A 57,227-nucleotide genomic window follows, 5' to 3' on the forward strand; every position below is an offset into this window, starting at 1 on the left:
TGACCGGTACTAATAGGCCGATGACTTGATTACACTTCCTCCACCATGAGAGTGGTGGGGGGCTCGCGTCCACTGTGTGGTTCCCGATGGACGATCGGAACCCAATAATTGAATACCACATCCCTGGCTTACCGGTTGGGTGGTGTGGATGATCGTGAACATCGAAGTATGTTCCGGTGGTTATAGCGTGAGGGAAACGCCCGGTCACATTCCGAACCCGGAAGCTAAGCCTCACAGCGCCGATGGTACTGCAAGGGGGACCTTGTGGGAGAGTAGGACACCGCCGGACTTCACGTCCGAACCGTCAGGTTCACCGGGAAGCCCCCGAGAAAGCGACATCATCCCCGTGATGATGTTGCTTCCTCGGGGGCTTTTCGGCGTCCACGAGCTGAGCGGGATCACCCAACGAAAGACCCTTGGCGGTGCGGAGATCGCAGGCTGGGCCGTCTCTGCCAGGTGCACCGTCCCTCCAGACCGGAGGAGGTGTCGCACGAATCCCGCCGCTCACCGGTTGCGCTCCGTGGCGCGTTCACCGTGCTCCGACGCCCCCGAACAGGGCGTGGAACGCTCCCGCGACGAGGACATTTCGGGGGACAAGTGCCGTCAACTGGGGGTAGGAATGCCCCGTTCAGGGGCATGTTGCGCGCAGCACCGGCCGGGTTAGCGTTCTTGCAACGGGGCACAGATGTGTTCTCGCTCGACGCCTCCACGGATGGTTGGCGTCCCACGCACCCATGGAGTGATCGATGTCGGAACGCCGCTTGCCCTTCACCGTTGCGGCGTCCGCCGTGACGGTCTCCGCCCTGCTGGCCGCCTGCGCCGTGAGTCCAGCCCAGGCGGCGTCAGGGGAGGGGCCCTCGGAGTCGGGGCCGGTCGCGTCGTCCTCGAGTGCCGTGCCGAGCAGCAGCAGCTTCGCCAGTGCAACACCGGGTGACGCCGCGTCGTCGGACCGCCTGGCGCTGACGATCGTCCTCGATCCGTCCGATCGCGCAGGCCTGCGCGGCCTCGTGAGCGACGCTTCGACGATGACCGCGACGGAGCGCAGCCGTTCCCTCGCAGCGGTCGCTCCGACTGTCTCTGCGCGCGATCGCGTCAGCGCTGCACTCCGCGAGGCCGGCTTCACCGTGCAGGACGCCAGTCAGTGGCAGATCGGCGTGACGGGGACGGTTGCGCAGGCCTCTCGGTTCTTCGGTGTCGAACTCGTCGGGAGCGCGGGGTCACTGCACCCGACCACTGCTCCGACGATCCCCACGGCGATCGCGGCGGACGTCACCACGGTCCTCGGTCTCGACGAGCGGCCGGTGCTCCAGGCGAATGCGTTGCCCGGGGGTAAGACCCCCGCTGACCTCGCATCCGCCTACGCCGTGACGCGGTCCGGCAGCGACGGCGCCGGCAGCACGATCGCGACGGTGCAGTTCTCCGGCTGGAACTCGGGCGACCTCGCGCAGTACGCATCGCGCGCCGGCCTGGCGATGCCCTCGGTCACGAACGTGTCGGTCAGTGGTGCTTCCACCACGACACCCGACGGGGACGGTGACGTCGAGGTCGCACTGGACCAGGAGATGCTCCTCGCGACGGCTCCGAAGGCAGCGCAGCGCGTCTACGTGGCCGACAACAGCGCGCAGGGCATGTACGACGTGTGGACCAAGGTGGCGGCCGATGTGAAGACGTCGGGCATCCGCGCGGTGAGCACCTCGTGGGGCAGCTGTCAGAGCGGCGTGCCGGCGAGCCTGCAGACCGCTGTCCAGGACGCGATCGCCCGCGCGGTCGTCTCCGGAGCCACGGTGTTCGCGGCGTCGGGCGACTACGGCGCGTACGACTGCGCGAGCTCGACCAACCCCGCAGCAGTCACTGCCGCGGACGTGTCGTTCCCGGCGGTGCTGCCATCCGTCGTGGGTGTCGGCGGGACGTCGCTCACCGGTTCGTCCTCCGGGTGGTCGGAGACGACGTGGAGCGACTCAGCCAACCGCCGCGCCTCGGGTGGTGGCGTCTCGAAGACCACCGCGCGGCCGAGCTGGCAGAGCGGCATCGGCGTCTCGGGCAGCACCCGTGCGGTGCCGGACATCAGTGCGACCGCCGACCCGAAGCAGGGCGTCGCCTTCTACAGCTCCAACAAGACCGTGAACGGCTTCGCACTCGGCGGGGGCACGAGTGCCGCCGCGCCGATCCTTGCTGGACAGTTCGTCGCGACCCTCTCGAGCCTCGGCTGCACGACCGGAGTCGGTGACGTGCATGCTGCGCTCTACGCAAACCCGTCGGCGTTCCGTGACGTCACGAGCGGCAACAACCTCCTGTACTCGGCCGGTCGGGGATACGACCTCGCGACCGGCCTCGGCTCGCCGAACTGGGCTGCGCTCGCGAAGTCGCTGCCCGGGTCCGCTGGTTGCGGTGCATCGGGTGGGACGACCGAGCCGGTGACCGGAACGCAGCCGTCCGCTGCCCCGACCCAGGCCACACCGGCGCAGCCGACGCCGACACCGACGCCGACGCAGTCCAGCCCCGCCAAGCCCGCTCCGACACCGACCGGCCCGACGCAGACGACGGTCCTCAAGCCGGGCCAGTCGATCACGTCGTCGAAGGGGCAGTACCGTGTCACGCTGCAGGACGACGGCAACCTCGTCGAGTACGGCAACGGGCGAGCCCTCTGGTCCACCGGCACGAGTCGCACGGGTGGCGGGAAACTCGTCTCGCAGAGCGACGGCAACGTGGTGCTGTACAGCGCCGCAGGCAAGGCGGTCTGGTCGTCTGGCACGAGTCGCGTCAAGACCGCGGTGACTCTCGGTCTGACCGACCTCGGGGACCTCACCGTCACCAGCGGATCGACCGTCGTCTGGCACAACGGCGCCCCTGGGTCGGACTCGTTCACCGGTGGCGGGACGATGACGGCTGGGCAGCTCCTACACAGCGCGTCGAACCGGCAGCAGCTCATCATGCAGGCCGACGGCAACTTCGTGCTCTACATCGACGGCAGGGCACGCTGGTCGTCCGGAACGAGCCGCTATCCGGGCGCGAAGCTGACGATGCAGACCGACGGCAACTTCGTGCTCTACGACGCGAAGGGCATCGCCCGCTGGTCCTCCGGCACGATGGGCAAGGGCGGAACCCGCCTCGTGGTGCAGTCCGACGGGAACGTCGTGCTCTACAGCCCCTCGCGCGCAGTCTGGTCGACCGGCACGCGGAACTGATCAGTCGCCGAGCAGTCGCAGGAGGCGTCCGACCTCCGCGGCGATCGCGTCGCGGCCCGCACTCACGTACTTCCGGGGGTCGACGACCTCCGGTCGTGCGTCGAGGAAGTCGCGGACGGCCCGCGTGAACAGTCCGTTGAGGTGCGTGGAGATGTTCACCTTCGTCATCCCACTCGCCACGGCGCCGCGGAGCTCTGCGTCCGAGAGGCCGGACGATCCGTGCAGAACGAGTGGCACCGGAACGGCGTCGCGCAGCCGCTCGATCAACGCACGGTCGACCGCGCCGTCCCGTGACTGCATCGCGTGCGACGTCCCGACGGCGACCGCCAGCGCATCGACACCGGTCGCCGCCACGAACGCTGCGGCATCGGTCGGATCGGTCCGGACACCGGGTGCATGCACCCCGTCCTTGCCGCCGACTTCGCCGAGCTCGGCCTCGATGGCGATGCCTCGTTCGTGGCAGCGCTCCGCCATGGCGCGCGTCGCCGCCACGTTCGCGGCGTCCTCGAGGTGCGACCCGTCGAACATCACGCTGTCGACACCGAGGTCGAGGCCTTCCATGACCAGGCGTTCGTCCTCGATGTGATCGAGGTGCACCAGCACGTCGACGCTCGACCGACGAGCGATCTCGATGCTCGCTCGGGTGATCGGGGCGAGGCCGCCGTGGTACTTGACGCAGTTCTCGCTGATCTGGAGGATCACGGGCAGTCCGGCCTGTTCCGCGCCGAGCACGATCGCCTCGGCGTGTTCGAGCAGCACGACGTTGAAGGCGCCGACGGCATGGCCGGCGGTGCGAGCCCGGTCGAGCATGCCGGGCAGAGCGAGATCGGTGATCATGCTGGTCCTCCAGGGGGGATCGGAGCGGAGTGGAATCGCGTGAATGCGGCGAGTTCGATCTCGCCGGCGACCGGACGGAGCACGGCCGCGGCACCGGCGGCGGCAGCACGACGGAGGGCCGACTCGAGGTCGGCTCCGCCGACGATCGCGTCGACGAGACCCGCCGTCGCGGCATCGCCCGCTCCGGTCGGGTTGCCGACGATGCCCGGCACCGGGGGCACGGTGATGACGTCGCCGGTCGGGGTGTGCGCACCGATGCCGTCGGCGCCACGGGACACCACGACCGTCCCGGCGCCGCGCGCGATCAGTGCCGCAGCACCCTGCTCTTCTGAGGGCATCCCCGTGGCCTCGGCGAGCTCCTCACGGTTCGGCTTGAGGATCGAGGCTCCTGCGTCTGCCGCGGCGAGGAGCGCCGGTCCGGACACGTCGACGACCGTCAGGACGCCGTGCTCGTGGGCGATCCGGATCCAGCGACCGACGAGGGACGGGTCCGCTCCGTGGGGGAGCGACCCCGACACGACGAGGACGTCTGCGCCGTCGAGCGCGGCAGCGAGCATGGCGTCGAGGTGCTCCCACTCGGCGGCCGAGACCATCGGGCCGGCTTCGCCGAACATCGTCGGGTGGGCGTGGTCGTCGACGACCGTCACGGTGGAGCGGGTCTCCGCCTGGATCGGTGCGTCGAGGTGTGCGATCCCGAGCCGGTCGAGCGCCTCCGACATCCAGGTGCCGGACGCACCGCCGAGCGGCGCGAGTGACAGCGCGTCGACACCGAGGCTCGCGAGGACACGCACGACGTTGATCCCCTTGCCGCCGGGGGTGCGGATGGTCTCCGTGACGCGTTGGGTGCTGCCGATGCGCTGCTCGGCGACACGGTAGGTGACGTCGATGGCGGGGTTCGGGGTGATCACGACGACGGCAGCCATGTGCCCCTCCGGAGGACGCCACCCGTCGGGCGGAGTGAGTGGTCGAGCACGACAGCGTCCGCGGGGGCGCCGACCGTGAGTCCGCTCGGGAGCCCGAGGGTGCGCGCCGCCGCGGCCGACGAGCGGTCGACGAGTGTGGCGAGCGCGGTCACCGTGGCATCCGGGGCGGAGGCGGGCGACGGCGGGCGGTGCGCTTGCGACGGCGGGCGGTGCGCTTGCGACGGCGGGCGCTGCGCTTGCGACGGCGGGTGGTCGGCGTCCGACGGTGTCCGCTCCGCGAGGAGGCGGACGACCGCGTCCGACACGGTGATGGTGCTGCCCGCCAGCGACGATCGGTCGGCGAGCACGGCGACGCCGCCTTCGACGATGACGTCCGAGCCAGCGATCCGGTAGTGCCCGTCCGAGCACCCGGTCGCCGCCATCGCGTCGGAGACGAGTGCGATGCGCCCGGGGGCCGCCGCCTCGACGACCGCGATCGCCGTCGGGTCGAGGTGGTGACCATCGACGATGAGCTCCACCAGCAGGCGATCGTCGGAGAGGGCGACACCGACCGGTCCCGGCGCGCGATGGTGCAGCGGCGGCATGCCGTTGAAGAGATGCGTGACGACACGGGCGCCGGCGTCGACCGCGGCACGGGTGGTCGCGGCATCGGCGTCCGTGTGTCCGATCGCGACGACGACGCCGGCGCGCACCAGGTGTTCGACGAGGGTCAGTGCCCCATCGAGTTCAGGCGCGAGGGTGACCATCCGGATCGATCCGTGTGCCGCCTCGAGCAGGGCGTCGACCTCGGCCGTGTCCGGGGTGCGGAGCAGCTCGCGGGCGTGGGCGCCGCGTCGGGTCGGTGCGAGGTAGGGCCCTTCGAGATGGAGTCCGGCGAGGGTGCCGTCGGCGACGAGAGGGGCAAGACGTCCCACTGCCGAGCACGTGTCGGTGAGCGTCCCCGTCGCGATGGACGCGATGAGGGACGTCGTGCCCCGCCGGTGGTGGTGATCGGCAGCACGACGGGCATCCGCCACGGAGGCCGAGGCGAAGTCGGCGCCGAGCGCACCGTGGGCATGGATGTCCACGAAGCCGGGGACGAGGACCCCGTGCACCGTCGTGCTCGGGAGCGACGCGAACGTGTCGGGGAGTGGGCCCACACCCCGGTCGATGACGACTCCGTCGCCGACGACGAGCCATTCCGGGACGCGGTCCCACCTGGTGTCCGGGGTGGCCTGGGGAGGGGATCCGTCGATGATGCGGTCCGCCACGATGACCGATCGTGCGCTGGTCGAGGTCATGCTGTCGCGCCGGCCGGGAGCAGGTCGGCCGCCATGAACGCGGCTCCGATGGCACCGGCGGCGTCCCCGTGGGTGGCGCGGACGACGCTCGGGACCCGCACTCCGGCGAGCCGCGCGGACAGCGCTCCGCGGAGTGGTGCGAGCAGCAGATCGTCCGCCTCGGCCAGGCCGCCGCCGACGACGATCGTCGTACAGCCCGAGACCGCGGTGATCCAGGCGAGGGCATCCGCGAGGACGTCCACGCAGTCGTCCCAGACACGACGCGCATCAGCGTCTCCGGCACGGACGCGATCGGCGACGCTCCGGGCATCCTGTTCGCCGGCACGCTGTGCGACTGCGCCCGCGGAGGCGATCTCCTCGACGCGGCTCCCACGATGTGGGCCGGACGGGATGACGACCTGCCCGATCTCGCCGCTCCAGGCCCCGGCACCGACGAGCACCCCGTCTGCCACGAGCGCGGAGGCGAGACCCGTACCCACCGGGACGAAGGCGACCGTGCCCACGAAGGACCGGTCGCTCATCGCGTCGTCGTGATCCGGAGCCGCTCCCGAGACTCCCGAGAGCACTGATGCCGGGCCCGACAGCGCCGACACCGTGCCCGAGCGTGCCGAGGCTGCGCCGGAGCGTGCCTCAGCGAGTGCACCGGCGCGGACGTCCTGGCCGAAGGCGACCGGGAGTGCGAACCCGGCGTCTTCGAGGGCGCTCGTGATCACGGCGAGGACGGGGACGTCGCGCCACCCGAGGTTCACCGCGAGCACCACGACCCCGGCACGGTCGTCCACCACCCCCGGTACGACGACACCGACGGCCGCGAGCGCCATGCCGGCCTCCGCAGCATCGGCCGAGGCGCGCACCACGAGGTCGACGACGGTGGCGGCGAGCTCCGACGCGGCCGGATCGATCCGAGGCGTCGGTGCACGGTGCTCCGCCAGCACGATTCCGTCCCGGTCGACCAAGCGAGCCTTGATGCTCGTCCCGCCGACGTCGATCCCGACGACCGCCGGCCCACTCATGCGCGACCGCCGATCAGGTGAGGATGACCGAACGGGTGAGCGATCGGGGGTTGTCCGGGTCGAGGCCCTTCTGCGCGGCGAGAGCGACAGCGAAGCGGTGCACGACGACGAGACCCGCGATCGGGTCGAGGTCGTGGTCGACGAAGGTCGCGCCGGTGCGTTCGACCTCGGCCGCCAGTCCTTCCGGAGCCGGACCGAGCGTCCAGACGAGCCGGCCGGGCTGGGCGATCGCGATCGGTCCGTGACGGTAGTCCATCGCCGGGTAGGACTCCGCCCAGAACTGCGCGGCCTCCCGCGTCTTGAGCGCGGCCTCGAAGGTCAGGCCGATGGCCGGACCGCGCCCGAGGAACGAGACCTGTTCGGCGTCGAGGAGATCGTCGATCGGGATGGTGAGCGCCCGCTCGGCCTGCCGCGCGAGGGCGTCGACGTCTTCGCCGAGTGACGCGCGGAGGAGCGCCAGCGTCGTCGTGGCGAAGCGGGTCTGCACGACGGAGCGCTCGTCGGCGAACGGGAGCGCGACGACGTGGTCGGCACCCGCGGCTGCCGGGCTGTCCGGCACGGCGGTGATCAGGACCGTCGGTGCTCCGGTGATGGCCGCGAGCAGGTCGATGATCTCGGTCGTGGTGCCGGACCGGGAGATGGTGACGACGCGGTCGTAGGTGCGCCCGAGCGGGAACTCGGACCCCGCGAACGCGTCGGTGACGCCGAGCCCCGCCTGTTCGCGGGCGACGGCGTAGCTCATCGCGATGAACCAGCTCGTCCCGCACCCGACGACGGCCACGCGCTCGCCGGGCTGGGGGAGGACGTCGGAGAAGGAGGGCAGGAGCGCCGCTGCGGTGCGCCAGCTGTCCGGCTGCGATGCCAGCTCGTCGGCGACGAAGGTGTCGGACATGGGGGCCTTTCGATCGGCTCGATCCCGGTGATCGGTGGTTGGAACTATATCGACCGAGCGTGATCGAGTCGACCCCAAATCATCATTTTCGATCATCGACATGCTCGTCGATCGCCCTAGGATGGTCGCCAGGACCCACGATCACGGGGGACGAGATCGCCGGGGGACCGGGAACCGGAGCGTTCATGACACCGCAACAACGACTCAACGCGCTGCTCGAACTCGTGAGCGAACGCGGCAACGTCTCGATCGCCGAGATCAGCGATCTGCTCGACATCTCGCCGGCGACCGCCCGTAGGGACCTCACGACGCTCGCGGAACAGCGACTGGTCACGCGGACGCACGGCGGTGCCGCGGCGCTCGGCACCGGGTACGAGCTGCCGCTCCAGTACAAGATCGCGCGGCAGGCCGACGCCAAGGTCGCGATCGCCCGTGCGGTCAGCCGGCTCGTGCACCCGGGGGACACCGTCGGGGTGAACGGCGGTACGACGACCACCGAGGTCGCCAGGGAGCTCGGCAAGAGCGAGCGGTTCATCCGAGCGGACGGCGAGTACGGCATCACGATCGTCACGAACGCACTGAACATCGGGTACGAGCTGTCGGTCCGTGCGAACGTCAAGATCGTCGTGACGGGAGGTGTGGCGCGTCGGCAGTCCTACGAGCTCGTCGGGGCCCTGGTGTCGAACACGTTGGCCGAGTTCGCCCTCGACGTCGTCGTCCTCGGTGTCGACGGGCTGAGTGCTCGCTACGGCGCGACGACCGTGCACGAGGGCGAGGCCGAGGTGAGCCGACACTTCGCGTCCGTCGGTGCCAGGGTGATCGTCGCCGCCGACTCGACCAAGCTCGAGCGGGCCACCTTCGCGAGGATCTGTCCACTCGACCGGATCGACGTCCTCGTCACGGACCAACCGGTGCCCTCGACGTTCGCCGCTGAGCTCGCTGCCGCGGGCGTGGAGCTCGTCGTCGCGACCTGACCGCCACCACCCGACAGCGGCGACCTGACCGCGGCGACCCGACCGCCGCGACCCGGCGGTCCGCCGGACGCTCGCCCGCGCGGCGGACGCGAGTCGTCCCTCCAGACCGTCCACCTGCGGTCCCGGCGGACGTGACGATCCGTCGTCCTGGAGGCGCGGCGTTGCCCCGACCCGCCCGTCACGTTTCGATCGTGTAAAACCATCGACCTCGATCCGGTGATCGATCTTCCGATCGCTTATTGTGCATTCATGATCGATTCGGCATCATGTACGTCAAGATCACGCAAGGAGGCGCGATGACCGACGCAGGACAGCAGGGCACCGACCAGCAGCCATCCGGGACCATCCGGGTCGGCATCGTCGGCATGGGTCAGCGCGCTGCCATCGCGCAGCACGTGGCCGAATCCGGCGTCGACGCGGCCGTCGTGGCCGTGGCGGAGACGTCGGACGCGGGTCGGGCCCGTGCCGCCGCCGCCTACCCGGACGCGCTCGTGGTGGACGGGCACCGCGCACTGATCGCGGCCGACGCAGTGGACGCCGCGATCGTCACGACACCGGACTGGACCCACGCCGAGATCGCGATCGACCTGCTCCGTGCCGGCATCGCGGTCTACCTCGAGAAGCCCCTCGCGATCACGGTGGAGGACGCTGACGCGGTGCTCCAGGCGGCGGTCGAGTCCGGGACGCCGCTCTACGTCGGCCACAACTTCCGACACGCCGCCGTCGTCCGACTCATGCGCGACGTCATCGAGCGCGGCGAGATCGGCGAGGTCAAGGCCGTCTGGTGCCGCCACTTCGTCGGCAACGGCGGCGACTACTACTTCAAGGACTGGCACGCCGACCGGAGCAAGGTGAACTCCCTGCTCCTGCAGAAGGCCAGCCACGACCTCGACGTCATCCACATGCTCGCCGGCGGCTCCACGAGCCGCGTCGTCGGCATGGGCACCCTGGCCGTCTACGGCGAGGTCACCGACCGGCGCGACCGGTCCGGTGAGCTCATGGGCGACTGGTTCTCGTTCGACAACTGGCCGCCACTCGAGCAGACCGGCCTCAACCCCGTCGTCGACGTCGAGGACGTCTCGATGGTCATGATGACCCTCGACAACGGTGTGACCGCGAGCTACGAGCAGTGTCACTTCACCCCGGACTACTGGCGGAACTACACCGTGATCGGGACCGAGGGACGGCTCGAGAACATCGGTGACACCGGCGGCGGCGTCGTCAAGGTCTGGAACCACCGTCGGGGCTGGGACGTCGCCGGCGACGCCGAGTACCCGATCGACGGTGTCGAGGACGGCCACTCCGACGCGGACCTCCTCACGATGACCGAGTTCCTCCGCCACCTGGCGGACGGCGACCCGACGACGCTCTCGCCGATCGCCGCACGAGCCGCGGTCGCCGCGGGCGCGCTCGCCGCCCGGTCGCTCCGCAACGGCTCGGTCCCGATCGACGTCCCACCCCTCCCCGCGGCCACCATCGCGCACTTCGCGACCATGACCGGCACCGCTCCATCACCCACCTCGTCCGTCACACCCGCGTGACGGACCCTCGAAAGGACAGCGCCATGCCCGCTTCTCCCCTCAGCACCGGACGGCGAACCCCGTCCCGCAGTGGTCGACGGCTCGTCGTCGTCGTCGGCGTCGTCGGTGCCGCCGTCGGCGCCCTCCTGCTCGCCGGCTGCAGTGCCGGTTCGAGCGCCTCCTCGTCCTCCTCGTACAGCAAGCCGGACAAGGACGTCTCCGCGAACCTGACCTACGCGGTGTGGGACCAGAACCAGGTGAAGGCCATCAAGGCCAACCTGGCCGGGTTCAACAAGGAGTACCCGAACATCAAGGTCAACGTCGACGTCACGCCATACGCCACGTACTTCACGAAGCTGCAGACCGAGGCGTCGAGCAACACGCTCCCCGACCTCTTCTGGATGAACGGCCCGAACTTCCAGCTCTACGCGGCGAACGGCAAGATCGCGCCGATCACGGGCGAGGTCAAGGCGGGCGCGATCGACCCGTCGAACTACTCCAAGTCGCTCGATGCGCTCTACACGTACGACGGCACCCAGTACGGGGTCCCGAAGGACTTCGACACCATCGGCGTCTGGATGAACAAGTCGCTGTTCGAGCAGGCCGGTGTGGCGATGCCGTCCAAGGACTGGACCTGGGACGACTTCCAGAAGACCGGTGCCGAGCTGTCCGACAAGCTCAAGGCGCAGGGTGTCTACGGCGCCGCTGCCGGCATGGACGGGCAGACCACCTACTACGACACGATCTTCCAGGCGGGTGGCAAGGTCATCAACGCCGACGGGACCAAGTCGGACTACAACACCCCTGCGGCGCAGAAGGGCATCGCGTTCTGGACGGACCTCATCAAGTCCGGCGCATCGCCCTCGATCAAGCAGCTGACGGACACCACCGCCGACCAGTGGTTCACGTCGGGCAAGCTCGCGATGTACCAGGGCGGCAGCTGGTTCCGCTCCGCGCTCGAGGGCACCGACATCGAGAAGGACATCGTCGTCTACCCGCTGCCGAAGGGCAAGAAGCAGGCGACCGTCATCCACGGCGTGACGAACGCGGTCGCGGAGGGCAGCAAGCACAAGGACGCCGCGCAGGCACTCCAGGTGTACCTCGCCGGCAAGACAGCCCAGCAGCAGCAGGGCGACATGGGCGCCGTGATCCCGGCGTACACGGGGACACAGACCGCGTTCACCAAGTCGATGCCGGACGCTGACCTGCAGGTGTTCCTCGACGCCGTGGAGTACGCCGAGCCGCTGCCGGTCTCCAAGAACACGGCGGCCTGGAACACCCTCGAGACGAACCTGCTGCCCTCCGCGTTCGACGGGTCCGAGCCTGTCGCCGACGTGCTGAAGCAGCTCGCGTCGCAGATGGACACCGCACTCGCCAAGAAGTGAGCCTCGTATGACGATCGACACCGACCCGGACGCCTCCACCGTCCCGTCCACGACCGAGCGCCCCGTCCGATCCGGACGCGGCGCCCGGTCGGGGCGGGGCGACCCCGCCGGCATCCCACCGGCCCGCAAGCGCACCGACGGGCTCTGGCCGTGGCTCTTCGTGCTCCCGCTGCTCATCGGCGTCGGCACGTTCTACATCTGGCCGATCCTGCAGACCTTCTGGTTCTCCTTCACCACCTGGGGGGTGTTCGGCGGTGCGACGTTCACGGGCCTCGCGAACTACGTGCAGCTCTTCACGGATCCGCAGTTCTACCAGTCGCTCGTCAACACCCTGATCTACACCGCGATCGTGCTGCTCGGCATACCGATCGCGGTGTGGTTGGCGAGCCTGCTGAACACCCCGGGGCTGCGGTTCGCGCAGTTCTACCGGGTGCTGTTCTTCCTGCCGTACGTCGCCATGCCCGCGGCGGTCGCCCTCGTCTGGCGGATCATCTACAACGGTGACTTCGGGATCCTCAACTGGTTCATCGGACTGTTCGGCGTGCAGGGGCCGTACTGGATCTCGACGCCCGGGTTCGCACTGGTCGCCGTCGCGATCGTCGGTCTGTGGTCGTCGCTCGGGTTCTCGATGATCATCCTCGGCGCCGGTCTCAAGGACATCCCCCCGGAGCTCTACGAGGCATCCGAGCTCGACGGCGCCACGCGGAGCCGGCAGTTCCGCTCGATCACCGTGCCGATGCTGGCGCCGAGCATCTTCTTCGTGGTCATCATCACGACGATCTCGAGCTTCCAGCTGTTCGATCTGCTCTACGCCCTGCTCGGCAGCACGAACCCGGTGATCCCGAAGACGATGTCGCTCGTCTTCTACTTCTACAGCGCAGGTTTCATCAACAACGACAAGGGATTCGCCGCTGCGATCGCCATGGCCATCTTCGTGCTCATCGGCATCGTCACGCTCGTGCAGTTCCGAGTCCAGCGGAGGTGGGTCGACAATGGCTAGTCCGACGGGAACAGTGCCGGCACGCGGCATCGGCAGGACAGCCGCCGGACGAGACGCCGCGCGGCGCTCGGCAGCGGGATCGGGGGTCCGGTCCCGGCGACGCCCGGGGCATCGGGGTGGGTCGCACGCGCTGATCCACGTGGTGCTCGGCGTCGGCGGGTTCCTGATGGCGTTCCCGTTCCTCTGGCAGATCATCATGTCGCTGTCGACGAACGCGCAGGTCCAGTCCGTCACGCCGACGTTCTGGCCGGGCACCCTGCAGTGGGACAACTACGTCCAGGTGTTCGAGCGGCTGCCGTTCCTGCACCAGCTCTGGACCTCCGTCCTCATCACGATCATCCGGACCATCGCCCAGATCGTCCTGTGCACGCTCGCCGGGTACGCGTTCGCACGGATGCGGTTCAAGGGCCGGGTGATCCTGCTGGGGATCGTCCTGTCGATCCTCCTGGTCCCGAGCCAGGTGTACCTCATCTCGCAGTACCAGATCGTGCAGGGTCTCGGCTGGCTCGACACGATCATGGGCATCGTGGCACCGGGTCTCTTCTCGGCGTTCGGGACCTTCCTGATGCGGACGGCGTTCCTCAACATGCCGACCGAGCTCGAGGAGGCCGCGCGTGTGGACGGCGCGAACCCGTTCCAGACGTTCTGGCGGATCATGCTGCCGCTCGCTCGTCCGTCGATCAGCGTGCTCGCGATCACGACGGTGCTGTTCTCCTGGAACGAGCTCCTCTGGCCGCTCGTCGTGTCGACCAGGGCCGAGGACATGCCGCTCGCCGCAGGGCTCGCGACGCTCTCGGGTGACCGGACGATCGACTACCCGGTGCTCATGGCGGCGAGCCTCCTCGCGATGGCGCCGGTGCTCATCATGTTCGTGGTGCTGCAGCGACGCGTGATCGACGGGTTGGCCTCGTCCGGGCTCAAGTGATGTCGACGTCGACCGTGCTCGACCGCCTGCAGGCGGTCGAGTCGCGGACGGACGCCGTCCTCCGCCCGATGGTCGACGCCGCGTCGGCAGCATCGGATCCACACGGACTGGAGGCGCGGTGCGCGTTGGTCGCGACCCTCGCTGCCGCCGTCGGTGCGGGTCCGGTACCGGAGGCGGCCCTCGATTCGTCGGCTGCGGCGGGTTCCGATCCCCTGGTGGCTGCGGCACTCGTGGAGGTCATGCCGACGACCGTGGAGTGGATGATCGGCCGCGGGGTGTCCGAGTCGGACGCGTGGCGCTCGATGGCGGACGTACCACGGAAGATCGCCACCTACGGACTGCGTGGCACGGGCGCCGACTGGTTGGCGGCTGTGGCGACGGGGTCCGTCGTGACGGTCGGACGGTTGCAGTTCGAACGCCCGGGCCAGGCTCCGGGGCGCCCGGACGGCGAGCAGGGGTGGGGCGTGCACATCCCGGAGCTCGGCCCGCTGGATCCCGATGCATGCGACGCTGCGTTCACCGCGGCCCCGGCGGTCCTCGAACAGCTGTGGGGTGCGCGGGCCCGCTGGTGGACCTGCGACTCGTGGCTGCTCGACCCGCGGCTCACCGATGTCCTCGGTCCTCGGGCGAACCTCGTCCGTTTCGCGGATCGGTTCACGCTGGTGCCCCCGGCGGCAGCGTCGCACGGGTCGGCGAGTACGGACGGGTCGGCGAGCACGGACGGGTCGGCGAGCACGGACGGCGACGCATCGATCGCCAAGTTCGTGTTCGGCACGAGCGTCTCCGACATGCGGACGGCCGAACCGGTCGGGCGGCTGCAGGCAGGGCTTCGGGCGATCCTCGACACGGGAGAACACTGGTCGGAGCGGGTCGGGACCGCTCCCGTCCGGTCGTGACCGTTCTCCACAGACCCGATCCGGTCCTTCCGCGTCGGGGTGCTCGTCCAATACGCTGCGATCGTGCGGCGAGGGGCCGTGCAGCAGGTTCGACGATCGGAGACACAATGGCCGGCAAGTTCGAGATCTACCAGGACGGCAAGGGCGAGTACCGCTTCCGCCTCAAGGCCGGGAACGGCGAGACCATCGCCATCTCGGAGGGCTACTCCTCCAAGGCGAGCGCCAAGAACGGCATCGAGTCCGTCAAGAAGAACGCTCCGGACGCCGACGTCGTCGAACTCTGAGGGTACGGGTCAGGTCGGTTCCGGAGAGACGGCCCGCGCATCGTGCCGGTGCTCGTAGTCTGAGCACATGCAGCGCGGAACCCTCGTCTCACTCGGCCCCGACCGGGTCCCCGCCATCGATCCGTCCGCGTTCGTCGCGACCACGTCGACCGTCGCGGGCGCGGTCCGGATCGGTCCTCATGCGAGTGTCTGGTACGGCGCCGTGCTCCGTGCCGAGTTCGCGCTGATCGACCTCGGTGCGGGGTCGAACCTGCAGGACAACGTCGTCGTGCACGTCGACGAGGGCTTCCCGACGACGATCGGGCGTGACGTCTCGGTCGGTCACAACGCGGTGATCCACGGCGCGACGATCGGCGACGGCGCCCTCATCGGGATGAACGCCACCGTGCTGAACGGCGCGGTCATCGGGGCGGGGTCCCTCGTCGCCGCAGGGACCGTCGTGCTCGAAGGCACGATGGTGCCGGACGGCTCCCTCGTGGCGGGTGTCCCTGGCAAGGTCCGGCGTGCGCTGACCGAGGACGAACGGGCCTCGATCGCGAGCAACGCCCGCCGCTACCGCGACATCGCCGCGATGCACGCCGAGGCCTGAACCAGGCGGCGGAGCGGACCAGCGGCCGGAAGGACCAGTGGATCGGACCAGCGGCCGGAACGACCGGCGGATCGGACCAGCCGCGCGGCACCCGGTCCCGTGTCCGCGCCTCGCCCGGGTGCACGCACACCCGGCGGCACACCAGTCGACCGGTGGTTCGCTGGAGGCATGACAGACACCGAAGCCCGGCCCTCCGCACTCGTCGTCGGTGCCACCGGCATCGCCGGGGGTGCGATCGTGGACCGGCTCCTCGCAGACGGGTGGTCCGTCACGGCATTGTCCCGGCGCCCGGGCCCGGAGCGCTCCGGCCTCCGCCAGGTCTCGGCGGACCTCACGAGCGCGACGGCACTGGCCGAGGCCCTCGCGGACGAACACCCGACGCACGTGTTCTTCACCGCATGGGCGCGGCAGGACACCGAGGCGGAGAACATCCGCGTCAACGGCGGGATGGTGCGGGACCTGCTGGCCGCCCTGTCGCACGCGCCGGTCGAGCATGCCGCGCTGATGACCGGACTCAAGCACTACCTCGGTCCGTTCGAGGCGTACGGGCAGGGGCCGATGCCGGACACCCCGTTCCACGAGGACGAACCGCGCCTCGACGTCGACAACTTCTACTACGCGCAGGAGGACGAGCTCTTCGCGGCGGCCGAACGTCAGGGGTTCACGTGGTCGGTGCACCGCTCGCACACCGTCCTCGGCTACGCGGTCGGCAACGCGATGAACATGGGCCTGACGCTCGCCGTCCAGGCTGCGATCTGCAAGCACCTCGGGCGGCCGTTCGTGTTCCCGGGCAGTGCGACGCAGTGGAACGGGCTCGTCGACGTCACCGACGCCACCCTCCTCGCAGACCAGATGGTCTGGGCGTCGACGACTCCCGAGGGTGCGGACCAGGCGTTCAACACCGCGAACGGCGACGTCTTCCGCTGGCGGTGGATGTGGCCCCGGATCGCGGCGGACCTCGGCGTCGAGCCGGAGGGGTTCGACACCGCCCCTCGTCCGCTCGAGGAGCAGATGGTCGACGCCGGTCCGGTGTGGGCCGAGATCGTGGCCGAGCACGGACTCGTCGAACCCGATCTCTCGCGGCTCGCCTCGTGGTGGCACACCGACGCGGACCTCGGCCGTGACATCGAGGTCCTCACGGACATGTCGAAGAGCCGACTCGCGGGCTTCACCGAGCACCACCGCACCCTCGACTCGTTCACGGCGCTCTTCGAGCGGTACCGCGCCGAGCGTCTGATCCCGTAGGGCCGGAGGTCGCGGACGCGGCCACGAGACGGACTGGAGGGACGGTGCCAGCTGGAACCGCGCCTCCCGTCCGTCGCGGTGCCGGTCTGCAGACCGGCGGCCGGTCAGATCGCGACGACCATCTTGCCGGTGTTCGCACCGCGCATGAGATCGAGGAACGCGTCGACGGTGTTCTCGACGCCGTCGCGGACCGTCTCGTCGAACACCACGTCGCCCTCCGCGAGCCACGGCCCCATCGCGGCGGCGAACTCCGGGAACCGGTCGAGGTACGCGCCGATCGTGAACCCACGGAGCGTCAGGGCACGGGTGATGAGGTTCCCGATGTTGTCCGGTCCCGGGGCCCGGCCGGTCTCGTTGTAGGCGGAGATCGCGCCGCAGATCGCGCCGCGCCCGCCGTCGTTGAAGACCTCGAGCGCGGCCTCCAGGTGGTCCCCGCCGACGTTGTCGAAGTAGACGTCGATCCCGTCGCCGTTCGTGGTGCCGGTCGCGGCGACGAGCTGCTCGCGGATCGGGGCTGCCCGGTAGTCGAGGCCGACGTCGTAGCCGTAGCGGTCGGTGAGGTGAGCGACCTTCTCCGGACCGCCCGCGGACCCGATCGTCCGCGAGGCGCCGAGCAGTTTCGCGATCTGGCCGACCGCCGACCCGACGGCGCCGGCTGCACCGGACACGAACACCACGTCGCCGGAGCGGAGCGCAGCCATCTCGGTGAGCCCGAGCCAGGCGGTGAAGCCGGTGACGCCGAGGATGCCGAGGTACGCCGACGACGGAACGCCCGGGATGTCCTCGACGACGCGGAACCCGGCCGCGGGACCCTGGGCGACGTCGCGCCACGCCTGCTGGTGGGTGACGAGAGCACCGACCGGGTGCGCGTCCGAGGTGGACTCGACGACCCGACCGACCGCGGCGCCGGTCATCGTCTCGCCGAGGGCGAACGGTGGGACGTAGCTGCGGACGTCGTTCATCCGGCCGCGCATGTACGGGTCGACGGAGATGAACTCGTTCTGCACGCGGACCTCGTCGGCGCCGAGTTCGGGGAGGTCGACGGTCACGGTGCGGAAGTCGTCGTGGGTGGGCCACCCGTCGGGGCGGGCGACGAGTTGGATCTGTGTGCTGCTGTTCGTGGGCATCGGACCAGCGTAGGAGCCCCGACCTGGGTGGCGCGGCGGTACGCTCGAGCATGGCCTCCCGAGTGTCCTCGTTGCGATCCGTCCCCGACGCACTGGACTCCGACGTCGTGTCGGCCATCGACCAGCGGCTCGACGGTGTCGAGCGCGACCACGACGTCGTCATCCCGTGGGCGATCGAGAGCGGGAGCCGCGCGTGGGGGTTCCCCTCGCCGGACAGTGACTACGACTGCCGCTTCTTCTTCCTGCGACGACCGTCGGACTACGCGGCGCTCTGGCCGCCGCGTGACGTGATCGAGACGCCGCTCGACGCCGTGTTCGACGTCAACGGGTGGGACCTCGCGAAGACCCTGCGCCTGCTCGTCGGTGGCAACGCGACGGTCGTGGAGTGGCTCCGATCGCCGATCGTGTACCGCGGCGACCCGGCGTTCCGGGACGAGCTCCTCGCACTCGCGGACGCCGTCGCCGACCCGGCGAAGATCGGTCGGCACTACCTGCACGTCGCACGGGCGCAACGCCTGCAGGCCGCTCCAGGGGCGCCGCTGAAACGGTTCTTCTACGTGCTCCGGCCTGCCGCCGCGCTCCGCTGGATGCGTGTCCACGAGGGGTCGGCCGTCCCGCCGATGGACCTGGCGACGCTGCTCCACGAGGCGCAGGTGGACGACCGGACGCTCGCCGCCGCTGATGAGCTCGTCGCCCGGAAGTCCCTGACGCGGGAACTCGGGACCGGTGACCGACCCTCGGTCCTCGAGGACTTCGTCCGTGAGGAGCTGGCGCTGGCCGAGGCTCGCTTCGACGGCGCGGCGACGGCACCGACCGCGAAGGCACGCGATGCGGCGGAAGCCTTCTTCCGGCGGACCACCGGTCTCTGAGGAGTCCGTGGTCCGTGCGTTGGGGCCGACGGGTACCGTCGGGGCCATGACGACGGACGACGGCGTGGACATGACGTTCGAGGAGCGGCGGCACGACGAGCTGACCCGAGCGCCGAAGGCGGTGGAGTCGGACGCGGCCCCGCGGATCACGACCGAGGACCGCGGTGACGGCATCACCCGGATCGACGTCGCGGACACGGCGGCGGTGCGTCCGGGCGGTGGGACGAGCGGCGAGACCGAGTCCTAGCGCGTCACCCCACCTTGGGTGCGTCACCCCACCTTGGGTGCGTCACCCCACCTTGGGTGCGTCACCCCACCTTGGGTGCGTCACCCCACCTTGGGTGCRTCACCCCAYCTTGKGTGCATCACCCCACCTCTGGTGCGTCACCCTGCCTTTGGTGCATCACCCCACCGGTCAACAGTGGTGCGATGCGGCGAGGGTGTGGCCATCCGCGGTGCGGACGCGACGACGTTCCGGACTGGAGGGACGGGGCGGGGCCACACCGTGCCTCCAGTCCGACAGGTGGTGGCTCCCGCGGCGCGTCAGGCGGTCCAGGCCTCCGGCGCGACGGTCACGGTGGTGCCCGTCGCTGCGGACTCGGCGAAGGCGAGTGCGACAGCGGCGTCCTGGAGGCCCTCGCGGAGTGGGTACGGGCCCGCCGTGAGCCCCCGTGCCCACCGGCCGGTCTCGTGGAGGAGCGTCGCGGTGGCGATCTCGTCGTCCATGAACCGCGCACCGACCCAGGGGTTCCGCCAGACGACACGGCCCTCGAACTGGATGTGGTCGAGGTCGGCCCCGTCGAGGTCGAGGTCCACGCCGATCTGCCGACGGACGAGCTCGGAGTCCACCACGGTCCGCGGGTCGACGAGGTGCACGGCACGGTCGTCGCTGATCTCGCCGAGGCTGCCCCGGACGACGACCCGCCGGTGCCGGAGCGGGTTGTGCCACTGGTTGTCGGTGAAGTCGTGGAGGCCGGTGCGCCCGTCGCCGAGGTCGAGGTGCACGCGGAGCTGCCCGCTCGGCACCGGGTCGGCCTGCCCGGTCCAGCCGCCGCGGTCCTGCGGGTCGGCCAGCGGGAACTCGCTCCGATGTGCGGTGACGGCGACCGGGCCGGAACCCGGCGCACGGCTCCCGAGCAGCGAACGGATGAGCGCGACAGCGTGGTAGTCGTGCGTCGACGAGACCTGGACGTCGTGCGGCGTGCCGATCACACCCTGCTCGACGAGCGCCCGTCGCGCCGCGTGGCCGGGGTAGGAGGGGTACTGCTCGGCCACCTGGACGAGCTCCTGCTCGCCGACGTCCTGCCAGAGGGCGCGGAGCCCGTCGATGTCGGCGGCGGGCGGTGTCTCGGTGAGGACCGGCACCCCGAGGCGGACGGACTCGCGGATGATCTCCGGCGCGACCGCGCGGGGGACGCTGACGATCACGAAGTCCGGTCGTCCCGCGGCGATCGCCCGCTCGAGACCGGACACCACCGGGACGTGCTCCCCGACCGTGGTGCGGTCGAAGGCGTCCGGGTCGCGGGTCACGACCGAGGCGACGACGTGCGTGTCGGGCAGCGCCCGGGCGATGCAGAGGAAGAACTGTGACCGCCAGCCGGTGCCGACCACGGTGTACCGGATCGGTCCGTCCGTGTTCATGCTCGTCCGGGGGCTCGGCTGGACGTCGTCGTCGGTCATGTGCCCGACGGTAGCCGGTCAGCGCTCGTCGCGGGGCCAGGTCGGCGGGTGGATCGGCTCGGTGGTCGAGGCGGCGCCGACGGCATCGAGCGCGATCCTCGACGCTGTCTCGAGGTGCACGTCGGCGATCGACATGTTCTCCTCGAGGTGGCCGACGCTGCCGGTGCCGGGGATGAGCAGGGTGTTCGGCGTGTGGTCGAGGAGCCACGCCAGGCCGACCTGCGACGGCGTCGCGCCCGTGTGCTCCGCGGCGGCGATCACCGTGGGGTCGTCGGTGACCTTCGGCATGCCGGGGAACGCCGACCCGAGCGGGAAGAACGGCACCCAGGCGATGTCCTCGCGCACGCAGAGGTCGAGCATGTCCTCGAACCGGCGGTCGAGCAGGTTGTAGGGGTTCTGGATGCACGCGATCCCGACGGGCAGTGCGTGGCGGAGCGTCTCGGTGGTCACGGCGCTCAGACCGATCGCGCCGATGAGGCCCTCGTCGCGCATGGCCGCCATCTCGGCGAGCTGGTCGTCGACGGCCACGACCTGGTCGCCCTGTGCCGCCAGTCCGGGCCCCACCTCGAGGCGACGGAGGTTCACGAGGGGGATGGTGTCGAGCCCGAGTCCGCGGAGGTTGTCCTGCACGGCGGCGCGGAGCTCCTCGGGGCGCTGTGCCGGCCTGAGCGGGAACTCGCCGCCGGGGTCCGGCACCGCACCGACCTTCGAGACGATCATCACACCGGCGTCCGCGGAGACGGCCCGTCGGATGAGGTCGTTGACGAAACCGTTCCCGTAGAAGTCGGCGGTGTCGATGTGGTCGACGCCGAGCTCGAGCGCTCGGTGGAGGACGGCGACACCGGCATCGGGGGTGTCGTGGTGCCGCTCGAGCTGCATCGCGCCGAACCCGATGCGGGCGACGGTGCGGCCGGCGAGGGACGCAGTGGTGGTCGTGGTCGACATCGATGACTCCGGTCGTGGTGTACTTGTCTGCGAAGCGGAGGGACCTCCGTTTCGATGACACCGTACACCTCGAACCGGAGGGTCCTCCACTTTGTCCCTTCGCGCTGACGCCGCACGCAACCGGGCGACGCTGCTCGAGACCGCCCGCGATGCGTTCGCGGCGGGGGAGGGGGACGTCACGTTCGACGCGCTCGCCCGCCGGGCCGGGGTCGGTGTCGGCACGCTCTACCGGAACTTCCCGACCCGGCAGGACCTCGTCGAGGCGGTCTACCACTCGGAGCTCGACGAGGTGGTCGCGCTCGCCGAGGCCCTGCTACGGGAGCACCGTGCCGACGTCGCGCTCCGGCACTGGATCGACCGGTACGCGACGTTCTTCGCGACGAAGCACGGGATGGCCGAGGCGTTCCAGCAGGCGGTCGCGTCCGGGGTGATCGCCGGGACGGACACCCGCGCGAGGATCCACGGGGTGCTCGGGGCGTTCCTCGCCGCCGGGGCTGCGGACGGCACGCTCCGAGCGGACGTCGACGCAGGCGTGGCGACGAGCATAATCCTCGGGTCGTTCCTGGCGACGGCCGGGGTGGGCGTCGAGGGGCAGCGCGGCCGGGTGCTCGACGTCGTGGTGGACGGGCTGCGGCCCCGCTGAGGGCTGCGCGTGGCCGGGCAGGCTTGACGCGAGGCACCCCATTCGGCGCATCACACCAGGGGTGATCCGTGGTGCGATGCGCCGGGCTCGGCGCCATGCGCGGGGACTGGTGCGAGCCGCCCGGCTCACGGCACCAGCACCACCTTGCCGCGGATCGTCCCGGACTCGGCGAGCTCCACCGCGGACGAGATCTCCTCGAGCGGGAACCGAGCAGCGACCGCGGGCACGATCGCCCCCTCCGCGAGGAGGCCCAGCACGGCCGCGAGGTCCTGGTGCTGGCGCTTCCGGAACGCCGCGGGGCGGAGCCGCTTGCCGCCCCAGAAGTCGTAGAACGAGGCGCGGCGACCGTTCGGCAACACCGTCCACAGTGCGATGCGGCCGATGAGCTCCGCGAACACCGACGCCACCGACCGGTCGGACTCCAGCTCCGTCGCCGTCCCGTACGCCACGAGGGCCCCGCCACGGGCGAGGAGCGACCACGAGCGTCGCATGCTCTCGATGCCGACGTGGTCGAACACCGCGTCGACTCCGTCCGGGGCGAGGGCGCGGACCGCTCCGACGAGGTCCGGCGTGGCGTAGTCGACCGGTTCGACACCGAGCTGCCGGAGCGCGTCGTGGTTCCGGGGTGCGGCGGTGCCGATCACCCGGATGCCCGCGTGCGTCGCGAGCTGCACCAGGACGGTGCCGACCCCGCCGCTCGCGCCGTGCACCAGGACCGTCCCGCCCCGGCGGACCCTCGCGCTCCGGTGCAGCATCTGCCACGCGGTGATGCCGTTGACGATCATCGTCTCCGCGTCCGCCGCCTCGACACCGTCCGGCACGGGGACCACGTCGTGTACATCGACCACGGCGTGCGTCGCCCACCCTCCGGTCTTCGTCGCGACGGCGACACGCTGCCCGACGAGGTCGTCGTCCGCGGCCGCCCCGACACCGAGGACCGTGCCGACGAGGTCGTAGCCGGGCACGAACGGGAACGCCGGCTGTCCGGGGTAACGGCCGCGGCGCATCGAGCGCTCCGCGAACGAGATGCCGGTCGCCTCGACGCGGATCATCGCCTGGCCGACCGCCGGAGCGCCGCGTGTGCCCTCCGTGACGTGCAGCTCGGTGGGTGTGGAGAGGTGTCGCAGGACGACTTCGTGGACGGTGGTGTCGGTCATGGTGGTTCCTTCCAAGACATGAGTGTTTGGTCACTTACTGGGGGAGATGCCAGTGCGGGTCGCACCGGGCTGATGAAGGGGTGGTCGGGCCCGGCCGCCGGTCGGGTCGGGCCGGCCGTCGGGCGAGCGGGCCGGCCGTCGGGCGAGCGGGCCGGCCGTCGGGCGAGTGGTCAGGCCGTCGGGCTAGTGGTCAGGCCGTGGGGCGAGCGGGCCGGCCGTCGGCGAGCGGTCAGGGGTGACGGAAACCCGCCGTCAGGATGCCCGCCCACGCGGTCGCCGCGTGCGGTTCGGCATCGAGGTCGGTCGTCACGATGAGATGGCAGAGCTGGCCGTAGGCGACGAACCGCTGCACGGCGTCGTCACTGCCGCCGGACCGCTCCTTGGCGAACGTGGTCACCCGGGCGAGTCCGCGCCGGAGTGCATCGCCGATCTCCGGCACGTCGGCCGCGGACTGCGCGTGCACCTGGAGCATGAGGAGCGACCGGTCGGCGATGAGCTCGGCGTACGCCCCGCCCATGGTGTACAGCACCGCGTCGCCATCGGCATCGGGTGCCGCCGAGGCAGCGCCGGCAGTCAGGGCGTCGATGATCCGCTCGAAGCACCGGTCGAGGGCCGCGACGAACAGCTCCTCCTTCCGGGGGAACAGCTTGAACACGTAGGCCGGCGAGATCCCGGCGGCCGATGCGACCCGTGTCACGGGTGTGCCGATGTACCCGGTCCGTGCGAACTCCGTGATCGCGCTGTCGACCGCTGTGTGGCGTCGGGCATCGGCGGTGGAGAGGCTGATCGGCATGTGAGTGACTGTACACTCACTCTTCGAGATCCGCAACGACGGGCCACGGATCGTCGACCGCGACCGGCATGCGGGAGGATCGACCCCGTGCACATCGTCCTGGACCGCATCGACGGCAGCGGCGCCGCGAGCAGCGGCAGCGGCGCCGCGAGCAGCGGCAGCAGCGCCACCAGCAGCAGCCCCGGCGGCTCCGGCTCCGGCTCCGGCACCGGCGCCGGCGTCCTCGTCCGACGGCTGACGGACGCGGGGGAGCCGGACGGTGCGCCGATGCGGACGACCCTTGCGAGCCTCCCGTCCGTCGTCGCGGAACTGGAGGGTCCCGGCGTCCGCTGGGTCTGGGACGACACGAACCGCTGGTACCCGGCGGTGCTCGCCGCAGGCGGGCGGGTCGCACGGTGCGTCGACCTGCGCCTGGGTCACCGGATCCTCCGGACGGCGCTCGCCGCCGCGCGGTCCGCGCTCGCGACGTCGCCGGACGGCCCGTGGGACGCGGCCGCGGAGCCGCTCGTCGCGCCGCGACCGGACGCGCTGTTCGACGAGTCGCTCTTCGACGACCCGCTCCCGTCCGGAACGGATCAGGACGGACGGACTGGAGGCGCGACTGACGACCGCGCGCTCGTCGAGTTCCGCTCCCAGCTCGACGCCGTCGCCGGGTCCGACGACCCCGGCGCGCTCCGGCTCCTGCTGGCCGCCGAGTCCGCGGGGGCGCTCATCGCCGCCGAGATGCGGTTCGCCGGGCTCCCGTGGCGGGCCGACGTGCACGAGGCGCTCCTCGAGGACGCCCTCGGTCCCCGCGTGCCCTACGGCGTCCGACCGCGGCGCCTCGATGCGCTCGCCGACGTCCTGCGCACGGCGCTCGACGATCCGCAGCTCAACCCGGACTCGCCCTCGGACGTACTGCGGTCGCTCCGCCGCGCCGGCCTCGTCGTCGAGTCGACGCGCAAGTGGGAGCTCGCGAAGCTCGAGCACCCCGCGATCGAGCCGCTCCTGGAGTACAAGCGGCTCTACCGACTCCTCACGGCGAACGGCTGGACGTGGCTCGACGAGTGGATCGACGGCGGCCGCTTGCATCCGGACTACGTCGTCGGCGGGGTCGTCTCGGGACGCTGGGCGACGAGTGGCGGCGGTGCGCTGCAGTTGCCGAAGCAGATCCGGTCCGCGGTGATCGCCGACCCCGGGTGGAAGCTCGTCGTCGCGGACGCCGCGCAGCTCGAACCCCGTGTGCTCGCGGCTCTGTCCGAAGACCTGCAGATGGCGGAGGCCGGGCGGGGGCGGGACCTCTACGACGGGATCGTGTCCTCCGGCGCCGTCGAGACCAGACAGCAGGCGAAGGGCGCGATGCTCGGCGCGATGTACGGGGCGACGCAGGGTGAGGGCGGGCGACTCGTCCCACGGCTGGCGCGGCAGTACCCCCGGGCCCTCGCGCTCGTGGAGTCCGCGGCACGGGCGGGGGAGCGCGGGGAGCTCGTCCGCTCGCGGCTCGGACGGACCTCGCCGTCGCCGGGGCGGGACTGGCTCGACGCCCAGGCCCTCGCGTACTCGGCGGACGGGTCACCGGCGCTCGAGCGGGCGGCACGCTCCCGGGGCCGGAGCTGGGGGCGGTTCACCCGGAACTTCGTGGTGCAGGCGAGTGCCGCAGAGTGGGCGCTGTCGTGGATGGCGGGGCTCAGGACCCGGCTCGCGGCGCGGTGGCCGGGGCCCGTGCAGGACGGACCGCACCTGGTGTTCTTCCTGCACGACGAGATCATGGTGCACACGCCGTCGGCCGATGCGGCGTGGGTGGTGTCGCAGGTCGAGGCGGCCGCGGCCGACGCCGGGCGCCTGCTGTTCGGGTCGTTCCCGGTCGACTTCCCGCTGAGCGTCGCGGTCGTCGACGACTACGGGTCGGCGAAGTAGGGCGGGCCGGGCGGCGGTGCCCGGCTCGTGAACACGCAGATCCGGCGGACACACCCAGATCAGGGTGTGTCCGCCGGATCGCGGTGTTCACGAGCGGACGGCGGTGTTCGTGAGCGGAGACGGTGTTCACGATCGGACGGCGAGTGCGCGCGCCGCTGCCGCATCGCGCCCGCCCCGTCCCGCCCCTACCCCGAGTACGCCGCCAGGTACTGCGTCGCGACGGACCCGTTCGCCGTGCCGCCCTGGCCGTTCACCACGTGGGTGATCCCGCCACCGCCGTTGAGGTAGCGCGTGACCATGTGGGTGAGCGTCACGCCGGAGGTGTTCGGCACCGTGATGGCGTTCTCCGAGGACACCGGGGAGTCCCGGAAGAACGAGTACACCCCGAGCGCGGTCGCGTCGTGGCTCGTCACGCCCGGCGACACGACGTAGCTCGCGTACCCGTTCGTCGATCCGTCCATCCAGGCGCTCTGCGACGGCGGGTCGTAGGGCATCTCGGACTGGAAGAAGATCGTCCGCCCACCGTTCCCGTTCCAGATCACCTGGTCCTTCTGGAAGTGCTCGACGAACAGCCCGAGCGCCGTGACGTCCGACCCGTTCACGACGAGCCCGGTGTCCGCGGTGTTCTGCGTCCAGCCGACCCCGGTGCCGTGGTCCGCGCGCCACGACCAGATGTCGTCGAGGAGCGTGTGCGGGCTGTCCACCTCGATCGCGGTACCTGTGCTGCCCGCGTGCGGTCCGCCGACGCGGACGAACACGTCGGTCAGGGTCGTCGGGTCGCTCGCGTCGGCACGGGTCGCACCGGACGAGCCCACCTGCACGAGGATGGCGGAGCGCTGCGCCCCGGCGTCGACCGTGATGCCGGAGAGCTGCACGCCCGTGGTGTCACCGGTCGTGACGGCGGCGTTCCCGGCCGTGGGGACGAGGGTCGCCATACCCATGCCGAGCACCACGGTGCCGTCGTGCGACACGTGCAGCGCCTGGTCGACGCCGTACACGCCGGGTGTCAGGAGTAGGTCCTTGCCGCTGTCGAGCGCCGCGTTGATCGTCGCCGCGGAGTCGCCCGGGTGCGCGATGAAGAAGTCCGTGATCGGGATCGAACGTCCCGCCTGGTCCCCGGTCCAGCTCACCCCGGAGCTGTTCGTGCGGGCCGCCGGGGCGAACACCGAGTACACGCCGTCGCTCCCGACCGTCAGGAACGGCGCGTCCCGGGTGATCGGGGTCTGCGCGACGTTCGTGAACGGCAGCACGGTCGACGCCTGGTCCTGGGACGACGGCCACGACGACGCCGGGGCGCCGGTCGTACCGGTGAACGCCTGGTTCCAGACGGCGCCGTTCCACGAGCCGAGCGAGGAGTCCTGCGTGAACCACTGCTGCTGCGACCCCGAGACGACCTGTCCGGACACGCGCGAGTCGGCGAGCACCCCGCCGCTCGCGAACGCACCGTACCGGCCGAACAGGGTGAGGCCGCCCTGGATGTCGACACGGCGGAGCGGGGCCGCCTGGGACACCGCCCAGCGCATCTGGTGCGCGTCGGTCGCGCCCTCCGGGTTCTGCCGGCTCGCGTCGTCGCCGACCGGTCGCTGGATGGGGTTGATCTGGACGTTGCTCATCGAGCGCCAGAAGTTCACGAGCGACCCAGGGTCCTGCGCCTCCCACGGCGCGGCGGCGTTGCCCTGCACCGGCTCGACGTGGATGCTCCCGTTGATGTGCACGTCGGTCGGGGAGCTGCCGAGGCCCGCGACGGTCTCGTAGTACCCGACGTTCGCGTTGACGATGCCGGTCGCGGTCGAGGGGTCGTCCTGACCTGCGGCGCTGCCGTAGGAGCCGGGCTTGAACAGGATCGCGTGTCGGTTCGTCGAGAACTCGCTCTCGCCCGAGGCCGCCGCGAGTGCTGCGTTGACCTGGTCCGTCGACATGGACGGGTCGAGGATCGTCACGTTCGGCCCGAAGTCCGGGGCGGTGGCGCTCGCCGCGCTCGCCGGTGCGACAGCGATCCCGCCGAACGCGGTGACGGAGCCGGCCACGACGGCGGCCGAGCCGATGAGCGCGACTGCTGCGCGCCTCCAGGCTGTCCGGCGCGCGATCGCGGGTCGGGTGTCGGACTGGAGGCCCGGCTGCTGTCCCGTGGACCGCGCTGCGGTCCGTCCTGTGGTCGAGTGGGTCCGTGTGGTCGAGTGGGTCCGTGTCGTCGCGTGGGTCCGTGTCGTCGCGCGGGTCATGAGAGCGCCTCGATCGTCAGGGTGACGCTCGTGGCGGCACCGTCCTGGATGTAGCTGGCGAACCCGGCGACGTCGTCGAACGCGAAGCCGTAGGACTTGCCGTCGGTGTGGATGTCGTGCAGGGCGCCCGCGTAGTGGTTCGTCTGCGGCTGTCGGTAGAACGTCGACGGGTCCGTGGTGGGCTGCGTCGCGAAGTCCCGCATCGTCGTGCGGTTGAGTGCCGCCCCGAGCACCGCGGCGATCGGGCCGCTGACGCCGTCGTTCGGCGCCGAGAGGTTCCCGTTGCAGAACAGCACGTCCTGCGTCGACGGCAGCTGGAACGACGCCTTCTGGGCGCCGCCCTGGGTCGCCGTGAGCGTGCTGCCGTTGGTCCGGAGCTGGTAGGTCTGCCCGTTCGCGTCCACCGTCAGGTCGCGGCCGGTGTAGGCGTTCCACGCGTCGGCGATGTACCCGTCGAGGTAGTTCGCGCTGAACCGGCCGCTCTCGATGCCGTGGCTCGGCGCGATCACCCGGGTGTCCCCGACGACGAGGCCCGCGAAGCCGTCGGTGTTCCGCATCGTGTCGAAGAAGCTCGCGCGACCCCCGCTCCGCACGGCCCCGACCGTCTGGCTGCCCTGGCCCTGCAGTGCGATCGAGATCGGCACGCTGAACATGTCGACCTGCGTGGAGTTGCAGTACATCGCGCCGTTCTGCCACGTGAACTCGAAGAAGTCGTGGAGGATGCCGAACGACGGGTCGCTGTCCACCCAGCCCGCGGGGTGCACGATGCCCGGGCCACCGGCGGTGTCGACGACCCGGAACGGCAGCCGCTGACCGAGGGACAGGTAGATCCGACCCGAGAGGCCGTCCACAGGCAGGTTCACGGTGCCCGCCTCGCTGAGCGGCACCCCGTAGGCGGCGGTCCCGTCGGCACCGTTGTCGCCCGTGCTCGCGGGGACGAAGGTGCCGTTCGGCTCGACGTGGCCCTGCACGTTCGTCGTCAGGTTGGTCCCGACGACGTGCACCCACACGTTGCTCGTGGCGTAGGAACCGCTGGCGTTGACGATCGTGACGGGGAGGGTCCCGCCCGCTGCCTGGGCGGCCGGTGCCGGGCGGAGGCCGAACGCCTGCGACGCGGTCGGGGCGAGGGCGCCGAGGCCGACCGCCGCGAAGCCCGCGGCACCGATGCCCGCCGCGCCGAGGAACGACCGACGAGAGAGTCCCGCCCGTGGTGGCGCGGAGGCCGATCCGGTCGGCTGTTGGTTGGTGGGGATGCGCATGCACAGCTCCTTCGCTCACTCGCCGCAGCACTGCGGCGAGGCATGACGACCACACCCGCGACGGCCGCTGCTGCGATCCCGATCGCGAGGTGACAGAGCCTCAGGGAGGGGCTCGTCGGCGACGTTACACCTGTCGTTCTACCCCCGAAAGGGGGTTTCCGGAAGTTCCTTGCGGAATCGCCGTCCGGCGCCCTCAGATCGGGTGCGCCGGTCTCGTCTGGTCCGGTGCACCGGACTCGTCTGGTTGGCTGGGCCGATGACCGAGCCGAGCGGACGCGCCGGGCGCACGCCGCGCCTCCCGTCCGCTGCCGACGCCGCACCCGACGAACCGGAGCTCGACCGCCGGATCGGCGGACTCGACCTGACCGAGTGGCGGACGCCCGTCGGGCGACGCGTCGCCGGGACGGCGCATCGTCTCGGGTCCCGGTTCGGCGCGCGGAACGTGCTCATCGCCACCCTCGCGGTCGGTATGGTCCTGGCCGCGTTCTTCACGTGGCTCGCGTCCGAGGTGTACGAGGCCGTGCTCGAGAACGGCGACGTCGCGGTGCTCGACCGGCCGGTCCTCGCATCGATGCTGCCGCTCCGCTCGCCTGTGCTCGACACCGTGGTCACCGCGTGGACGGACGTCGGCGGGACGATCGGGATGCCGATCGTCGCGGTCGTGTTCCTCGTGGTGCTGACGGTCCGTCGCCGGTCGTGGACCCCGCTCGTCCTGCTCGTCTCCGCGGCCGCCGGGTCGCTCCTCATGACGATCGCCGGCAAGGACCTGATCGGTCGGGCGCGTCCGCCGCACTCGGATGCCGTGCCGCCGTACGAGCACTCGCCGTCGTTCCCCAGCGGACACACCCTGAACGCGACCGTCATCGCCGGGACCGTCGTCTACCTGCTGCTCCTCCGCCAGTCGACCGTCGTGGCGCGGGTCACGACGATCGTCTGCGGCACGGTCTTCGTCGTGACGATCGGGCTCAGCCGGGTGTTCCTCGGGCACCACTGGCTGACCGACGTGCTCGCCGCGTGGGTGCTCGGGCTCGCCTGGCTGTCGATCGTCATCACGGCGCACCGGCTGTTCCTGACGGTCACCGGGGCTCGTCGGGTTGACTCGACCCATGCCTGAAGCTCCGCTCGCCTGGGTCGACCACGTCATGTGGTGGCACGTCTACCCCCTCGGTTTCGTCGGTGCGCCGGTGCGGCCACCCTCCGTCTCGTCGTCGGAACGCGACCTGACCCACCGCCTCGGGCGGATCGAGGGGTGGCTCGACCTCGTCGTCGAACTCGGGCTCAACGGGCTGCAGCTCGGCCCCGTGTTCGACTCCGCGACGCACGGCTACGACACGATCGACCACTTCCGGATCGACCCGCGGCTCGGGGACGACGACGACTTCGACCGGCTGCTCCACGCGGCGCACGAGCGGGGGATCCGGGTGATCCTCGACGGTGTGTTCAACCACGTGAGCCGTGAGCACCCCGCGTTCGTCGCGCTCGCGGATGGTCCGGACGCGCCCACGGCAGGCCTCTTCCGAGTGCGCTGGGACGACTGGCGACCCGGGGACCCGATCGATGCCGACGTCTTCGAGGGGCACAAGTCACTGCCCGCGCTCGACCACTCCTCGCCGGCCGTGGTGGACCTCGTCGTCGACGTGATGGACCACTGGCTCGACCGAGGGATCGACGGGTGGCGGCTCGACGTCGCGCACGCGGTGCCGGCGTCGTTCTGGGCGGCGGTGCTCCCTCGCGTGCGGGAACGGCACCCGGGGGCGTGGATCACCGGCGAGGTCATCCACGGCGACGCGGTGTCGATCGTCCGCGAGTCGACGATGGACTCGGTGACGCAGTACGCGCTGTGGCAGGGGATCTGGCACGGGATCGCGGACCGGAACTTCTTCGAGACCGCGCACGCGATCGAGCAGCACGACGAGCTCCTGGCGACGTTCGTGCCGAGCACCTTCGTCGGCAACCACGACACGACCCGGATCGCCACCGCCGTCGGCGATCCACGGCATCTCCCGCACGCGCTCGCCGTGCTGTTCACGGTCGCCGGGACCCCCGGGGTCTACGCGGGCGACGAGTACGGGATGCTCGGTGTCAAGGAGGAGCGACTCGGCGGCGACGACGCGGTGCGCCCCGCGTTCCCGGACGTGCCGCCGCAGCTCGCCGACCTGCCGCCGGACGGTGTCGCCGCGTACCGAGCGCACCAGGCGCTCATCGGCGTCCGTCGGGAGTTCCCGTGGCTGCACTCCGCGCACACCGACGTGATCCACCTGACGAACACCGCGATGGTGCTGCGGACGGCGACCGGGTCGGGCGCGGTGGTGACGGCGCTCAACCTCGGCGACGACGCGGTGTCGGTGCCGGTGGCCGACGCGACGCGGGTCGTCGCGGGCGGGGCGGATCTGCGCGACGCGACCGCGGGCCTCCCGGCCCATGGGTGGGCGGTGCTGGCGCGCTGAGCGGCGGGCCGGGGCGCGGGCGCGGCGGCGGGCGGGCGGGCGTGTTCTGAACACGGCGGTCCAGTCGGAACACGCGGATCCAGGTGTTCGTGGCGGACGGGCGTGTTCAGACCGAGCTCGGCCGATCCGAGAGCGGCCCGGTCGACTCCCGCACCACGAGTTCGACCGGGATGACGACGGGCTCGCCGGGGGTGCCGACGCCCTCGACCTCGTCGAGCAGCATGCTCGCCGCGATCGACCCCTTCGTACCGACGTCCTGCCGCACCGTCGTGAGCTTGGGCGTCACGTAGTGCGCGAGGTCGATGTCGTCGAAGCCGACGACGGACACGTCCCCCGGGACCGATCTGCCCGAGCGTGCGATGCCCTCCATGAGACCGACCGCCAGGATGTCCGCCGTCGCGAACGCCGCCGTCACGTCCGGGTGGTCCGCGCCGAGGGTCCGGCCGACCTCGACACCGAGCTCCCAGGTGGGGTCGACGACGAGCAGGTCGGAGTCGTGCCACGCCACCCCGGCGTCCTGGTGCGCCTGCAGGAACCCGTCGAAGCGCTGCCGGACCAGACCGACGTCCGAGAACGCCGGGCTCGCGAAGGCGATCCGACGGTGCCCGAGCGCGAGCAGATGTTCTGCGGCGAGGCGCCCGCCCTCGCGGTCGTCGGAACGGACCCCGGTGGTGCGGGTGTTCCCCGAGTAGCTGTCGAGGGCGAGGATCGGTGTGCCCGCCGCGGGGGCGAACCCGTCGACCTCCTCGTCCAGGAACCCGAGGACCACGGCCCCGTCGAGGTTCCAGGAGCGCACGGCGACGTCCACTTCGGCGGTCTCGGTGACCCCGCGGAACAGCAGGTGGTAGCCGCGGTCGCGGAGTCGTCGCTCGAGGAACCCGAACACGGCGACGTTGTGGGGGCTGAGCACGAGGACGTCGTGTTCGGACGACGGGACGAGCAGCCCGATGAGCCGCGAGCTCTTGGCGGCGAGACTCCGCGCGGACGCGTTCGCGACGTACCCGCGGCGGTCGACGATCGCCCGGACGCGCTCGATCGTGCCGACGGACACCTTGTCGTGGTTCCCGTTGACGACGTTTGAGACGGTCATCAGGCTGACCCCGGCCTCGGCGGCGATGTCCTTCAGGGTCACGGGCATGCGGTGGTCGTCCTCGATCTGTGGGGAGTCCTGCGGCCGATGTCGACGTCCTGGGAGCGGGAGTTGACATCGAGGAGCGGAGCACCATATTGTCACTCCAGCGCCGAGTATAGCGCTAAACCACACTCCCGACGAGGCACTGACGCCCCGGCCCCGGAAGGACCGAACGATGACGCTCACCCCTGCTCGCCAGACGGCGGACGCAGCCCGTTCGACGGCGGACGCAGCCCGTCAGTCTGCGGACGTGGTCGGCCTGGAGGCACGGCCCGGCCCCGCAGGACCGGCCGCCGGTCGCGCGGACTGGTGGCGCACCGCGGCGATCTACCAGGTGTACGTCCGGAGCTTCGCGGACGGCAACGGCGACGGGATCGGCGACCTCGCCGGCGTCCGCTCCCGACTCGGGTACCTGCAGAGCCTCGGCATCGACGCGATCTGGTTCACCCCCTGGTACCGCTCGCCCCTCGCCGACGGCGGGTACGACGTCGAGGACTACCGCCGTATCCACCCCGACTTCGGCGACGTCGCCGAGGCGGAGTCGCTCATCGCCGAGGCGGCCGCACTCGGCATCCGCACCATCGTCGACGTCGTCCCGAACCACGTCTCCGACCAGCACGCGTGGTTCCGGGAGGCCCTGGCGAGCGAACCGGGGAGCGACGCCCGGGCGCGGTTCTGGTTCCGCGACGGCCTCGGCCCGGACGGCGACCTGCCGCCGGGGAACTGGCCGTCGAGCTTCTCCGGGACGACCTGGACCCGCACGACGAACCCGGACGGCACCCCGGGGCAGTGGTACCTGCACCTGTTCACCCCCGAACAGCCGGACCTCAACTGGGGTCATCCCGACGTCCGCCACGAGCACGAGGAGGTCCTCCGCTTCTGGTTCGACCGCGGGGTCGCCGGGGTCCGGATCGACTCCGCCGCACTCGTGGCGAAGGACCCGGCGCTGCCCGAGATCGACGGGGAGTACACACCCGGACAGCACCCGAATCTCGACCGCGACGAGCTGCACGACATCTACCGTGGATGGCGTGCCGTCGCGGACGAGTACACCGAAGCAGCAGCGCTCGATCCCGCGGACCACCTCGGCGACCGCGTGCTCGTGGGCGAGATCTGGCTCGCGGACCTCGACCGGTTCGCGCTCTACCTCCGCCAGGACGAGATCCACATGGCGTTCAACTTCGACTTCATGGCGCGTCCGTGGGGTGCGATCGGCTTCCGAGCCGCGATCGAAGAGACGCTCGCCGTGCACGACCGCGTCGGAGCACCCGCCACGTGGGTGCTCTCGAACCACGACGTCACCCGTCCGGTGACCCGCTTCGGCCGGGCCGACAGTGCGTTCTCGTTCGACACCAAGCGCTTCGGCACGCCGAGCGACCTGGTCGTCGGTGCCCGTCGTGCCCGGGCTGCCGCCATGCTCGCCGCAGCACTCCCCGGTGCGCTCTACGTCTACCAGGGCGACGAGCTGGGCCTTCCCGAGGTCGAGGACATCCCGCTCGACCGGCTCGAGGACCCGATGCACTTCCGGTCCGAGGGCGTCGACCCCGGCCGGGACGGCTGCCGCGTGCCCCTGCCGTGGACCACCGCGGGCGCGTCCGCCGGGTTCAGCCCCGCCGGAGCGAGCGCGGAGCCGTGGCTGCCGCAGCCCGCGGACTGGGCGCGGTACTCCGTCGAGGCGGAGGACGATGACCCGGACTCCGCGCTGGCACTCTTCCGCCGCGTGCTCGCGATCCGCCGTGGCGACACCGGGGCCGGCAACGACCTGCGGCACGGGACGTTCGCATGGGCCGACGCGACTGCCGCACCCGTTGACGCCGACATCCCTGACACGGTCGTCGCCTTCCGCCGCGGGACCCTCCTGCACCTGACGAACTGCGGCACGACCGCGGTCCCGCTGCCGCCGACCACCGAGGCCGAGGTCCTCCTGGCGAGCGGGCCGCTCCCCGATCACACCCTGCCCGCGGACACGAGCGTCTGGCTCGCCGTCCGCTCTGCCTGAACACACGACTCACCCGACACACCCCAGCAGCACCATCCCCCAGCACACCGTTCCACGACCATGAGGACCATGACGATGAAGTCACGCACCAGGATCGCGTTCGCCGCGATCGCCACCACCGCAACGATCGGCATGCTCGCCGGCTGCAGCTCCGGATCGAGTGCCGGGAGCTCGGACGGCAAGACCACGATCGTCGTCGCCGTCGACGCCGGTCTCGAGAAGCCCGCCAAGGTCGCGTTCCAGGACCAGGTGACGGCCTTCGAGAAGGCGAACCCGAAGATCACCGTGACGAGCCGCGAGTACACGTGGACCGGCACGACGTTCGCGGCCGAACTCGCCGGCGGGACGCTCCCCGACGTGTTCACGATCCCGTTCACCGACGGCAAGTCGCTCATCCAGCAGAACCAGATCGCCGACATCTCCGGGCTCGTCGCGAAGCTGCCGTACGCGGACAAGTTCAACCCGAACGTCATCAAGAACGGCGAGAGCGCCGACGGCAAGGTCGAGGCCCTCCCGATCGCGGCGTACGGCCAGGCCCTGCACTACAACCGCGACCTGTTCACCCAGGCCGGCCTCGACCCCGATTCCCCGCCGACCACGTGGGCCGAGGTCCGGGCCGACGCCAAGCAGATCGCCGACAAGACCGGCAAGGCCGGCTACGCGACAATGACGCAGGGCAACACCGGCGGTTGGATCCTCACCTCCCTCGCGTACGCCATGGGCGGCCGCGCGGAGACCGGCAGCGGCGCGAAGACCACGGCCACGATCGACACGGCGGCGTACGAGAAGGCCCTGACGCTCATGCAGGACATGCGCTGGAAGGACGACTCGATGGGCGGGAACTTCCTGTACGACTGGAACGCCATCAACCAGGCGTTCGCGTCCGGCCAGGTGGGCATGTACGTCTCGGGTGGCGGCAACTACGGCTCGCTCGTGTCGCAGAACCAGATCGACCCGAAGTCCTACGGCGAGACGGTCGTCCCGCTCACCGGCAAGGACGCCGGAGCGCTCGGCGGTGGCACGCTCGCCGCCGTCAGCGCGAAGTCGACGTCCGCGCAGCAGCAGGCCGCCGTCAAGTGGATCGACTTCTACTACATGAAGAAGCTCTTCACGAAGTCCGACGCCCAGCGCGACGCGAAGACCCTCGCCGCGTCCGACCAGCCCGTCGGCGCCCCGCAGGTCCCGGTGTTCGACAAGGCCACCTACGAGAAGACCCTCGAGTGGACCAAGCAGTGGATCAACGTCCCGGTCGACCAGATGAAGCCGTACACCGAGCAGCAGTTCGACCAGACGATCGTCCCCGAGCCGGCCAAGAACACCCAGGAGCTCTACGGCCTGCTCGACCCGGTCGTCCAGGCCGTGCTGACCGACGAGAAGGCCGACCCCGCGAGCCTGCTGAAGAACGCGCAGACGCAGGTCCAGGCGAAGCTCGACGCGAGCAAGTGAGCGACCGGAACAGTGAGCAACTGAGATGACCACCAACGCAACCGGGTTGCGGGAACCGCACCGTCCCTCCCGTCCGCATCCCGAGGGTCCATCGGACCGTCGGCCGGGCTCCGGACCGAACGGTCCCGATTCCGGACTGACGGGAGGCACGGTGCAGCGCCGCAGGAAGCGCACCCCCGTGACCTGGTTGCGTCGGGGCGGGCTCTCGACGCTCGTCTTCGCCCTGCCGCTGATCCTCGTCTTCGGGCTCTTCTCCTGGTGGCCCATCGTCCGGGCGACGGTGATGAGCTTCCAGCAGACGAACCTCGTGACCGCTCCGACGTTCGTCGGGTGGCAGAACTTCGTGCACGTGCTGCACGATCCGCTGCTCCCGACGGCCATCGGCAACACCGTGTGGTTCGCGGTGCTCGCCCTGGTGTTCGGGTACCCGCTGCCGCTCGTGATGGCGGTGCTGATGAGCGAGCTGCGACGGGCGAAGGGACTCTTCAGCGCGCTCGTCTACCTGCCGGTCGTCGTGCCGCCGGTCGTCGCGGTGCTCCTCTGGAAGTTCTTCTACGACGGTTCCGCGACCGGGGTGTTCAACACCATCCTCGGGTTCGTCGGCATCCCGCCGCAGCCCTGGTTGCAGAACGCCGGGACAGCGATGCCCTCACTCGTGCTCGAGGCGACCTGGGCGGCGGCCGGCGGGACCGTCATCATCTACCTCGCGGCACTGCTCTCGGTGCCGCCGGAGCTCTACGACGCGGCCGAGGTCGACGGCGCCCGCGTGTGGCGCAAGATCTGGCACGTGACGCTCCCGCAGCTCCGCGGAGTGCTGTTCGTGACGCTCATCCTGCAGGTGATCGGGACGGCGCAGGTGTTCCTCGAGCCGTACCTGTTCACCGGCGGCGGACCGAACAACTCGACGACGACGATCCTGCTGATGATCTACGACTACGCGTTCGCGAACTCGACCGGTGGTGACTACGGGTCGGCGACGGCGCTCAGCATCATGCTCGCGATCGTCCTCGCGGCGCTCAGCATCCTGTACTTCCGACTGACGAAGAAGTGGAGCGTCTGATGACCTCGACGGTTCCCTCCGCACCCGTGCTCGGGTCGGACGACCCTGCCGGCGCCAGCGTCGCACCCGTCCGCCGCAGCCCTCGTCGTCCGCCGCGCCGTTCCTCCAGTCAGTTGGACAGCACCAGCCGTGGCATCGTCTCGCGCGCCGACCGTGGTCGGGGCTCCGTCCGGGGGTCGCTGTCCTCGCTGAACGGGCTCCTGCTCATCGGGCTGGTCGGGCTCGGCCTCGGACCGATGCTGTGGCTCGCGAAGTCCGCGATCACGCCGACCCAGGACACGCTCCGCACGCCGCTCGCGCTGTTCCCGAACGGGGTCGACTGGGCGAACGTGTCTGCGGCGTGGAACGACGTCCACATCAGCGTGTACTTCGGGAACACCCTGATCCTGGCCGTCGGGTCGTGGGTGATGCAGATCCTCGTCGCGACGACCGGCGGCTACGTGCTCTCGATCCTCCGACCCGCGTACGCCAGGGTTCTCGAGGGCATGGTCCTCTCGACGCTGTTCATCCCGTCGGTGGTGCTCCTCGTGCCGCTCTACCTGACGATCCTGCACCCGCCGGTGATCGGCACGTCGCTCATCAACACGTACTGGGCGGTCTGGCTGCCGGCCGGGGCGAACGCGTTCAACATCCTGCTCGTCAAGCGGTTCTTCGACGCGCTGCCCCGTGAGGTGTTCGAGGCTGCGTCGACCGACGGCGCCGGACCCTTCCGGATGTTCTGGTCGATGGTGCTGCCGATGTCGAAGCCGATCCTCGGGGTGGTGTCCGTGTTCGCGGTGATCAACTCGTGGAAGGACTTCCTGTGGCCGCTGCTCGTGCTGCCGAACCCGGCGATGCAGCCGCTGTCCGTGCGACTGCCGAGCATCCAGTCGACCACCGAGCTCGACGTGTTCCTGGCGGCCCTGGCGATCTCGACACTCATCCCCGTGGTGCTGTTCCTGGTGTTCCAGCGGATGTTCCTGAACTCCGCGGGGCTCGGTGGCGCCGTGAAGGGGTAGGGCGGCGCAGGGCCGGATCGAACCGCGAGATGCGCGTTGAACCGTGTGATCCCACGGTTCGACGTGCATCTCCTGCGGTTCTCTCCGGCCGTGGGGAATCGGCGCGGATCAGCGCTGTCGGATCAGCGCTGTCGGGTCAGCGCTGGCGGATCGGCGTCTCGGACACCAGGCCCGCGGTCTCCCCACCGTCGACGATGAACTCGGCCCCGCTCGAGAACGAGGAGTCGTCGCTCGCCAGGAACAGGACGGCGCCCGACACCTCCTCGGGTTCGCCGATCCGGTGCATCGCCACCATCGGCTCCTCCATCTCCTGCTCGAGGTTCGCCGTCATCGGGGTCCGGATCGTCCCCGGGTGCGCCGAGTTCACCCGGATGCCGTACTTGCCGAGGTCGAGCGCCGCGGCCTTGGTCAGCCCGCGCACGCCGAACTTCGACGCGTTTAGGCCGGCATGCCCTCGTAGCCCTTGATCCCGGCGATCGAGGACACGTTCACGATCGAGGCACCCTTCATGGACTTCCTGAGCTCGGGGATCGCGGCCTTGATGCCGAGGAACTGGCCCTTCAGGTGGATCTGGCGGGCGTGTTCGGAACACCCGGATCCTGCCAGAACACGCGGATCCGAGTGTTCCCGCTGGACGGGCGTATTCAGAACACGACGCTCGGGCGGGACGGGCGGGCGGGCGGGCGGGGCGGGGCGGGGGCAGCGGGACGGCGCGGCGCGGCGGTCAGTGCCCGAGGGCCGCGAGCTCCGACCGCGTCGCGGCACCGGCCTTCCGGAGCAGGTTCGACACGTGGAACTTGACGGTGTTCTCGCTGATGCCGAGGTCCGCCGCGATGGCCCGGTTGCGCGCACCGGACGCCACGAGCCGCAGCACGTCGCGCTCCCGCGGGCTCAGGGAGACGGCCTCCGCGAGGGGACCGGGATCGGCGGGCGGGTCGAGGGGCAGCGCGACCGAGAGCTCGGACCCCCACCCCGCGGTCGACGACACCGTGAACCGGCCGTCGAGCGCGCTGACCCGCTCGGTGATCGGCCGGAGCGTGTCGTCGTGCACCGTCAGCGCACCAGCACCGTCGTCGCGGATGTCGATGAGCAGGTTGAGCCCGTCGCAGTCCCACTGGATGCGCACCCGGCGGGACTCGCCACTGTCGACGAGCGCGAGGACCGCGTTCCGCACGATCGCCCGCGCCGCATGGGCGACCTCGCCGGGCAACGCCCGTCCGGTCGCCGGCGGCTCCACGAACTGGACGGCGAGGTCGCCGAACCGGACGAGGGGACGGAGGTCGGACTGGAGGCGCGCGAAGGCTCCGACGACCGGCTCCAGCACGAGGTTCCGCTGCTGGTCCGTCTCCGTGCGGATGGCGACCATCGCGCTCGCCGCGATCTCCGTCGCCAGCGTCCGGGCTGCGCGGTCGTCGAGACGCGCCGAGCGGAGCACGGCGAGGATCGACTCGAGGGTCACGCTCTGGCGGTCGACCAGGTCGGAGAGTTCCTGCCCGTGCCTCGTCGCGGCAGCCCGGGTCGCCACGACCTCTGATTGCGCCTGCCCATCGTCGTGGTCCATGGGGGGTGACGATACCCGCCGACCTGCCCGCGCCTCCCATTCCCACCCGTTCGGGTAGGTCGAACTGTGCGTCCGGAGAGCGGTGCACGCGGGGGACACGATGGAGCATGACATCGATGAACAGCGACGACGCAGCCACAGCGAACGACGACAGCACCCCGGCCGGGGCCCTCGGGACGATCGGTGCCGAGCTCTCCGCAGCGGTCGACATCGTGCGGTCGGACCCAGCCGGGCTCGACGCCGTCGCCGCTCTGCTCGGCGACGCCGACCGGGTGTTCGTGCTCGGGGCAGGACGGTCCGGTCTCGCGCTCCGGATGACCGCGATGCGACTCATGCACCTCGGCCTGACCGTGCACGTGGTGGGCGAGGTGACGACACCCGCGATCACCGTGGGCGACGTGCTGCTGACCGCCAGCGGGTCGGGCACCACCTCGGGCATCGTCAGCGCTGCTCGAACGGCACACGAGGTCGGTGCCCGTGTCGCGGTCGTGACCACCGTTCCGGATTCTCCGCTCGGGGAACTCGCCGATGCGGTCGTTCTCGTCCCCGCACCCGCCAAACGGGACTCGGGAGGGTTCGTGTCCGTGCAGTACGCCGGCGGACTCTTCGAGCTCTCCGTGGCGCTCATCGGCGATGCGCTCTTCCACGCCGCGTGGCAGCGGTCGGGGGCGTCCGCGGACGAACTCTGGCCTCGACACGCGAACCTCGAGTGATCTCCCCCATCCAGACCCCGTTCCACACTCCCTCCCAACAAGATCCCAGTAAGGCAGGTATCCCCATGCAGCTCCAGGTCGCAATGGACGTGCTCACCACCGACGACGCACTCGCACTCGCGGGCAAGGTCGCGCCGCACGTCGACATCATCGAGCTCGGCACGCCCCTGATCAAGGCCGCTGGTCTCTCCGCGGTCACCGCCATCAAGGAGGCGCACCCGGACAAGACCGTGTTCGCCGACCTCAAGACGATGGACGCGGGCGAGCTCGAGGCCGACATCGCCTTCTCGGCGGGTGCGGACCTCGTCACGGTGCTCGGCGTCGCGGGTGACAGCACGATCGCGGGAGCGGTCGCAGCCGCGAAGAAGCACGGCAAGGGTGTCGTCGCAGACCTCATCGGCGTGTCCGACAAGGCCGCTCGAGCCAAGGAGGTCGTCGCGCTCGGCGTGACGTTCGTCGAGATGCATGCCGGTCTCGACGAGCAGGCCGAGGACGGCTTCACGTTCGACACCCTCCTCGACGACGGTCGCGCATCGGGCGTGCCGTTCTCGGTCGCCGGCGGCGTGTCCGCTGCGACGATCGTCTCCGTGCAGGATGCCGGCGCGACCGTCGCCGTCGCCGGCGGTGCGATCTACTCGGCCGACGACCCGGCGGCCGCTGCCGCCGAGCTCCGCGCCGCGATCAAGTAGCGACCCCCGCTGCTTTGGCGGCAGCCGTCGGAGGGTGCGTCCACTCACCGACACGGACCGACGCCCCGTGGCCTGACGAAGTCCCCCCTCTCCGTCAGGCCACGGGGCGTCCCCGTTCTCCGGAGCATCCGTTCCGTCAGACCGCGGAGCCGTGTCCGAGTGCTCCGGCAGCGCGCAGCTCGGGCAGCCGTCCGGCCAGACGTCGCGCGCATCTCGGACGCTCCCAGGGCCTGCCACCCCGCGAGGCGTATCGATGGATACATGCCCAAGGACCAGTACACGTTCGGCGACCCACGCCCCCGCTACCCCGTCATCAGCCCGCCGGTGCAGCAGCAGCCGGAGCCAGGGCTCGAGTCGGAGATGACCCCGAAGCCCGATCTCGGCGCGGACTCCTATCGCGGCACCGAGCGGCTCGCGGGCCGGAAGGCGCTGATCACCGGCGCGGACTCCGGCATCGGCGCCGCCGTGGCGATCGCGTTCGCTCGGGAGGGTGCCGACGTCGCGCTGTCCTACCTGCCCGAGGAGCAGAGCGACGCGGACCGGATCATCGCCCTGGTCGAGGAGGCCGGACGCACCGCGGTGCCGATCCCTGGTGACCTGACCGACGCCGGGTACTGCCGCGACCTCGTGGCGAAGGCGGTCGAGGGCCTCGGCGGACTCGACGCCGTCGTGAACGTCGCCGGCAAGCAGGTCTGGCAGGAACACCTCGAAGACCTCGACGACGAGCAGTTCGAGGCGACGTTCCGCACGAACGTGTTCGCGGCGTTCCACATCATCAAGGCCGCCGTGCCGCACCTGCCGGCGGGAGCGACGATCGTGAACACCGCGTCGCTCGAAGCGTACGTGCCAGCGCCTGATCGCCTCGACTACGCGTCCACGAAGGGTGCGATCAACAACCTCTCGAAGGGACTGTCGCAGCAGCTCATCGAGCGGGGCATCCGTGTGAACGTCGTCGCTCCCGGGCCGACGTGGACCGCGCTGCAGCCGAGCGGCGGGGTCGACCCGGAGTCGCTGCCCGAGTTCGGCTCGAGCGAGTCGCCGATGGGTCGCGCCGCGCAGCCCGCCGAGCTCGCGCCGGCCTACGTCTTCCTGACCTCGTCCGAGTCCTCGTTCGTGGCGGGCGAGACCCTCAACGTGAACGGCGGCATGGTCACGCCCTGACCATCCTCGTCCGGGTCGAACACCCGCTCCCGCCGCCCGAGCACCAGCCGTCTCGCCGGCGCGATGGGTAGCGTGTGTCGTCATGAGCGATGGCACGCAGGGCGGCGACCGGACGATCGGCGGACGGTACCGGGTCACCGGCACCCTCGGACACGGTGGGATGGCGACGGTGTACCGGGCCGTGGACAGCCAGCTCGGTCGCGAGGTCGCGGTCAAGGTCTTCCGGATGGGCCCGGTCGACAACGGTGAACGTGCACGGGCCGAGGCGGAGATCCAGGCCCTCGCGAACCTCCGGAACTCCTCCCTCGTCACGCTGTACGACGCGGCGATCGCGGACACCGACGGTGAGTCGTACCTGGTGATGGAACTGGTACCGGGCACGGACCTGAGCACCCGACTCCGCGACGGCGCTCTCTCTCCGCGTGCCGTGGCGCAGATCGGCACACAGGTCGCCGACGCGCTCGCAGCCGTCCACGAGCAGGGGATCGTGCACCGGGACGTCAAACCCGCGAACGTGCTGCTCGAGGACGGCAGGACCGGTGCCGCCGAGGTCCGCGCCAAGCTCGCCGACTTCGGGATCGCCCTGCTCCGCGATTCGGCACGGATGACCGGCACCGGGACCGTGATGGGCACTGCTGCGTACCTCGCACCCGAGCAGGTCACGGCCCAGGACATGGACGGCGAGGCTGACGTGTACGCCCTCGGCCTCGTGCTCCTGGAGTCCCTGACCGGACGACAGGCCTTCCCCGGGACCGCGATCGAGTCCGCGACAGCTCGTCTGACGAGGGGGCCGCAGATCGACCAGACCCTGCCGGTGGCCTGGCGGACGCTGCTCCACACGATGACCGCGATGGACGCCCGGGAACGACCGACCGCCGCCGAGGCGGCTGATCGGCTCCGAGCGCTCGGACGCGACGGCGGCGACGCCGGTGCGGCCGGCGCCGCCGGGCCCGCGCCGACGGCAGTCCTCGGTGGTGCGGCCCTCGGAGCCGCCGCAGCCGGAGCCGCCGCGGGTGCCGCTGCCGGTCGTGGCACGGCGGACACCGGGGCGGGGCGCTCGGCAGGCCCGGCAGACGACCCGACCGTGGCGTTCGACCGGCCGGTCCAGGGGCGGACAGCACCGCTGAGCCAGGCGCCGGGGACCACCGGCCAGCGCCCGGACGACGTCCGGACGACGGTCCTCGGGCGCGCAACGGCCCCGGACACGACACGGGCGATGGCCGGGGCGGGATCCGCAGTCGGAACGGGCGCCGCGGCCAGGGGTGGCGGGCGTGCTGGCGCGGGCGTCGGAGCGGGAGGACGTCGACCTGCCGATCCCGACACAGCCGGCCGCCGCCGGACGTGGATCCTCATCGGCGTCGTCGTCCTCGTGCTGGCGATCGCGGCCGTCGTCATCGGGCTCGCCGTCGCGGGCCGGGACGACACGGTCCCCGCACCGACGGACACCACGACGTCGAGCACGCCGCCGGACGAATCGACCCCGGTCCCGTCGCAGGACTCCCCGAGCGAAGAGCCCTCCGAGCCGGCACAACCCGAGCAGACGACCGAGCCCGACCCGGACCCCGTGCCGAGCGACGTCGCCCCGTCGACGGGCCCCGAGCCGAGCGCGCCGGACTCCCTGCCCGTCGAGACACCGGCCAGCGACACCGCGGGGGGCGACAACGGCCCCGGCAACTCGGGCAACGCCCCGGGCAACTCGGACAATTCGGGTAAGGCCCCGGGCAACCCGGTCAACGGCCCCGGCAACTCGGGCAACGCGCCCGGCCACGGCAAGTAGGCGACGCCGTCATCGGCGAGTGAGATGTGCCCATCTGTCGAGCGAGGGGCATGCCACACGACACTTCGGTACGTCTCGACCGACGGCCTGACCGACGTCTCGACCGACGGCCTGACCGACGTCTCGACCGACGTCTCGGCCGACGGCCTGACCGACGGGCCAGGAGAGGGGGAGGGGGCGTCCGACGGACCGACCGGCGGACCTGCCACGAGACCGTCCGGAGCACCCCATAGGCTTGACGCGTGCGAGAACTGCAACGGAGCGGTGGACCGACGACGGCTGTGGCCGCGAGGAACCACGTGGGATTCACATCGACCGAGGCCTACCTGGTCGATCAGGGACCGGACGGTTCCGGAACGGACGACGGCGTCGCGACAGCCGGGGTCGCGACCGGCCTCGTCACGACCGCGATCGTCCCGGGGTTCGCAGGGCGGGTGATCGCACCGGGGGACGAGCTCTCGTGGGTGTGGTTCCCCGAGCGCACCCTGCCGGACGGGCAGGACGAGCCGACCTCTGACGACCTCGATCATCTCTGGGATGCCACCGCCTTCACCCTGGACATCGCGTTCGAGGACGGTGCGCACGCGGCGCAGGCGATCCCGACTCCCGTCGACCAGTACGGCGCGGCGATCACCGCCGCCGCCCAGTACACGGCGAAGACCGCCTGGGTCGACCAGTGGAACCGTCGCACCGTGTCCCTCGAGCAGTTCGTCGGCCGGACCGTCACGAACGTCGTCGCGACCATCGGGCGTGGCGGGGCGGACGCGACCGCGGGCCTCCAGTCCGACAGCGCGACCAGCGCCGACAGCGCGACCAGCGCCGACAGCGCGACCAGCGCCGACAGCGCGACCAGCGCCGACAGCGCGACCAGCGCCGACAGTGCGACCAGCGTCGACAGCGCGACGGGCCTGCCGCTCCGCGGCTGGCTGGACGACGTGGTGATCGCCCCAGCCGCACCGCGCAGCGACCGTCCCCTGGACCAGGTCGCCACGACCCGGGGGACCCAGGCGTCCGCACGGTTCTCGCGGGGCAACAACGCGCCCCTCGTCGGGATCCCGCACGGCGGCGTCTTCGGCCTGCCGATGACGAACGCGTCCGAGTCCCGGTGGCCGTACGCCTACCAGGAGCACAACCGGGCGAGCGACAACCGCCCGACGATCCAGGCATTCGCCACCTCGCACATCCCGTCGCCGTGGATGGGCGACCGCGGTGTGTTCCAGGTGATGCCGTCGCCGCTCGAGAACCCACCCCTCGACCGTGCGGCGCGAGCACTGGCGTTCGACCACGCCGACGAACACGACGGTCCGCACCGGTACGCGGTCCGGCTCGACGCGGGAACCGCGGGCCCGGTCGACGCCGTGATGACCGCCGGCGAGTTCGCCCTCGCCTGGCGGTTCACCCTGCCGGGGCGCACCGGGTCGGTCATCCTCGACCACCACGGTTCCGTGACCGACGTCGACGTCCGCCGCGAGGGCGACACCATGATCGTCGAGGCGCTCCTCGACGATCGTCCGCAGACTCCTCCGCACCACATCCACCTCCGTGTCCAGAACGTCGTCGCCGAGAAGCTGTCCCTGCAGGACGGTGAGCTCCGCGGCTCGCTGACCGTCGCCGCGGACGGCCCGGTCGACGTCCTGCTCGGGATCTCGACCGTGTCGTTCGCGGATGCGGCGGCGAACCTCGAGGCTGCCGGATCGTTCGACGAGATGCTGGCGCGCGCCGAACGTCTGTGGACGGAGAAGCTCGACACCCTGGCTGTGGAGGGAGCGACCGCAGACCAGCGCACCTCGCTGTACTCCGGGCTCTACCGCCTGTTCCTCTACCCGAACCGCGCCGGCGAGACGGCACTGACCGGCGCCCCGCACCACCGCTCTCCCTACGGGAACGTCCTCGACAGCCCCATCCGCGACGACGAGCGTCCGGAGGTCGTCGAGGCGGCGAGCACGACCACGAACGGGTTCTGGGATACCTACCGCACCGCCTGGCCGCTCCTCGGGCTGCTGACACCGGAGACCGCGGGCGACCTCGCGCAGGGGTTCGTGCAGCACTTCCTCGACGGCGGGTGGACCCCGCGCTGGAGTGCGCCGGGCGCGGAGGACGTCATGACGGGCACCACGAGCGACACCGTCTTCGCCGACCTGTTCAGCAAGGACGTCCCGGGCATCGACCTCCTCCAGGCCTACCGGTCCGCGCTGAAGAACGCGACCGTCCCGGCACGGGACTCGCGCGTCGGACGCAAGGGGCTCCTCCCGGGTGCGTTCCGCGGGTACGTCGACGACCGGACCGGCGAGGGGATGTCCTGGACGCTCGACGCCGCGATCAACGACTGGTCGACCTCGGTGATGGCACGGATGCTCGCCGATCAGGCCGAACCGGGGTCGGCGGACGTCCGCCGGTACGACGCCGAGGCCGAGTGGTTCGCCCGCCGGTCGCTGCAGTACCGGAACGTGTTCCACACCCTGACGGACGGTCCGCACGCCGGGCTGACGTTCCCGATCGGGCGGGACGCGGACGGCGCATGGCGCACGACCGACACCGAGTACGACCCCGACCAGTGGGGCGGCGACTACACCGAGACGAACGCGTGGGGCACGATGTTCACGGCGCCGCACGACGGTGCCGGCATCGCCGCGCTGCACGGCGGCGAGGACGGACTCCTCCGCGCCCTCGCCGCGTTCAGCGGACGTCCGGACACCGGGAGCACCGCGGTCTCCGGGCACTACGGGTCGCCGATCCACGAGATGACCGAGGCCAGGGACATCCGGATGGGGATGCTCGGCCTGTCGAACCAGCCGGCGCACCACATCCCGTTCTTCCCGATGTTCGCCGGGCACCACGACGACGCGCACCGGATCGTCCGCGAGGCCGTCGACCGTCTCTTCATCGGCTCGGACAACGGGCAGGGTTACCCCGGCGACGAGGACAACGGCGAGATGAGCGCCTGGTACGTCTTCGCGACGATCGGGCTCTACCCGCTCGTCCCGGCGACCGGGACCTACGTGCTGGTGCCTCCGTCGGTGCGCCGCACCGAGCTGCGCCGGCCAGGAGGGACGCCCACCGTCATCGAGATCGGCAACCCCTCGGCGGACGGCCGGTTCGGGCGCTTCGTGGAGTCGGTGACCGTCGACGGCGAGCCCTGGCACTCCATCTCGATCCCGCACGCCGTGGTGGCCTCCGGTGCGCACATCGTGTTCACCCTGTCGGACGAACCGACCGGGTGGGCGTCGGACACCAGGCCCGCCAGTGCCTCGGCGCTCCACGGGTTCGCGGACACCCCCGCGGACGTGCTGCCCACGCGAGGCGGTTCCGCGCCGGCACTCACCGACGACACCGGGGCGACGGTCGTGCGACTCGCTGCGGGTGAGTCCGTGGAGGTCCCGGTGTCGGTGTCGTCGGCGTCGCTCTACACGGTGACCGCGGCGGAGCCCGGACGGTTCGGGTGGCAGGTGTCGCTCAACGGGTCGGACGGCGGGGCGACGGTCTCCGACAGTGTCGAGGACGAGGTGTTCGAGTGGGCGGGACAGACCCGGGTGTTCCGGATCACGGGTGGCGTGACCGACGGCGTGTTCCGGTTCGCCCCCTCGACGCCGATCGTCCTGACGCAGTTGGAGCTCGTCGCCGAGGACCGTTCCGCAGCCTGACGATGCCCGAGGAGTCGCACATGAGACTCCTCGGCCCGCGGGAGGTCGCAGATGAGACCTCTCGGCGGCGCGGAACCTGTCAGGCGGCGAGGAACCTGTCAGGCAGCGACGGGCGTCTCGTGGCGCGGCTCGACCCAGACGACGGCGGTGCCGACCCCCAGCACGTCGAGGGCCCGGCGTTCGGCGTCCTCGCGGTCGCACGCACCGATGACGGCCACGGCCACGTCGGAGGAACCCGGTTCGGTGAACGCGACGGTCCACAGCGATGTCATGGTCTGCATGGGAATCACCTTCTCGATCGCGGTGCATCGGGAGATGCATCGACTGTCGAGGTATTCGGTGCTGGCCCCGTGCCGGGTTGGTCCTCCCAGCGAACTCCGGTGCGCCCCGCGGTCCCGCGGTGTACCAGGGACGGATGACGACCCTTCCCGGCGGGACCCTGACACTCGCGGACGACCTGACACTCACCCGATTCGGCTACGGCGCGATGCAGCTCGCGGGCAAGGGGGTGATGGGGCCGCCCGAGGACGTCCAGGGTGCCCAGGAGACGCTCCGGGCCGTGATCGAACTCGGCATCACACACATCGACACGAGCGACTACTACGGCCCGTTCGTGACCAACGAGCTCATCCGCGACACCCTGCACCCGTACCCGGACGACCTGCACATCGTGACGAAGGTCGGGGCCAGACGGACCGAGCGCGGGCAGTGGCCGTCGGCACTCGGGCGTGACGACATCCGGCAGGCGATCGACGAGAACCTCGAGCACCTGGGGCTCCCGGCGATGGACGTCGTGAACCTGCGGGTCGGCGGTCAGGCGGCACCGGTCGAGGGGTCGATCGCGGAGCCGCTCGAGGCCCTGACCGAGCTGCAGGAGGAGGGACTCGTGCGCCACATCGGCGTCAGCAACGTCACGATGACGCAGTTCGAGGAGGCCCGCTCCTACGCCGAGGTCGTCTGCGTGCAGAACAACTACAACCTCGCCCACCGGGACCACGACGACCTCGTGGACGCCTGCGCCGAGGCCGGGATGGGGTTCACCCCGTTCTTCCCCCTCGGTGGCTTCTCGCCGCTCCAGTCGACCACCCTGGAACAGGTGGCGACGCGCATCGGTGCCACGCCCCTCCAGACCGCACTCGCATGGCTCATGCAGCGCTCGCCGACCATGCTGCTCATCCCCGGGACCAAGTCCGTCGCACACCTGCACGAGAACGTCGCGGGTGCGGCGATCGAACTCCCCGAGGACGCCCTCCGGGAGCTGAACGCGATCGGCAACGCCGCCTGACCCGACGTCGAGAAGTGCCCATCTGTCGGGTCCGGAGATCCGGAGCGACAGATGGGCACTTCTCAACGGAACGGCAGCGCGGCAGCGCAGCCCGTGGGGCCCCGTCGACCCCGCGCTACGGGACCAGGTGTCCGGCGGCGGTGAACAGCCGGTACCACTCCTCGCGCGAGAGCCGGACGTCCGACCCCGCGGCCGACTCCTGCACCCGACCGGGGTTGGTCGTCCCCAGCACGACCTGCATCTGCGCGGGGTGACGGGTGATCCACGCGACGGCGATCCCGGTCGGGGTGACACCGTGCGCGGCGGCGATCTCGTCGAGCGCGTCGTTGAGGTCCGCGTAGTTCTCCCGGTCGTCGAGGAACACCCCGTCGAAGAACCCCTTCTGGAACGGCGACCACGCCTGCAGCGTGACGTCGTTGAGGCGTGAGTAGTCGAGGATGCCGTTGTCGCGGTCGATCGACTGGTCGAGGGCGCCCATGTTCGCGGCGACCCCGGCGGCGATCAGGTTGGCGTGCGTGATGCTCAGCTGCACCTGGTTGAACGCCAGGGGCTGCTCGACGTGCTTCTTCAGCAGCTCGACCTGCCCGGGTGTGTGGTTCGAGACACCGAAGTGCTTCACCTTGCCCGCGGCGTGCAGCGTCGAGAACGCCGACGCGACCTCCTCCGGCTCGACGAGCGCGTCGGGACGGTGCAGCAGCAGCACGTCGATGTAGTCGGTCTGCAGGGCGGCGAGCGACTCGTCGACGGACTCCAGGATGTGCGACTCCGAGAAGTCGAAGAACCCCTGGCGGATCCCGACCTTGGTCTGCAGGACGATCTCGGCGCGATCGGAGGAGCTCAGCCCCATCGCCGAGCCGAAGCGCTGCTCGCACCCGTGCCATCCGCCGTACACCGCGGCGTGGTCGAACATCGTGATCCCGCTGTCGCGGGCGGTCCCCACGAGGGTGCGGATGTCCTCGTCGGACATGTCGTTGATCCGCATCAGCCCGAGGACGATGTCGGACGCGGTCAGGTCGGTCTGTGGCAACTCCAGTGTCTTCACGCTGTCGATCCTGCCCCATCGCGCTGACAGCCGGGCGGGTGTGAGCGATCCGCATGCGTTCCGCGGACCGGCGTTAGGGAACCGTGAGGACCGGCCTGGAGGCACGGTGCGAGCAGGAGCATCGCTGATGCGTCCGCAGTCGGGACGCGGTCCGCGGTGCCTGCCGCTGGCCTCCTCGAAAGTCCTGGAGTTCCACGTGTTCGACGTGTTCGTCGTCGTCGGCGTCCTCGCCCTGTTCGGCCTGGTCGCGCTCATCGGTCGAGGGGTGGAGCGGCTGTGATCGCCATCACCATCGCGGCCGCCCTCCTCGGCATCGCCGCCGTCGGCTACCTGGTGTGGGCACTGATCCACCCGGAGCGGTTCTGATGAGCGCGGTCGACGCCACGCCCGCCGACGTCTGGGCCGGCATCGCCCAGGTCACGACGGTCGTGCTCCTCCTCGTCGTCGTGCACCGCCCGCTCGGTGACGGCATGGCGCGGATGTACACGTCCGTGAAGCACATGCGGGTCGAGCGGGGCACCTACCGGCTCATCGGCGTCGACCCCGACGCCGAGCAGTCCTGGCCGGCCTACCTCCGCGGGGTGCTGGCCTTCAGCGTCGTCGGGGTGCTCCTCGTCTACGTGCTCCAGCGCACGCAGCAGGTCCTCCCGGGTGCGCTCGGCCTGCCCGCGGTGACCCCGAGCCTGGCGTTCAACACCGCCGTGTCCTTCGTCACGAACACGAACTGGCAGTCCTACTCGCCCGAGGCCACCCTGGGGTTCACCGTCCAGGCGGCCGGGCTCGCGGTGCAGAACTTCCTGTCCGCGGCCGTCGGCATGGCCGTCGCGGTGGCACTCGTCCGCGGGTTCGTCCGACGCCGCACCGGCACCATCGGCAACGTGTGGGTCGACGTCGTCCGGACCCTCTGGCGGCTGCTCCTCCCGGCGGCGTTCGTCGTCGCGATCGTGCTCGTCGCCGGTGGTGTCGTCCAGAACCTCTCCGGTGGGACGGACGTCGCGACGCTCCTCGGTGGGACGCAGCACATCCCCGGCGGGCAGGTCGCGTCGCAGGAGGCGATCAAGATGCTCGGCACGAACGGCGGCGGGTACTTCAACGCGAACTCCGCCCACCCGTTCGAGAACCCCCAGCCCTGGACGAACCTCGTCGAGGTCTTCCTCATGCTCGCCATCCCGTTCTCCCTGCCGCGGACGTTCGGCACCATGGTCGGCGACCGCCGCCAGGGCATCGCGATCCTCGCCACGATGGGCGCGATCTTCCTGGTGTCGCTGTCCGCGATGTCGATCGCCGAGCTCGCCGGCGGCGGATCCGCGACCAGGGCCGCCGGCGCAGCGATGGAGGGCAAGGAGGCGCGGTTCGGCATCCTCGGGTCGACCCTCTTCGCCACGACGTCGACCGCGACCTCGACCGGTGCGGTGAACAGCATGCACGACAGCTTCACGCCGCTCGGCGGGATGATGGCGATGCTCAACATGATGCTCGGCGAGATCGCCCCCGGCGGCGTCGGGTCCGGTCTCTACGGCATGCTCGTCCTCGCCGTGATCACGGTGTTCATCGCGGGCCTGCTCGTCGGTCGGACGCCGGAGTACCTCGGCAAGCGCATCGGTTCCCGTGAGATCCGGCTGGCGTCGCTCTACATCCTCGTCACGCCGACGCTCGTGCTCCTCGGCACCGCACTCAGCCTCGTCATCCCGGGCGTCCGCGAGCAGGTCCTCGGCACGTCGCTGTACAACCCGGGCAACCACGGGCTGAGCGAGCTGCTCTACGCGTTCACGAGTGCCGCGAACAACAACGGCTCGGCGTTCGGCGGGATCACCGCGAACACCACGTGGATGAACTCCGCGCTCGCCGTCGCGATGCTGCTCGGTCGGTTCGTGCCGATCGTGCTGGTCCTGGCGCTCGCCGGGTCCCTCGCGGCCCAGGAGCACGTCCCCGCGACCAGCGGCACCCTGCCGACGCACCGACCGCTGTTCGTCGTGCTCCTCGGCGGCATCGCCGTGATCGTCACCGCACTCACCTACTTCCCCGTGCTCGCACTCGGACCCCTCGCAGAAGGACTCGTCAAGTGACCCTCGTCGAACCAGAGCAGCAGGACACCGCAACCACGGTGTCGGAACCGGCCACCCGCAGGTCGGCGTTCGGACCCCGCCAACTGGTGGCGGGCCTCCCGTCCGCGTTCCGCAAACTGGACCCGCGCACCATGGTGCGGAACCCGGTCATGTTCATCGTCGAGATCGGCGCGGTCCTGACGACCGTCACGGCCGTCGTCGAGCCGTTCACCCGGACTGGAGGCGCGGCCTCCTCCGGTGCGGCGGTCCCGTCCGGCTTCACCTGGGCGATCGCCGTCTGGCTCTGGCTGACCGTCGTGTTCGCGAACCTCGCCGAGGCCGTCGCGGAGGGCCGGGGCAAGGCACAGGCGGAGGCGCTCCGGAAGACCAGGAGCACCACGACCGCCCGGCGCGTCAGCGCGTACGACGCGTCCGGGGACCCGACGGCGCACACGGCGACGATCGACGAGGTCGCGAGCGTCGACCTCGCGAAGGGCGACCACGTGCTCGTCGAGGCGGGCGAGGTGATCCCGGGCGACGGCGACGTGGTGGACGGCATCGCGAGTGTGGACGAGTCCGCGGTCACGGGCGAGTCCGCCCCGGTCATCCGCGAGTCCGGCGGTGACCGCAGCGCCGTCACGGGTGGCACCCGCGTGCTGTCCGACCGGATCGTGGTGCGGATCACCTCGACCCCCGGGGAGACCTTCATCGACCGGATGATCCGGCTCGTCGAGGGCGCTGCCCGGCAGAAGACCCCGAACGAGATCGCGCTGAACATCCTGCTCGCCTCGCTGTCGATCGTCTTCGTGATCGTGTGCCTGACCATGCAGCCCATCGCGGGGCTCGTCGGCGCGACGGTCAGCGTGCCGGTGCTCATCGCGCTGCTCGTGTGCCTCATCCCGACCACCATCGGCGCGCTCCTGTCCGCGATCGGCATCGCCGGGATGGACCGGCTCGTGCAACGGAACGTGCTCGCGATGTCGGGTCGCGCGGTCGAAGCGGCGGGCGACATCACCACGCTGCTCCTCGACAAGACCGGCACGATCACGTACGGCAACCGACGGGCGTCCCGCGTGGTGCCGGTCGGCGGGCTGACCGAGGCATCCGTGCTCGAGGCGGCGGCGCTGTCGTCCGCTGCCGACGGCACCCCCGAGGGGCGTTCCATCGTCGACCTGGCCGCCGCTGCCGGAGTGCCGACCGGAGCGCCGGCCGGTGCCGTCGAGGTGCCCTTCATGGCGCAGACCCGGATGAGCGGTGTCGATCTGCCGGATGGTCGGCAGGTGCGGAAGGGGGCTTCGGCGCAGGTGCTGGCATGGGTCGGTGCCGGTGCCGGTGCCGGTGCCGGTGCCGGGGCTGCTGCTGAGGTCGACGCCGCCGTGACGGAGATCTCCGACCAGGGCGGGACACCCCTCGTGGTCGCGGAGCGCTCGGCGTCGGGCGAGATGCGACTGCTCGGGGTCGTGCACCTCAAGGACGTCGTCAAGAACGGCATCGCGGAGCGGTTCGCCGACCTCCGCGCCATGGGCATCCGCACGGTCATGATCACCGGCGACAACCCGCGGACCGCGAAGGCGATCGCCGCCGAGGCCGGGGTCGACGACTTCCTGGCCGAGGCCACCCCCGAGGACAAGCTCGCGCTCATCCGCAAGGAGCAGGACGGCGGGAACCTCGTGGCGATGACCGGTGACGGCACGAACGACGCCCCGGCCCTCGCGCAGGCGGACGTCGGCGTCGCGATGAACACCGGGACGACCGCGGCGAAGGAGGCCGGCAACATGGTCGACCTGGACTCCGACCCGACGAAGCTCATCGACATCGTGCGGATCGGCAAGCAGCTGCTCATCACCCGCGGTGCGCTGACGACCTTCTCGATCGCGAACGACGTCGCCAAGTACTTCGCCATCATCCCGGCGATGTTCCAGGCCACGTTCCCCGGCCTCGGCGTCCTCAACGTCATGCAGCTGCACAGCCCGGCCTCGGCGATCCTCTCCGCCGTCGTCTTCAACGCCCTCGTGATCATCGCCCTCATCCCGCTGTCCCTCCGCGGCGTGCGGTACCGGGCAGCGTCGGCATCGTCGATCCTCGGGCGGAACCTGCTCGTGTACGGCCTCGGCGGTGTCCTCGTGCCGTTCGTCGGCATCAAGCTCATCGACCTCGTCGTCGGTCTCATCCCGGGCTTCTGAGCCCACGTCACCTGGAGTTCGTCATGGCATCCACCCGTTCCACCGCCCGCACCACCTGGGTCGCGATCCGACTCGCGGTCCTCAGCACCGTCGTGCTCGGCGTCGCGTACCCCCTCGCCGTCACCGGCATCGCGCAGCTCGCGCTCCCAGACCAGGCGAACGGCTCGCTCGTGTCGCAGGACGGCACCACCGTCGGGTCCTCGCTCATCGGACAGTCGTCTGTCGGCAAGGCCGCCGACCGGTGGTTCCACACCCGACCCTCCGCCGCCGGGGTGAGCGACGACAACCCCGGTGGGTACGACGCCGGCGCGTCCTCGGGGTCGAACCTCGGGCCGTCGAACCCGGACCTCGTGAAGTCGATCGAGGAGCGCAAGGCCGCGATCGCGAAGGCGGACGGGGTCGCGGAGTCCTCGATCCCGGCGGATGCCGTGACCGCATCGGGCTCGGGCCTCGACCCCGACGTCTCCCCGGAGTACGCGCGGCTCCAGATCGACCGGGTCGCGGCGTCCCGAGGTCTGTCCGTGGCGCGGGTGCGGTCGCTCGTCGAGGCGCACACCGAGGGGCGGCAGCTCGGCTTCATGGGGGAGCCCGTGGTGAACGTGCTCGAGCTGAACCTCGCGCTCGCCGCCGTCCGATGACCGCTCCGCACCATCCGCCGACCGGCCAGCTCGGACCGGTGCCCTCGCGCTGCTCACGGTCGACGCTCGAGCAGCGCGGGGACGCCGCTCCGCGCACGCAGGTCCGCCGCGGCCTCCGGAGCGATCCGTCGGACCTGGCTCAGCAGCCGACGGAGATGCGGTTCCGGTCGGTCGAGGATGCATTCGTGGTGCGCGACGCGGTTCCGGAACCGTCGCAGGTCCTCCAGCGCGTCGCGGACACCGTCTCGACGGGTGCCGCTCTCGTACGCCAGGTGCAGGTACGGACGCCAGACGGTCCGTTCCAACCGGTCGCTCGTGAGCATCGTCCAGAACCCGAAGGTGAGCTCGGCGACCACCTTGCCGGGAAGTGGTTGCGCGTGGTCCGGGGTGCGAGCGCGATCCACCGCCTCTGCGATCCTGCGCCGTGCGATCGCGTTGACGTCCCGAGCAGTCCCACCGTTCCGGTGGTGCCGGACGTCGACCGGGAAGAGAGCGGTGGCGGTCCGGGGCTCCGTCCAGTGGGCCTCGCCCCGGACGACGGCGCCCTGCAACGCCCGGTCGTACGCGTTGCGGAGCCCGATCTCCAGGTGCGACAGGTCGTGCAGGAACGCGCCCGACAGGCGCGCGTTCCACTCGTACAGGCGACGTGCCCGGTCGCGGTCGTGGCCGGCAGCACGCAGGTACCGATCGAAGCGAGCGGGGCTGACCCAATCGATGAACCAGTCTTCGGCGGTCACGATTGCGCCGTATCTGGTATGCTAGTCGAGAAAGCCCTCGTGGACCTCTGCTCCATGTCGCTTGGGCCAAGACAGGAAGCTCCGGTATTCCGCCACGGCGGACCCGGAGCTTCTGCTTTTACTGGCACCGACGCGGCTGTGCGCGTGCACGTCGGGTCCAAGGGGACAGATCGTCCGTGGGGTGTTGTGACGGCATGCCGCTCCGAGGATCGAGTCGAACAGGATCTCGGCTGCGCCGGCGTCATCGTGGGTGGGCCCAAGGGCCGACCAGCCGGCGCGCACCCGCTCCGGTCATCAGAGTGTCCGGTAATGTATCACAATCCCCATCAGCGGGGGCGGTACGACGCGAGATGATGGGCACATGAAGCGCGGACGACTGCGGGTGCTGCTCGGTGCCGCGCCCGGCGTCGGCAAGACCGTCACGATGCTCGAAGAGGGGCAACGCCTCCGTGACCAGGGGCGCGACGTGGTGGTCGCGGTCGTGGAGACGCACGGGCGCGCGATGACCGCCGCGCTCGCCGACCACCTCGAGACGGTGCCGCGACGCATCGTCGAGCACCGGGGCGTCTCCCTCGACGACATGGACCTCGACGCGGTCATCGCTCGGCGCCCGGACGTGGCGCTCGTCGACGAGCTCGCCCACACGAACGCGCCGGGGAGCAGGCACGAGAAGCGGTGGCAGGACGTCGAGGACCTGCTGGTCGCCGGGATCGACGTCGTCTCGACCGTGAACGTGCAGCACATGCAGAGCCTCGGGGACGTCGTGCGGGACATCACCGGCACCGTGCAGCGCGAGACCGTGCCGGACGCCGTGGTCCGCGGCGCCGACCAGATCGAGGTCGTGGACCTCGCGCCGCAGGCCCTCCGCGACCGCCTCGCCGACGGGCACGTCTACCCGGCGGCGCGCATCGACGCGGCGCTGTCGAACTACTTCCGACTCGGCAACCTGACGGCCCTCCGCGAACTCGCCCTCCTCTGGCTCGCCGACGAGGTCGACGACGCCCTCAAGCGGTACCGCTCCGAGCACGGCATCGACCACAAGTGGGAGGCGCGCGACCGGGTGGTCGTCGCACTCACGGGCGGCCCGGAGGGTGCGACGCTCCTCCGACGGGGGGCCCGGATCGCGGCCCGGTC

At 70.8% G+C, this 57,227-nt stretch carries 50 protein-coding genes and 1 rRNA gene (1 of these 51 running past the window's edge); 33 read left to right on the forward strand and 18 right to left on the reverse strand.

The window, feature by feature from the left end; genetic code table 11:
• The first annotated feature begins 172 nt into the window (after window positions 1-172).
• Both rrf and ASF23_RS04130 read left to right on the forward strand, forming a co-directional pair.
• A 5S ribosomal RNA gene (rrf, locus tag ASF23_RS04125) occupies window positions 173-289 on the forward strand.
• A gap of 457 nt (window positions 290-746) precedes the next feature.
• Complete coding sequence (locus tag ASF23_RS04130; RefSeq protein WP_082473807.1) at window positions 747-3,185, forward strand: protease pro-enzyme activation domain-containing protein; 2,439 nt, start codon at window positions 747-749, stop codon at window positions 3,183-3,185.
• Here the strand turns inward: ASF23_RS04130 and ASF23_RS04135 are convergent, their stop codons facing one another.
• From ASF23_RS04135 to ASF23_RS04155, 5 genes are read right to left on the reverse strand one after another with little or no spacing between them, the layout of a single operon-like run.
• Window positions 3,186-4,022, reverse strand: a complete 837-nt coding sequence (locus ASF23_RS04135) for a class II fructose-bisphosphate aldolase (protein ID WP_082473808.1) — start codon at window positions 4,020-4,022, stop codon at window positions 3,186-3,188.
• Entirely contained in the window at window positions 4,019-4,945 is a 927-nt protein-coding gene (locus ASF23_RS04140) for a 1-phosphofructokinase family hexose kinase (RefSeq protein ID WP_055949498.1), read from the reverse strand. Before ASF23_RS04140 ends, ASF23_RS04135 begins: the two co-directional genes overlap by 4 nt.
• Window positions 4,927-6,225 carry an N-acetylglucosamine-6-phosphate deacetylase gene (locus tag ASF23_RS04145; protein ID WP_055949501.1) on the reverse strand — a complete coding sequence of 433 codons (1,299 nt, stop codon included), beginning with the start codon at window positions 6,223-6,225 and terminating at the stop codon, window positions 4,927-4,929. Before ASF23_RS04145 ends, ASF23_RS04140 begins: the two co-directional genes overlap by 19 nt.
• Window positions 6,222-7,238, reverse strand: a complete 1,017-nt coding sequence (locus ASF23_RS04150; RefSeq protein WP_055949504.1) for an ROK family protein — start codon at window positions 7,236-7,238, stop codon at window positions 6,222-6,224. The genes ASF23_RS04145 and ASF23_RS04150 overlap by 4 nt, the downstream gene beginning before the upstream one ends.
• Window positions 7,239-7,251: 13 nt before the next feature.
• On the reverse strand, window positions 7,252-8,130 hold the full coding sequence (locus ASF23_RS04155) for an SIS domain-containing protein (protein WP_055949507.1): 879 nt from the start codon (window positions 8,128-8,130) through the stop codon (window positions 7,252-7,254).
• A gap of 185 nt (window positions 8,131-8,315) precedes the next feature.
• Between ASF23_RS04155 and ASF23_RS04160 the strand changes: the two genes are divergently transcribed.
• From ASF23_RS04160 to ASF23_RS04195, 9 genes are all read left to right on the forward strand, one after another.
• Window positions 8,316-9,104 carry a DeoR/GlpR family DNA-binding transcription regulator gene (locus ASF23_RS04160; protein ID WP_055949510.1) on the forward strand — a complete coding sequence of 263 codons (789 nt, stop codon included), beginning with the start codon at window positions 8,316-8,318 and terminating at the stop codon, window positions 9,102-9,104.
• 296 nt (window positions 9,105-9,400) lie between these two features.
• Window positions 9,401-10,645, forward strand: coding sequence for a Gfo/Idh/MocA family protein (locus ASF23_RS04165; RefSeq protein ID WP_055949607.1), 1,245 nt, complete (start codon window positions 9,401-9,403; stop codon window positions 10,643-10,645).
• Window positions 10,646-10,668: 23 nt separating this feature from the next.
• A complete protein-coding gene (locus ASF23_RS04170; RefSeq protein ID WP_082473809.1) occupies window positions 10,669-12,009 on the forward strand; it encodes an ABC transporter substrate-binding protein in 1,341 nt (446 codons plus the stop codon).
• A gap of 7 nt (window positions 12,010-12,016) precedes the next feature.
• Entirely contained in the window at window positions 12,017-13,009 is a 993-nt protein-coding gene (locus ASF23_RS04175) for a carbohydrate ABC transporter permease (RefSeq protein ID WP_082473810.1), read from the forward strand.
• A gap of 139 nt (window positions 13,010-13,148) precedes the next feature.
• Window positions 13,149-13,934 (forward strand): carbohydrate ABC transporter permease, encoded by a 786-nt coding sequence (locus ASF23_RS04180; RefSeq protein ID WP_235510775.1) that lies wholly within the window; start codon window positions 13,149-13,151, stop codon window positions 13,932-13,934.
• Window positions 13,934-14,830: an acyltransferase domain-containing protein gene (locus ASF23_RS04185; RefSeq protein WP_055949513.1), complete on the forward strand. Its 897-nt coding sequence runs from the start codon at window positions 13,934-13,936 to the stop codon at window positions 14,828-14,830. The genes ASF23_RS04180 and ASF23_RS04185 overlap by 1 nt, the downstream gene beginning before the upstream one ends.
• 107 nt (window positions 14,831-14,937) lie before the next feature.
• Complete coding sequence (locus ASF23_RS17685) at window positions 14,938-15,114, forward strand: YegP family protein (RefSeq protein ID WP_082473811.1); 177 nt, start codon at window positions 14,938-14,940, stop codon at window positions 15,112-15,114.
• A gap of 67 nt (window positions 15,115-15,181) precedes the next feature.
• The gene (locus tag ASF23_RS04190) at window positions 15,182-15,703 is read left to right on the forward strand and encodes a gamma carbonic anhydrase family protein (RefSeq protein ID WP_055949516.1); all 522 of its coding nucleotides are present in this window, start codon (window positions 15,182-15,184) and stop codon (window positions 15,701-15,703) included.
• Window positions 15,704-15,871: 168 nt separating this feature from the next.
• Entirely contained in the window at window positions 15,872-16,948 is a 1,077-nt protein-coding gene (locus ASF23_RS04195; protein WP_055949519.1) for an SDR family oxidoreductase, read from the forward strand.
• Window positions 16,949-17,052: 104 nt separating this feature from the next.
• Here the strand turns inward: ASF23_RS04195 and ASF23_RS04200 are convergent, their stop codons facing one another.
• Window positions 17,053-18,075 carry an NADP-dependent oxidoreductase gene (locus ASF23_RS04200; RefSeq protein WP_055949522.1) on the reverse strand — a complete coding sequence of 341 codons (1,023 nt, stop codon included), beginning with the start codon at window positions 18,073-18,075 and terminating at the stop codon, window positions 17,053-17,055.
• Between the two features lie 50 nt (window positions 18,076-18,125).
• Here ASF23_RS04200 and ASF23_RS04205 point away from each other — a divergent pair, with 50 nt between their 5' ends.
• On the forward strand, window positions 18,126-18,944 hold the full coding sequence (locus ASF23_RS04205) for a nucleotidyltransferase domain-containing protein (protein WP_156364177.1): 819 nt from the start codon (window positions 18,126-18,128) through the stop codon (window positions 18,942-18,944).
• A 46-nt stretch (window positions 18,945-18,990) separates the two neighbouring features.
• The gene (locus ASF23_RS04210) at window positions 18,991-19,191 is read left to right on the forward strand and encodes a hypothetical protein (protein WP_055949530.1); all 201 of its coding nucleotides are present in this window, start codon (window positions 18,991-18,993) and stop codon (window positions 19,189-19,191) included.
• A 296-nt stretch (window positions 19,192-19,487) separates the two neighbouring features.
• On the opposite strand, the gene ASF23_RS04215 is transcribed toward ASF23_RS04210, so the two are convergent.
• Window positions 19,488-20,624, reverse strand: a complete 1,137-nt coding sequence (locus ASF23_RS04215) for a Gfo/Idh/MocA family protein (RefSeq protein ID WP_235510776.1) — start codon at window positions 20,622-20,624, stop codon at window positions 19,488-19,490.
• A gap of 18 nt (window positions 20,625-20,642) precedes the next feature.
• Complete coding sequence (locus tag ASF23_RS04220; protein WP_055949533.1) at window positions 20,643-21,569, reverse strand: aldo/keto reductase; 927 nt, start codon at window positions 21,567-21,569, stop codon at window positions 20,643-20,645.
• Window positions 21,570-21,660: 91 nt separating this feature from the next.
• Between ASF23_RS04220 and ASF23_RS04225 the strand changes: the two genes are divergently transcribed.
• Window positions 21,661-22,212 carry a TetR/AcrR family transcriptional regulator gene (locus ASF23_RS04225; protein ID WP_055949536.1) on the forward strand — a complete coding sequence of 184 codons (552 nt, stop codon included), beginning with the start codon at window positions 21,661-21,663 and terminating at the stop codon, window positions 22,210-22,212.
• 125 nt (window positions 22,213-22,337) lie between these two features.
• On the opposite strand, the gene ASF23_RS04230 is transcribed toward ASF23_RS04225, so the two are convergent.
• Together ASF23_RS04230 and ASF23_RS04235 are read right to left on the reverse strand one after the other, a co-directional pair.
• A complete protein-coding gene (locus tag ASF23_RS04230) occupies window positions 22,338-23,369 on the reverse strand; it encodes a medium chain dehydrogenase/reductase family protein (protein WP_055949540.1) in 1,032 nt (343 codons plus the stop codon).
• Window positions 23,370-23,598: 229 nt separating this feature from the next.
• Window positions 23,599-24,162: a TetR/AcrR family transcriptional regulator gene (locus ASF23_RS04235; protein ID WP_055949543.1), complete on the reverse strand. Its 564-nt coding sequence runs from the start codon at window positions 24,160-24,162 to the stop codon at window positions 23,599-23,601.
• Window positions 24,163-24,249: 87 nt separating this feature from the next.
• On the opposite strand from ASF23_RS04235, the gene ASF23_RS04240 reads away from it, so the two are divergent.
• A complete protein-coding gene (locus ASF23_RS04240) occupies window positions 24,250-26,058 on the forward strand; it encodes a bifunctional 3'-5' exonuclease/DNA polymerase (protein WP_235510777.1) in 1,809 nt (602 codons plus the stop codon).
• A 185-nt stretch (window positions 26,059-26,243) separates the two neighbouring features.
• On the opposite strand, the gene ASF23_RS04245 is transcribed toward ASF23_RS04240, so the two are convergent.
• Both ASF23_RS04245 and ASF23_RS04250 read right to left on the reverse strand, forming a co-directional pair.
• Window positions 26,244-28,280 (reverse strand): adenylyl cyclase, encoded by a 2,037-nt coding sequence (locus ASF23_RS04245; RefSeq protein WP_235510778.1) that lies wholly within the window; start codon window positions 28,278-28,280, stop codon window positions 26,244-26,246.
• The gene (locus tag ASF23_RS04250; protein WP_055949547.1) at window positions 28,277-29,539 is read right to left on the reverse strand and encodes a beta-1,3-glucanase family protein; all 1,263 of its coding nucleotides are present in this window, start codon (window positions 29,537-29,539) and stop codon (window positions 28,277-28,279) included. The genes ASF23_RS04245 and ASF23_RS04250 overlap by 4 nt, the downstream gene beginning before the upstream one ends.
• A 256-nt stretch (window positions 29,540-29,795) precedes the next feature.
• Between ASF23_RS04250 and ASF23_RS04255 the strand changes: the two genes are divergently transcribed.
• A complete protein-coding gene (locus tag ASF23_RS04255) occupies window positions 29,796-30,653 on the forward strand; it encodes a phosphatase PAP2 family protein (RefSeq protein WP_082473812.1) in 858 nt (285 codons plus the stop codon).
• Window positions 30,646-31,986, forward strand: a complete 1,341-nt coding sequence (locus ASF23_RS04260) for an alpha-amylase family glycosyl hydrolase (RefSeq protein WP_055949550.1) — start codon at window positions 30,646-30,648, stop codon at window positions 31,984-31,986. Before ASF23_RS04255 ends, ASF23_RS04260 begins: the two co-directional genes overlap by 8 nt.
• 106 nt (window positions 31,987-32,092) lie before the next feature.
• Here the strand turns inward: ASF23_RS04260 and ASF23_RS04265 are convergent, their stop codons facing one another.
• Window positions 32,093-33,124 (reverse strand): LacI family DNA-binding transcriptional regulator, encoded by a 1,032-nt coding sequence (locus tag ASF23_RS04265; protein WP_055949553.1) that lies wholly within the window; start codon window positions 33,122-33,124, stop codon window positions 32,093-32,095.
• 169 nt (window positions 33,125-33,293) lie between these two features.
• Between ASF23_RS04265 and ASF23_RS04270 the strand changes: the two genes are divergently transcribed.
• The 4 genes from ASF23_RS04270 (at window position 33,294) to ASF23_RS04285 (ending at window position 38,621) form a co-directional block, all read left to right on the forward strand.
• On the forward strand, window positions 33,294-35,117 hold the full coding sequence (locus ASF23_RS04270) for a glycoside hydrolase family 13 protein (RefSeq protein WP_082473813.1): 1,824 nt from the start codon (window positions 33,294-33,296) through the stop codon (window positions 35,115-35,117).
• A 69-nt stretch (window positions 35,118-35,186) separates the two neighbouring features.
• Window positions 35,187-36,563, forward strand: a complete 1,377-nt coding sequence (locus tag ASF23_RS04275) for an extracellular solute-binding protein (RefSeq protein WP_235510779.1) — start codon at window positions 35,187-35,189, stop codon at window positions 36,561-36,563.
• Window positions 36,564-36,750: 187 nt separating this feature from the next.
• On the forward strand, window positions 36,751-37,623 hold the full coding sequence (locus tag ASF23_RS04280) for a carbohydrate ABC transporter permease (protein WP_055949636.1): 873 nt from the start codon (window positions 36,751-36,753) through the stop codon (window positions 37,621-37,623).
• The gene (locus ASF23_RS04285) at window positions 37,623-38,621 is read left to right on the forward strand and encodes a carbohydrate ABC transporter permease (RefSeq protein WP_082473814.1); all 999 of its coding nucleotides are present in this window, start codon (window positions 37,623-37,625) and stop codon (window positions 38,619-38,621) included. The genes ASF23_RS04280 and ASF23_RS04285 overlap by 1 nt, the downstream gene beginning before the upstream one ends.
• 136 nt (window positions 38,622-38,757) lie before the next feature.
• Here the strand turns inward: ASF23_RS04285 and ASF23_RS04290 are convergent, their stop codons facing one another.
• Window positions 38,758-39,042 (reverse strand): SDR family oxidoreductase, encoded by a 285-nt coding sequence (locus ASF23_RS04290; protein ID WP_055949557.1) that lies wholly within the window; start codon window positions 39,040-39,042, stop codon window positions 38,758-38,760.
• Between the two features lie 303 nt (window positions 39,043-39,345).
• A complete protein-coding gene (locus ASF23_RS04300) occupies window positions 39,346-40,182 on the reverse strand; it encodes a helix-turn-helix transcriptional regulator (RefSeq protein ID WP_055949563.1) in 837 nt (278 codons plus the stop codon).
• A 107-nt stretch (window positions 40,183-40,289) separates the two neighbouring features.
• Between ASF23_RS04300 and hxlB the strand changes: the two genes are divergently transcribed.
• The 5 genes from hxlB to ASF23_RS04325 all read left to right on the forward strand — a co-directional run bounded on the left by hxlB (window position 40,290) and on the right by ASF23_RS04325 (window position 48,163).
• Window positions 40,290-40,895, forward strand: coding sequence for a 6-phospho-3-hexuloisomerase (gene hxlB / locus ASF23_RS04305; RefSeq protein WP_082473815.1), 606 nt, complete (start codon window positions 40,290-40,292; stop codon window positions 40,893-40,895).
• A 65-nt stretch (window positions 40,896-40,960) separates the two neighbouring features.
• Window positions 40,961-41,584: a 3-hexulose-6-phosphate synthase gene (gene hxlA / locus ASF23_RS04310; RefSeq protein WP_055949566.1), complete on the forward strand. Its 624-nt coding sequence runs from the start codon at window positions 40,961-40,963 to the stop codon at window positions 41,582-41,584.
• Between the two features lie 261 nt (window positions 41,585-41,845).
• Window positions 41,846-42,745 (forward strand): SDR family oxidoreductase, encoded by a 900-nt coding sequence (locus ASF23_RS04315; protein ID WP_055949569.1) that lies wholly within the window; start codon window positions 41,846-41,848, stop codon window positions 42,743-42,745.
• An 82-nt stretch (window positions 42,746-42,827) separates the two neighbouring features.
• Entirely contained in the window at window positions 42,828-44,522 is a 1,695-nt protein-coding gene (locus tag ASF23_RS04320; protein WP_055949572.1) for a serine/threonine-protein kinase, read from the forward strand.
• A gap of 299 nt (window positions 44,523-44,821) precedes the next feature.
• Window positions 44,822-48,163 carry a GH92 family glycosyl hydrolase gene (locus ASF23_RS04325; protein ID WP_235510780.1) on the forward strand — a complete coding sequence of 1,114 codons (3,342 nt, stop codon included), beginning with the start codon at window positions 44,822-44,824 and terminating at the stop codon, window positions 48,161-48,163.
• 98 nt (window positions 48,164-48,261) lie between these two features.
• Here ASF23_RS04325 and ASF23_RS04330 read toward each other — a convergent pair whose 3' ends face one another.
• Window positions 48,262-48,444 carry a hypothetical protein gene (locus ASF23_RS04330; RefSeq protein ID WP_055949578.1) on the reverse strand — a complete coding sequence of 61 codons (183 nt, stop codon included), beginning with the start codon at window positions 48,442-48,444 and terminating at the stop codon, window positions 48,262-48,264.
• A gap of 134 nt (window positions 48,445-48,578) precedes the next feature.
• Here ASF23_RS04330 and ASF23_RS04335 point away from each other — a divergent pair, with 134 nt between their 5' ends.
• Window positions 48,579-49,448 (forward strand): oxidoreductase, encoded by an 870-nt coding sequence (locus ASF23_RS04335; protein WP_055949643.1) that lies wholly within the window; start codon window positions 48,579-48,581, stop codon window positions 49,446-49,448.
• A gap of 115 nt (window positions 49,449-49,563) precedes the next feature.
• Here ASF23_RS04335 and ASF23_RS04340 read toward each other — a convergent pair whose 3' ends face one another.
• The gene (locus ASF23_RS04340; RefSeq protein WP_156364179.1) at window positions 49,564-50,490 is read right to left on the reverse strand and encodes an aldo/keto reductase; all 927 of its coding nucleotides are present in this window, start codon (window positions 50,488-50,490) and stop codon (window positions 49,564-49,566) included.
• 127 nt (window positions 50,491-50,617) lie between these two features.
• Here ASF23_RS04340 and ASF23_RS18145 point away from each other — a divergent pair, with 127 nt between their 5' ends.
• Genes ASF23_RS18145 through kdpC form a run of 5 tightly spaced genes read left to right on the forward strand, consistent with a single transcriptional unit; the run spans window position 50,618 to window position 55,356 of the window.
• Complete coding sequence (locus ASF23_RS18145) at window positions 50,618-50,770, forward strand: hypothetical protein (RefSeq protein WP_156364181.1); 153 nt, start codon at window positions 50,618-50,620, stop codon at window positions 50,768-50,770.
• On the forward strand, window positions 50,767-50,856 hold the full coding sequence (locus tag ASF23_RS04345; protein WP_055949581.1) for a potassium-transporting ATPase subunit F: 90 nt from the start codon (window positions 50,767-50,769) through the stop codon (window positions 50,854-50,856). Before ASF23_RS18145 ends, ASF23_RS04345 begins: the two co-directional genes overlap by 4 nt.
• Window positions 50,856-52,556 (forward strand): potassium-transporting ATPase subunit KdpA, encoded by a 1,701-nt coding sequence (kdpA, locus tag ASF23_RS04350; RefSeq protein WP_055949584.1) that lies wholly within the window; start codon window positions 50,856-50,858, stop codon window positions 52,554-52,556. The genes ASF23_RS04345 and kdpA overlap by 1 nt, the downstream gene beginning before the upstream one ends.
• Window positions 52,553-54,718 carry a potassium-transporting ATPase subunit KdpB gene (gene kdpB / locus ASF23_RS04355; RefSeq protein ID WP_082473816.1) on the forward strand — a complete coding sequence of 722 codons (2,166 nt, stop codon included), beginning with the start codon at window positions 52,553-52,555 and terminating at the stop codon, window positions 54,716-54,718. Before kdpA ends, kdpB begins: the two co-directional genes overlap by 4 nt.
• A gap of 23 nt (window positions 54,719-54,741) precedes the next feature.
• Window positions 54,742-55,356, forward strand: coding sequence for a potassium-transporting ATPase subunit KdpC (gene kdpC, locus ASF23_RS04360; protein ID WP_055949587.1), 615 nt, complete (start codon window positions 54,742-54,744; stop codon window positions 55,354-55,356).
• Window positions 55,357-55,409: 53 nt separating this feature from the next.
• On the opposite strand, the gene ASF23_RS04365 is transcribed toward kdpC, so the two are convergent.
• Window positions 55,410-56,093 carry an Abi family protein gene (locus ASF23_RS04365; protein WP_055949590.1) on the reverse strand — a complete coding sequence of 228 codons (684 nt, stop codon included), beginning with the start codon at window positions 56,091-56,093 and terminating at the stop codon, window positions 55,410-55,412.
• A gap of 361 nt (window positions 56,094-56,454) precedes the next feature.
• Here ASF23_RS04365 and ASF23_RS04370 point away from each other — a divergent pair, with 361 nt between their 5' ends.
• On the forward strand, window positions 56,455-57,227 hold the beginning of the coding sequence (locus tag ASF23_RS04370; protein ID WP_055949594.1) for an ATP-binding protein. Its footprint extends 1,795 nt past the window's final position; only the first 773 of its 2,568 coding nucleotides appear in the window; its start codon is at window positions 56,455-56,457; the stop codon falls past the right edge of the window.

This window comes from Curtobacterium sp. Leaf261 (assembly GCF_001422205.1).
Classification (GTDB): domain Bacteria; phylum Actinomycetota; class Actinomycetes; order Actinomycetales; family Microbacteriaceae; genus Curtobacterium.

Excerpts from the sequence above, each read along its gene's own strand:
- ASF23_RS04130 (WP_082473807.1), top strand. The coding sequence starts at position 747 with ATGTCGGAACGCCGCTTGCCCTTCACCGTTGCGGCGTCCGCCGTGACG.
- ASF23_RS04135 (WP_082473808.1), bottom strand. The coding sequence starts at position 4,022 with ATGATCACCGATCTCGCTCTGCCCGGCATGCTCGACCGGGCTCGCACC.
- ASF23_RS04140 (WP_055949498.1), bottom strand. The coding sequence starts at position 4,945 with ATGGCTGCCGTCGTCGTGATCACCCCGAACCCCGCCATCGACGTCACC.
- ASF23_RS04145 (WP_055949501.1), bottom strand. The coding sequence starts at position 6,225 with ATGACCTCGACCAGCGCACGATCGGTCATCGTGGCGGACCGCATCATC.
- ASF23_RS04150 (WP_055949504.1), bottom strand. The coding sequence starts at position 7,238 with ATGAGTGGGCCGGCGGTCGTCGGGATCGACGTCGGCGGGACGAGCATC.
- ASF23_RS04155 (WP_055949507.1), bottom strand. The coding sequence starts at position 8,130 with ATGTCCGACACCTTCGTCGCCGACGAGCTGGCATCGCAGCCGGACAGC.
- ASF23_RS04160 (WP_055949510.1), top strand. The coding sequence starts at position 8,316 with ATGACACCGCAACAACGACTCAACGCGCTGCTCGAACTCGTGAGCGAA.
- ASF23_RS04165 (WP_055949607.1), top strand. The coding sequence starts at position 9,401 with ATGACCGACGCAGGACAGCAGGGCACCGACCAGCAGCCATCCGGGACC.
- ASF23_RS04170 (WP_082473809.1), top strand. The coding sequence starts at position 10,669 with ATGCCCGCTTCTCCCCTCAGCACCGGACGGCGAACCCCGTCCCGCAGT.
- ASF23_RS04175 (WP_082473810.1), top strand. The coding sequence starts at position 12,017 with ATGACGATCGACACCGACCCGGACGCCTCCACCGTCCCGTCCACGACC.
- ASF23_RS04185 (WP_055949513.1), top strand. The coding sequence starts at position 13,934 with ATGTCGACGTCGACCGTGCTCGACCGCCTGCAGGCGGTCGAGTCGCGG.
- ASF23_RS17685 (WP_082473811.1), top strand. The coding sequence starts at position 14,938 with ATGGCCGGCAAGTTCGAGATCTACCAGGACGGCAAGGGCGAGTACCGC.
- ASF23_RS04190 (WP_055949516.1), top strand. The coding sequence starts at position 15,182 with ATGCAGCGCGGAACCCTCGTCTCACTCGGCCCCGACCGGGTCCCCGCC.
- ASF23_RS04195 (WP_055949519.1), top strand. The coding sequence starts at position 15,872 with ATGACAGACACCGAAGCCCGGCCCTCCGCACTCGTCGTCGGTGCCACC.
- ASF23_RS04200 (WP_055949522.1), bottom strand. The coding sequence starts at position 18,075 with ATGCCCACGAACAGCAGCACACAGATCCAACTCGTCGCCCGCCCCGAC.
- ASF23_RS04205 (WP_156364177.1), top strand. The coding sequence starts at position 18,126 with ATGGCCTCCCGAGTGTCCTCGTTGCGATCCGTCCCCGACGCACTGGAC.
- ASF23_RS04210 (WP_055949530.1), top strand. The coding sequence starts at position 18,991 with ATGACGACGGACGACGGCGTGGACATGACGTTCGAGGAGCGGCGGCAC.
- ASF23_RS04215 (WP_235510776.1), bottom strand. The coding sequence starts at position 20,624 with ATGACCGACGACGACGTCCAGCCGAGCCCCCGGACGAGCATGAACACG.
- ASF23_RS04220 (WP_055949533.1), bottom strand. The coding sequence starts at position 21,569 with ATGTCGACCACGACCACCACTGCGTCCCTCGCCGGCCGCACCGTCGCC.
- ASF23_RS04230 (WP_055949540.1), bottom strand. The coding sequence starts at position 23,369 with ATGACCGACACCACCGTCCACGAAGTCGTCCTGCGACACCTCTCCACA.
- ASF23_RS04235 (WP_055949543.1), bottom strand. The coding sequence starts at position 24,162 with ATGCCGATCAGCCTCTCCACCGCCGATGCCCGACGCCACACAGCGGTC.
- ASF23_RS04245 (WP_235510778.1), bottom strand. The coding sequence starts at position 28,280 with ATGACCCGCGCGACGACACGGACCCACGCGACGACACGGACCCACTCG.
- ASF23_RS04250 (WP_055949547.1), bottom strand. The coding sequence starts at position 29,539 with ATGCGCATCCCCACCAACCAACAGCCGACCGGATCGGCCTCCGCGCCA.
- ASF23_RS04255 (WP_082473812.1), top strand. The coding sequence starts at position 29,796 with ATGACCGAGCCGAGCGGACGCGCCGGGCGCACGCCGCGCCTCCCGTCC.
- ASF23_RS04260 (WP_055949550.1), top strand. The coding sequence starts at position 30,646 with ATGCCTGAAGCTCCGCTCGCCTGGGTCGACCACGTCATGTGGTGGCAC.
- ASF23_RS04265 (WP_055949553.1), bottom strand. The coding sequence starts at position 33,124 with ATGCCCGTGACCCTGAAGGACATCGCCGCCGAGGCCGGGGTCAGCCTG.
- ASF23_RS04270 (WP_082473813.1), top strand. The coding sequence starts at position 33,294 with ATGACGCTCACCCCTGCTCGCCAGACGGCGGACGCAGCCCGTTCGACG.
- ASF23_RS04275 (WP_235510779.1), top strand. The coding sequence starts at position 35,187 with ATGACGATGAAGTCACGCACCAGGATCGCGTTCGCCGCGATCGCCACC.
- ASF23_RS04285 (WP_082473814.1), top strand. The coding sequence starts at position 37,623 with ATGACCTCGACGGTTCCCTCCGCACCCGTGCTCGGGTCGGACGACCCT.
- ASF23_RS04300 (WP_055949563.1), bottom strand. The coding sequence starts at position 40,182 with ATGGACCACGACGATGGGCAGGCGCAATCAGAGGTCGTGGCGACCCGG.
- hxlB (WP_082473815.1), top strand. The coding sequence starts at position 40,290 with ATGACATCGATGAACAGCGACGACGCAGCCACAGCGAACGACGACAGC.
- hxlA (WP_055949566.1), top strand. The coding sequence starts at position 40,961 with ATGCAGCTCCAGGTCGCAATGGACGTGCTCACCACCGACGACGCACTC.
- ASF23_RS04315 (WP_055949569.1), top strand. The coding sequence starts at position 41,846 with ATGCCCAAGGACCAGTACACGTTCGGCGACCCACGCCCCCGCTACCCC.
- ASF23_RS04320 (WP_055949572.1), top strand. The coding sequence starts at position 42,828 with ATGAGCGATGGCACGCAGGGCGGCGACCGGACGATCGGCGGACGGTAC.
- ASF23_RS04330 (WP_055949578.1), bottom strand. The coding sequence starts at position 48,444 with ATGCAGACCATGACATCGCTGTGGACCGTCGCGTTCACCGAACCGGGT.
- ASF23_RS04335 (WP_055949643.1), top strand. The coding sequence starts at position 48,579 with ATGACGACCCTTCCCGGCGGGACCCTGACACTCGCGGACGACCTGACA.
- ASF23_RS18145 (WP_156364181.1), top strand. The coding sequence starts at position 50,618 with ATGCGTCCGCAGTCGGGACGCGGTCCGCGGTGCCTGCCGCTGGCCTCC.
- kdpA (WP_055949584.1), top strand. The coding sequence starts at position 50,856 with ATGAGCGCGGTCGACGCCACGCCCGCCGACGTCTGGGCCGGCATCGCC.
- kdpC (WP_055949587.1), top strand. The coding sequence starts at position 54,742 with ATGGCATCCACCCGTTCCACCGCCCGCACCACCTGGGTCGCGATCCGA.